Raw genomic sequence first — 42273 nt, 5'->3', positions numbered from 1 at the left:
CAGTTGGTGATTTTGAACTTTTGCTTTGCCACGGAACGGTCTGCGTTGTCGGGAAGATGCGTGATCTGATCCTTCAACTTAGCAAAAGTTCGATTTATTCAACAAAGCCCCCATAACCAGGAAACAGTCGACTATGGGCGGGTGTGCAGAAATAGCACAATGCGATTGATAAAATAATATAGAGGTAAGTTAACTCACTTTAATATCATCGAGGTCTATATCCTCTTCTTCGTGATCGTTATTAACAATGACATCGCGCGGTATATCTTTTTTGATGACAGCGTAGACTGTAGCGGTGACCACGATATTCACCAGCAGCGCCATAATGCCGGCCATGGGATGTGACATGGTGGGGATCATCAATACCCCACCAAAAGGCACCGTGGCGTCCGCACCATATACCATGGTCACTGCCCCACCGCACGCGCCGCCGATGGCCGCGGCGGCGATACCGCGGACGATATCGTTCATGACGATCGGGATAGAGCCTTCAACGATATTAACAATCCCCATCGGAACCGCCGATTTTAAGGTTTCCACTTCTTCACTGTTATAGATGTTCTTACGCAGAAGCTTGGCAATGAAAAAAGCCAGCCCGAAACCAATAGGCGTTGCGGTATTAACTAACTGAAGTGCGGTTATCGGCTCATTTATTCCCTGCGCCTGCAGCGTCAGAACGAAGGCAAAGCATGTTTTATTGAGCGGGCCGCCAAAATCAACGATACACAGCGCGCCTATCACTGCGCCCAACACTAAATTCGATGACGTACCCATACTTCTCAGGAAAGACGTAAGCGCTTCCGTAAAGATACCGATAGGCGTACCGATGATATAGACCATAATCAGGCAGCTGATAATGGAAGCAAAAAAGGGCACGATCAACGTCGGCATCAACCCGCGGGCCCAGTCCGGGACCTTCACCTTTTTAATGATCGCCAGCGCGATATAGCCGGCAATGTAGCCCCCGATCATCCCGCCGATAAAGCCAGCGCTGATGGTGTTTGCCGCCAGCCCGACGACAAATCCCGGTGCGATGCCCGGCTTGCCAGCAATCGAGCCGGAAATCCCCACCGCAATGACCACCGGCAACAGCCCAAGCGCCTTAGCGCCCAGAGTGGCCATCGCCTGCCATAAATCAAATTGCCCCGGAGTTAACGTGTCCTGCACTGTTCCACCAAGCCCCATGCCGATAGCAATAATAAACCCTGCGCCACAGACAATGGGGATCAGAAACGAGATAGCGGTCAGCAGATGTCCTTTAGGATTTGCTGCTTGCCATATTTGTTTTAGAGACATAAGTTACGCCCTTAAGTATAGAGTCAGCAGGCCGAAATAAAATTATGAATTGACTATTTCGCTGAGTTTTTCAATCAGCTTATTAGGAGATTTCACTGCCGTTTCTGTGGCGACTTTGACCACTTTCTTACCCGCAAATCGCTCTTCTCCCGTCACTTTAACATCAGCGGCAAGCAGCACAATATCTGCCATGGCAATCTCATCAGCGGTTAACTGATTCTCAATGCCTATGGTCCCTTGTGTCTCTATTTTAACGTTATGACCGGCTTTTTTGGCGGCTGTTTCAATTTTCTTTTGAGCAATATAGGTGTGTGCAATTCCCACCGTACAGGCGGTAACTCCGACGATATTCATCTCGATTCTCCGTGATTTATTTAATAAGGTACAAAAGGATGTTAACAACTATGTATTAAGCATCGGCGCTTTCAGTTGCAGAATTGAAAAGCGCAATGATTTTATGTGGATCAGATTCAACCAGTAACTTAGCAATAATGTCTTCGTCTGCCAGCGATCCGGATACTTGCGCTAACAGGCGAATATGAGTGGCATTTTGATCCACCAGGCAGACCGCAAATAAAATAATACAGCGGACATCGCTACCATCCATTGTCTCCCAGGGGATTTCATGTTGAGTACGACCGATAGCTAATGCGGTTCGGGCCACACCGGAAGATTTACCATGCGGGATCGCAATATGATTTTCAAAACCGGTTGAGCCTTGCTCTTCACGTAACCAAACATCGCGAATAAAGTCCTCCTTATTGGTCACCGCACCATCCTGTACCAGTAACTCGGTGAGTTCTTCTATCACCTCTTCTTTCGTTCTGGCAGTCATTTTTAGCTTGATGTTCTTTACATTAAGTACTGTTGCAATATCCATAATTCACCCGCATTCATATAGAGTGGTCGTTGAATAACAGAACAGGCATCGCTGGCGTGATGCAGTTTTTTAATATTCTTGAATATACACTGTGGTTAGAAATAAATAATACGCAAAAAATGAATCAGGCAGCGACGGTTTCACGCTGGAAAATATCGATCATTCTGTCCCACGCCAGGCTGACATCTTCATGAAGAGAAAACAGACCAGATGTACCAACGATAAATACATCCACCCCAGATTCAGCAATCAAACCAAAGGTTTTTTCATTGCAAGAACCATCAATTTCCGTCAGATAATGATAGCCATTATTTTTGCGCATACTGATGAGCTTTCTTATTTTGTTCAGCGACTCAGGTATAAACTTTTGCCCGGCATAGCCAGGGTCAACTGACATGACCGTCACTTTATCCAGCAGGTGCGCATATTCAGCAATGCTTTCAGCCGGTGTCGCCGGGTTCAGCACCACCCCGCATTGTTTTCCCGCATCCTTGATCTGATTCAGCAGGCGGAAAATTTTGTTATTCGCAGTCTCGGGATGGAAGCTAATGATATCGGCTCCTGCGGCGAGACACATTGGGATAATATCTTCCGGGTGGTTCACCATCAGATGGACATCGATGGGAACGGTAGTGATTTTTTTCAGATTCTCAATAAAAAAGGGAGACAGAGTGATATTGCGGACGTAATTGCCATCCATTATATCGACGTGATAAAAATCCGCTTTGTTATTCATTGCTGTGATCTGTTCTTTGAACTGTGTCAAATCCATACACATCAGTGAGGGTGAAAATTTAGCGCCCATAAACCAGCTCCGATAATAAATAGTTAGTTAAACATTGCGATGATATGACCTAAAACGATGCCGACAACGCCAAAGTCTGCATCGCCAAAGGTTGTAGAACCGAGGCCCATATCTCCCATCATTGGCAAAAGGATTGCCGGCAGGAACGAAATGAGCAGGCCATGGGCAAATGCCCCCACCACTGCCCCACGACGTCCGCCGGTGATGTTGCCGTAAACGCCAGCCGTTGCCCCGCAAAAGAAATGAGGCACTAGTCCCGGTACGATGACGCTCAAACCGAACAGCGGGCAGAGGAACATGCTGAGCAGGCCTGCAACAAAGCTTGCGAGAAACCCGACGATAACGGCATTGGGAGCAAAGGGAAACACCGTCGGGCAGTCCAGCGCCGGTTTCGCATCTTTCACTAGTTTGTCTGCAATACCTTTAAACGCTGGCACAATCTCGGCAATCACCATCCGCACACCGGCGAGGATGATATAAACCCCCGCAGCAAAAGTGAGGGACTGAATAATGGCGAAGATAATAAAATTCTGACCGGCACTCAGGGTCTCCTCGACAAAGGTTTTGCCTGCGACGACCACCAGCACCAGGAACAGAATCATCATGGTGAGAGAGATGGCCACCGACGAGTCACGAAGGAAATTGAGTGACTTAGGCACTTTAATTTCTTCAATCGAGGGGCTACCTTTCCCTACGACTTTTCCCACCAGCGCGGAGAGCAGATAACCAATAGAGCCAAAATGGCCGAGAGCCAGATCGTCGGTATTGGTAATTTTTCGGGTAAACGGCTGCAAGATCGCCGGAGAGATCACCATCATCGCGCCGAGAATCACCGCCCCGATGGCCACCACCCAACCACCCGACAAGCCACCTACTGACAAGATCACCGCCAGCATCGCGGCCATATAGAGCGTATGGTGGCCCGTTAAAAAGATGTACTTTAATGGCGTCAAACGCGCCAGGGCGATATTGATCAACATGCCCAGCACCATGATCGTGGCGGTTTCCGTGCCATAATTCTTCTGCGCCAGCGCGGCCATCGCGTCGGTGTTAGGCACCACCCCCTGAATATGAAATGAATGTTCAAATAGTTGGCTAAAAATGGTTAATGTATAGGCAATGATACCGGCGCCAGCCGTTAAAATAACAAAACCCATGATGGTTTTCAGGGTGCCTGAGATAACGTCTGAAATTCCTTTTTTTTGCAACAGCAGACCGATTAGAGAAAACAATCCAACCAGAATCGCCGGTGTCCCTAACACATCGTAAATAAGGAAATGAAGCATATTAAACTCCACGGTTCAGAAAGCCGTTGCTTAAATGTGTTCTGCTAAAATCTCTTTGATTTTATTGTTATCGAGTAAATTACTTAATCCAACAACCTTCGCGGAATGACCAGTTAAATGTTCGGCAATATCGTTGGCGCTCAGAATAAGGTCCGCAGTTTCGCTTTTCGCTGACGTCAGGTCGGTATGTGCGACTTCAACCTCTTTATTCATTTCAGCAAGGATTTTTTTGACATTCATTTCAACGATAAAGCTGCTGCCTAAACCATTGCCACAGACGATGAGTACTTTTTTCATTCTCTTTTCCTTCAGTCAATAACGGCCTGAATTGCCTTAATATCATCGGCTTTTAACAATCGTTCTAGCTTTTGCCGATCGCTAAAGAGTTCTGCCAGTTCACCGATCATCGTGATATGTTCATTCCCGGAACAAGCGCATAGCATAATAACCACGTATACCGGGTCGTTCTCAGTCGAGCCAAATGATATGCCCTCTTTAATATGAAGGAGTGATAATCCATTCCTCAATGCACCTTGCTCGGGGCGGGCATGAGGCATCGCTAATCCTGGGGCTAATAGATAATAAGGCCCAAATTCTTCATGGCTTTTAAAAATCGCCTCAATATAGTGCTCTGCCATATACCCCTGCGCCAGCAAAGGTTCTGCTGAGAGTCGAACGGCATTTTTCCAGTTATCTATTGCGTTAATGACATTAATTTTATCCGGGGTTAACCAGTCTCTAATCATATGCACTCCCGAGGGATTCCATGTGCTGAACTATAAACAGCTAAATAAAATGCAACTGTGATACATCTCTCAAAGTTAGCGCTAACAAGCAAAAATGTTAAAAATCGAGTTACCGCTAACATTTGTTATAATGTGCTTTCCCCTTCGCTGTGGTAAGTTATAATGCGTATCAACGATTTACTTTTGTTACTTATTATTTTTCAAACGGTTGGTGATCCTGGTGAAGAGTCTAGACGCAGACAATAGCCCGAAAGAAAAACGTCGTAAGGGAACTGGGAAGATAACCCTGACCGAAGTGGCTGAGTTTGTCGGCGTGAGCGCCATGACTGTCTCCCGTGCGCTGAGAATGCCTGAAAAAGTCAACCCTGACCTTCGCGATCGTATTGATGCGGCAGTCAGTCAACTCGGCTATGTCCCCAATCTCCAGGCGCGTAATCTGGCGTCGGTCCATTCCGATCTCATTTTGGCCGTCGTCCCCACCTTCTCTTCGCCAGGTTTTTTGCCGGTGTCGGAGGCATTACAAAAAATCCTGACTGAACGCGGCTATACCATGATGTTTATGGAATCTGGTCATGACGGTCAAAACGAACAAAGAACGTTTGAAAAAATGCTCGCCTATAACCCGGCAGCGATTATTCAGTTCAATATCGACACCATTGAGAGCTGCACCCAGCTGCTGGCCAATGTTGATGTGCCTATCCTGGAGATTGGCGCGTTAAATACCCAGCCTGTTGGCATGTGCATCGGCGTGGATTACGGTAAGGCAGTGAAACAGATCGTAACCCACCTCGCGGATGCCTCATTAAAAAACATCGCGTTGTTGTGTACCCCAGCCAACAATACGATGTTTCGCCAGCTTCTGAGTGGCTGGAATACGGCGATGTTGGCCCTGAACCGTTCGCCACATCGGGTGGTGACCACGCATTTGCCTTCAACCATCGCCACAGGCGTGAATATTTTCAAGGATATGATGATTACCTGGGGCGATCTGGATGCGCTTATTTGCACTTCGGATGAAATGGCGTGCGGATGCATGATGGCCTGCCACAGCGCCGGGATCAAAGTGCCCAATACCGTAGCCATTGCGAGTTTAGGCGGCGGGGTTTTATCGACAGTCTGTTCCCCTGCCCTGACAACCGTTGAATTTCCCTGGCATGACATTGGGGTGAAGGCGGGAAAAGCGCTTCTCGAGCTGCTAAACGATAAGTCTTGTGAAAAGTTCATAGAAATTCCGTCAGTACTCAAAGTCCGGGCCAGTACCGCGGTATAACCGCCATCCATGGCTTAATCTGGCGGCCCCCCTGCTTATCGCTTCAATTCGTCCTGCCACAGCGGGGATGACGCCAGCTGATGGCATAGCGTGTCGATAAATACCCGGGTCTTGGCGGGAACCAGCGTGCCGGGCGGCATCAGGGCATAAACGCTGACCTTCGCCGCACTGTACCGCCTGGCTAACCATCCACCCCGGCAGCAGTGCGATCCCGGTTGCCCGAATAACCGCCGTCAGCAGCGCTTCACTGATATTGGTGGATTGCCGAACTGTTCTGGCAGCAATACCGCCAGCCATCAGCGCAATGGACAGCGGAAGCGTTTTATCCCGCCCCCCTCCATCAGTAACCTTCCCCGGCCGTCGCTCGGCGTCCGGGAGGCATCGCCGGATGGTGCAGAAGTGCCCTCTGCGGCGCTACTGCAGAGGGTGTTCCGTTTACCTGGCCAGCCACTGACGCCAGCCGCCCCAGGCGGTGATCTCGGTGGCCGCGCCCAGCCCCCCGGCTTCACAGATAAAGCCTGTCACCCAGCGGCCGTCCGCCAGCTCAATCTGTCCCAGCCCCAGCGGCGCGGGGATGGCGGCCAGCAGCGACCCCACCTCAGCGCTGGGGATCGCCCAGACTTCCACCGCTATCGCGGCCCCCTCTGGCTCGTCACGCACCATCGCCGGGCGCTTGCCATCCGGGAGGACATACAACCGATAGCGCGGCGCGCTGTGGGTCGCCTGCAGCAGCCGGCCGCCCCGCGCCAGCAATTGACCGTTCAGCGGCTGGCCGGTCAGGTGGGCGCCGCATACCGCCAGGGCCATCCGATCATGGCCCGCGGGGTGCGCAGGCGGTGGGCTCTCCAGCCGCGCGCCGCCTGCCAGCGGCAGCCGCTCCGCGCGCTGGAAGGCGTCGGCCAGGCTCAGCAAATACTGATCGGTAAAGGCCCGGCCGAACATCGTGACGCCGGAGGGCAGCCCGTCGGGCATAAACCCGCACGGCACGCTCACCGCCGCATAGTCCAGCAGGTTCATAAAGTTGGTGTAGTAGCCCAGGTCGGCGTTGCGGGCGATGGGCTCCGCCGCCAGCTCGTCCAGCGTTACCGGCCGCGGAAAGGTTGGCGTGAGCACGCAGTCCAGCGTCTCGAGGATGGCATCGCACTGCGCTTTATACTCCTGCAGCTGATACATCGCCTTAAAGGTCGCCGTCGCGTCGATATCAGGCGCTTTCGCCAGCACGTCGCGAATGACCGGCAGCACGGCGTCAGGCTGCTGCTCAATCAACGGGCCAGCCACCGCATAGCGTTCAGCGACCCACGGCCCGTCATACAGCAGGCGGGCGGCGGCGAGAAAAGGCGCAAAATCGATCGCCACGGCTTCCCCGCCGAGCGCCGTCAGCCGCTGCACGGCCTGGGCGAACAGCGCTTCGCTGGCGCGGCAGCCGAGGAAGTTAAGCTCCCGCGGGACGCCAAAGCGAAACCCGGCGGACGGCCTGCCGAAGGCCTGACGACTGTTCCACTGGGGATTGCGGCTGCTGTAGCTATCCTGCGGATCGGCCCGGGCAACCAGGGCCAGCAGCTGGCTGGCCTCGTCGGCGGTGGCGCTGAAAAAGGTCACGCAGTCCAGCGTGCGGCAGGCCGGTACCACCCCGGCGGTGGAGATCACCCCTTTCGTCGCTTTCAGGCCCACCAGGTTATTCAGCCCGGCCGGGACGCGACCGCTGCCGGCGGTGTCGGTCCCCAGCGCGAAGCTGGCGACGCCCAGGGCTACCGCCAGCGCCGACCCGGCGCTGGAGCCGCCGGAGGGATAAGCGGGATGGTACGCGTTGCGGCAGCGACCATACGGCGAACGGGTCCCGTTCAGGCCGGTGGCAAACTGATCGAGATTGGTTTTGCCCACCGGCACCGCCCCCAGGGCAATCAGCTGTGCGACAATGGTCGCGCTTTGCGTCGGCCGGTAAGCAAACGCCGGACAGGCGGCAGTGGTGACGATCTCCGCAAGGTCAATATTATCTTTGATGGCGAACGGCACCCCGTACAGCGGGAGCGTGTCTGGCGAATGGCCTTCCAGCGCCGCCAGAAACGGCGCCTGCTCCGCTTCGCTCAGGAGATGGATAAACAGATTAAACTCGGGATCCAGCGCTTGCGCCCGCTGGCGGATCCCCGCCAGCAGCGCGCGCGGGGTGGTGTGGCCGTTACGATAGTTCGTCGCCAGAGTCGCCAGGCGTAAATCAAACGTCTGCTGCATCATGCCTTCTCCTCAATAATCACTGCCACCCGCTGCCCGGCACGCACCGCGCTGCCTGGCTGCACATTGACCTGCTGAACCCTGCCATCGCACGGCGCCAGCAGCGGGATCTCCATTTTCATCGACTCAAGCACCACCAGCACATCGCCGGCGCGTACCTGGCTGCCGGCCGCGGTCTGTACCTGCCACAGATTACCGGATACCGGGCTTTCCACCCCCTGCTCCCCCGGCTGCAGCGGCGCATCGCCCGCCTCTTCTGTCGCGCTCTCCTGGCTGTCGAAATGGGCCTGGCCGCTGGCGATCCAGCGCTCGCGCTCGTCGTTAAACGCCCGCTGCTGATGATCGCGAAATGCGCTAATGCTCTGCGCCTCGCGAGAGAGAAACTGCTGGTACTCCGCCAGCCGCAGCGTGCTGTGCTCGATGCGCAGCGGGTAGCGTCCGAGCGGGAAATCGCGGCGAATAGCCAGCAGTTCTTCCGCCGAGACCGGATAGAAACGCAGCTGGTCGAAAAAGCGCAGCAGCCAGGGCTTGCCGGCAAAATCGGCCACCTCGTGATAGCGATTCCACATCTGCAGGGTGCGGCCGACAAACTGATAGCCGCCCGGGCCTTCCATGCCGTAAACGCAAAGATACGCTCCGCCGATGCCCACCGAGTTTTCCGCCGTCCAGGTTCGCGCCGGGTTGTATTTGGTGGTGACCAGCCGATGGCGCGGATCAAGGGGCGTGGCCACCGGCGCGCCGAGATAGACATCGCCGAGACCCATCACCAGATAGCTGGCGTCAAACACCGTTTGCCACACCGCCTGCTCATCCGGGAGATCGTTTATCCGGCGAATAAACTCGAGGTTGCTTGGGCACCAGGGGGCGTCCGGGCGGACGGTGGTCATATATTTGTCGATCGCCTTGCGGCAGGCCGGATCGTCCCAGGAGAGCGGGAGATGCACCACCCGTGTCGGAACCTGCAGATCGTCGCTAATGCAGACCGTGGCCCACTCCTCGCGGACCCACGCCAGCAGGGTCTCCAGCGCCAGCGTTTCCGGCTGGAAATGGAGCTGCAGAGAACGGATCCCCGGCGTGATATCGATGATCCCGTCCCGGGATTGCCCCTCAAGGGCCTGCATCAGGGCATGGATGCGAAAGCGCAGCACCAGATCCAGCTCCGCCTCACCGGCCTCCAGCAGCAGATGGGTATCGCCGGAGAGGCGCGCCACCAGGCGTTTGTCAGCGTCGCCGCAGGTCATCACCACCGGTGAGGTGAGCGGCACAGGCTGCCAGGCAACGTCCTGCGCCTGCAGGGTCGCCAGCTCTGCGCGACGGCCTGCCGCCAGCCGCCGGGCGGTGGGGACGTCAATCGCCACAAAGCGCACCTTATCCCCCGCCTTAAGCTGGCCCAGCTGCCAGAGATCGGCTTCGATCACCGTGACCGGGCAGACGAAGCCCCCGAGGCTTGGGCCGTCCGGCCCGAGGATCACCGGCATATCGCCGGTAAAATCCACCGCCCCCACCGCGTAGGGGTTGTCGTGAATATTCGACGGATGGAGCCCGGCTTCGCCGCCGCTGTCGCGGGCCCAGACCGGCTTGGGCCCGATCAGGCGCACGCCGGTGCGGCTGGAATTAAAATGCACTTCCCAGTCGGTGGCAAAAAAGGTCGCCATATACGCCGGGGCAAAGAACTCCGGCGCGCCGTGGGGGCCATAAATCACCCGCAGCGTTCGCACTTCCGCAAGCTCAGGGCGCAACCCTGCGGGAAGCGCCGCGCCTTCCATGGTCTCAGCCGGAGGCGCAAGATGCAGCACGTCGCCGGCGCGCAGCGCCCGTCCGCCGTGGCCGCCAAACTGACCGAGGGTAAAGGTGCTTTTACTGCCCAGGTAGTCCGGCACCTGAATGCCGCCGCGCAGGCAGAGATAGCTTCTGACGCCTGGCCCGCTTATCGCCCCCAGCCTGAGGGTCGCCCCCGCCGGAACAGAGAAGACGCCGTCCATCTCCTGGTCGATGCCGTCGAGCGTTACGGGCAGCGGCGCGCCGCAGACCACCGCCTGCACCGCGGTGTTAAATTTCAGCGTGGGTCCGCTAAGGGTGATCTCCAGCGCGGCGTCGCCCTCGGCATTGCCCAGCAGACGATTGCCCAGGCGCAGCGCCCGGTCATCCATCGGGCCTGAGGGCGGTACGCCCACCGCCCAGTACCCCAGACGTCCCGGGTAGTCCTGGACGCTGGTCTGGGTGCCGGCGCTGAGTACCTCCACGGTATCGGCCCGGTAGCGCAGTTGCTCCAGACAGCGGGTCCAGGGTTCCCCGGCGGTGAACGGCGCAAAGCGAAGGATCTGCTGCAGGTACTGGCGGTTGGTTTCGACGCCGTACAGGCGGGTCTCCGCCAGGGCCTGCGCCAGGCCGTCGATCGCCTCATCGCGGCTGGGGCGCCAGACGATAGCTTTCGCCAGCAGCGGGTCAAAAAACGGCGGCACTTCACAGCCGGCCTCGACCCAGCGGTCGATGCGCAGGGTAGCGCCGTCCGCCGGCGGAAACCAGACGTCGGTTAACAGTCCGGGCGAAGGCTGAAACTGACGGCCAGGATCTTCGGCGTAAATTCGCGCCTGAATGGCATGCCCCCGGGGCTGTAGCCCGGCGGACAGCTCGCTCAGCGGCGGTAAATCCCCTGCCGCCAGGGCGATCATCCAGCGCACCAGGTCCACGCCCCACACCTGCTCCGTGACGCCGTGCTCCACCTGCAGCCGGGTATTGACCTCCAGGAAATAGAAGCGCTGCGCCGCGCTGTCGTAGACAAACTCCACCGTCCCGGCGCTGCGGTAGTTCACCGCTTTCCCGAGGGCAATGGCCGCGCTACACAGCGCCTGCGCCATCCCGTCCGGCAGATTTGGCGCCGGCGTCTCTTCAATCACTTTCTGGTTACGCCGCTGCAGCGAGCAGTCGCGCACGCCGAGGGCGATAACCGCCCCCTTCCCGTCGCCGAAGATCTGCACCTCGAGATGGCGGGCGCGTTCGATATATTTTTCGAGAAACACCCCGGCGTCGCTGAAGTTGTTTTGCCCCAGCCGCTGCACCGTGGCAAACGCCTCGCTCAGTTCGCGGGCGTCGCGGCAGACGCGCATGCCAATCCCCCCGCCGCCCGCCGTGCTCTTGAGCATCACCGGGTAGCCCACCGCCTCTGCCGCCCGGCAGGCTTCTTCGCTGTCGGCCAGCAGGTCGCTGCCTTCCAACAGCGGAACGCCCTCCGCTTTGGCCAGCGCGCGGGCGGTATGCTTCAGGCCGAAGGTTCGCAGCTGTTGCGGGGTCGGGCCAACAAACGCCAGTCCCGCCGCCTCACAGGCCTCGGCGAAGGCGGCGTTTTCCGACAGAAAGCCGTAGCCGGGGTGGATGGCGCGGGCGCCGCTCTGCCGCGCGGCGGCAATGATCTTCTCTACGACTAAATAGGTTTGCGCTGCCGGCCCCTCGCCAAGGCTCAGCGCCTCATCCGCTTCGCGGACGTGCAGACTGCTCAGGTCGGCTTCGGCGTAAACGGCGACGCCCTTCACCTGCATGGCGCGCAGGGTGCGCAGAATGCGGCAGGCAATCGCCCCGCGGTTGGCAATCAGTAAGGTATCAAACATAAGCGGAACTCACAGCGAAGCGGGTCGTCCCGCAACAATTCGTCTTCCCCTGAGGTCGTCCCCGGGAGAACCGGCGCTTAAAGGTGGCGCGTCGGCGTGTGGTTCAGGCGGTCGGCGCGAACGGCGAACAGCCGAAAGGCCAGCAAACGCCAGCGCTGCCAGCGGGTCAGTTCCATACCAGCACCTCGGCGGGGGTCGGGTTCCAGCCATTGCAGGGATTGTTGAGCTGCGGGCAGTTGGAGATCAACACCATGGCGTTACACTCCGCGCGCAGTTCCACGTATTTTCCCGCCGCCGAGATGCCATCCGCAAAGGTCAGACCGCCCTCCGGCGTCACCGGCACGTTCATAAAGAAGTTAATGTTGGCGCCAATATCGCGCTTATGCAGACGACCATCATGCAGACAGGCGCAGAGGAAATTATCCCGGCAGCTGTGCATGTAGCGCTTGTCGAGGGCGTAGCGGACGGTGTTACTCTCCTGGGCGCAGGCGCCGCCGAGGGTATCGTGCCGCCCGCAGGTATCGGCCACGATGGTCATCAGCGGACGGCCAAGGTTGGAATAGAGCACGCTGCCGGCGGTGAGGTAGGCGTTACCCTGGCGGCGCAGCGTGCGCTGCGCATCGTAGCGCTCGCGCGGGTTGTCGGCGTTGTAAAACAGGGTATCAATCGCCTGGTTGCCTTCGAGATCGAGCAGACGCAGGGTTTGCCCTTGTTTAACCTCGAACAGCCACGGCTCCCCGGCGGGGATCACATGGCGATAGACGGCCTCTTCCGGACGTCGGTGACTGGTGATAAGGGTCATAAACGCCTCCTTACAGGGCAAAAAGTTGGGTATTGCGGAACGCGCGCAGGTTCTCATCGCGGGTCAGGAGCGCCTGAGTGGCCGCGTCTTCATCGTCGGCCTGATACCAGCTCAGCTGTACCGGACGGGGGGCATACTCTGTGGCCGGATCCTGAGGATGCGGTAGCGCGGTGAGGACCAGCAGGACGTCCATCGGGGCATACAGTTCCACATAGTCCCCGGCGCGGCTGTTGCCGGAGACAAAGTGAAAGCGCCCCTCGTCATCGACGGTCACTTTGCTGAAGAAGTTGACTACCATCAGCAGATCTTCCAGACCGAGATCCCATTTCCCCATCTCCACCAGCAGGTTATCGACGCCGTTGCGGTAGAAGCCATTGCGTAATTCCTGATAGCGTCCGGCGCCATATTTGTCGTGCGTCTCCCCGGCATTGAGGACCCCGCCGAACGGATCGTGCCAGCCGCAGCTGTCGGCGACGATCCCGGCCAGCACCCGGCCCATATCGGAGTAGAAACAGTGCCCGGCGGTCAGGCGCGCGGTATGCTGTCCTTTGAGGGTATCCGGCAGGTTGAGCCGCTCACTTTTCTCATGAGGATTGAGCATCATCATGCTGACGTTTGCCCCGCCGTCGAGATCGGTCAGGCGCAGGATCTGCCCTTTGCGCAAAATCAGCGAGGTGTGCGCCCCGCCGGGAAGCCGCTCTTCGCGCAGGCTGGGGGTGGAGTGAAACAGTTCAGTCATCAATTTATCTCCTTAATGCGTAAACGTTGGTGTCGCTACCGGCGGCCAGTTGCGCCATCCGCGCTTCATTGAGCGGGATGTCGTAGGTAATACGCGCTCCCCAGGCGTTGGGCGCCTGCGGGTCGATGCGCACTTTGTCGAACACCAGCAGCCTCGTGCCCAGGTTGAAGCCTTCGGCCAGGTCGTGGGTGACCATAAACACCGTCATGCGCGTTTCGCTCCACAGCTGGAGCAGCAGCGCATGCATATCCTTGCGAATGCCGGGATCCAGCGCGCCGAAGGGCTCGTCCAGCAGCAGCACCCGCGGCTGCATCACGAACGCCTGGGCAATGGCCAGCCGCTGCTGCATCCCACCCGAGAGCTGCGCCGGGTATTTATCCAGGGCGTGTCCCAGGCCCACTTTCTCCAGCATTCGCTGGGCCTGTTGCCGGGCCTCGCGCTTTCTGCCGCCAAACAGGCGCCCCAGCAGCGGGGACGCCGGCAGCTCCAGGCCGATGGCGACGTTATCCAGCACGTTGAGATGCGGAAACACCGAATAGCGCTGGAAAACCACGCCGCGACTGCGGTCCGGCTCCGCCGCCAGCGGCTGGCCGTCGAGCAGGATGGCGCCGCGGGTCGGTTGCTCCTGACCGAGCAGCAGACGCAGAAAGGTCGATTTACCGCAGCCGGACGCGCCGACCATTGAGCAAAACTCGCCCTCTTTCACCTGCAGATTAATGCGCTCCAGCACCACGTGGTCGCCGTACTCCTGCCAGATGTTTTTGATGTCGATAAAACTCATCCCCGGCCTCCTTCCGCCCACGGGAAACAGGCTTTGTGCAGCTGACGCAGCGCCAGATCCATCAGCCATGCCAGCAGCGTGATCCAGATGACATACGGAATAATCACATCCATCGCCATATAGCGCCGCACCAGGAAGATGCGATACCCCAGCCCGGCGGTGGCGGAGATGGCCTCGGCGGAGATCAGGAACAGCCATGCTGAGCCCAGCAGCAGGCGCAGAGAAGCGATCAGCCGCGACAGCAGCTGAGGAAGCACCACCCGCAGCACCACCGTCCAGCTATTAGCCCCCAGGGTCTGCGCCTTTATAAACAGCTCCGCCGGGATCTCCCGCGCCCGCTGCTCCAGGTCGCGCGCCAGCATCGGCGTAATGCCGATGACGATCAGCATCACTTTCGACAGCTCATCCAGGCCAAAGACGATAAACAGCACCGGCAGGATCGCCAGCGGCGGGATCATTGACACCACCGTCATCAGCGGCGACAGCGCCGCGCGGTACATCGGGAAGACGCCGGCGGCGATACCGATGCCGAGGCCGATCAGCGACGAGACGGCCAGGCCCGTCAGCAGACGGCTCAGGCTGATCAGCGTGTCGGCCCACAGCAGATACTCGCCGCTGCGTTTGTCCGGGGTGAACGCCATCCGGTCAATGGCCGCCGCCATCTGCGACAGGCCTGGCAGCAACTTGTCCTGCGGATTGGCTTCCAGCCGCACCGCCGATCCCATAAACCAGGCGGCGATCAGCAGCACAAACGGCAGCAGCATCAGCGTCAGGCGCATCCCCTTTTGGGGATATCGGTTAATGTGGCGCATGGCGTGGTCTCCCGGCGGCAATCATTACAGCTGGCCCGCGGCGGCCAGCTTCAGGTAGCTGTCGTCAAAGCGCAGTTTGCGGTTGGCGGCATCGCCGAGCGTGACATTGCCCGGGAAGGTCATGCCGATAAAGTCCGCGCTCTGCGCCCCCTCGCCCAGCAGACCTTTATCGAAGGAGAACTGCGCCACACGCTGCATGGTTTTCGCCAGATCCGGCGAGGCGATAAACGCCAGGGTGTCGGCAGGCGTCCAGAAAAGATGAGTGGTTTTGAGCTGCGCCTGGTAGCCGGCGAGATCGGTACCGGAGTCGGCGGCCATAGCGCTCAGCGCCTGGGTATCGCCGGCCTTCATTTTGGCCATCATTTCAAACCACGCGCCGGTCAGCGCTTTGCCCAGCGCCGGGTTATCTTTCAGGGTCTGGGTATTGACCACCATCATGTCGATAAGCTCGCCCGGCACCTGCGAGGAGCTAAACACTTCGCTGGTTTGCGGGGTCTTTTTGATAACCGACAGCTGTGGATTCCAGGCCACCGCCGCCCGCACGCCGCTGGTGCCAAAGGCCGAGACGATATCGGCATCGGAGGTATTCACCACCTTGACGTCTTTTTCCTGCAGCCCGGCTTTTTCCAGGCCGCGCACCAGCAGATAGTGGGAGACCGACAGCTCCGGGAGATACACCGACATCCCTTTCAGGTCGCTGAGCTTTTTATCCGCCCCTTTCAGAACCACCCCGTCGTTACCATCGGAGTAGCTGCCGGTGATCAGCGCCGTGCTGTCGACACCGCCGGCCGCCGGAATGGTCAGGGCGTCCATATTCGTCATCGTGCAGCCGTCAAACTGCCCGGCGGTGTACTGATTGATGGATTCGATGTAATCGTTGAGCTGAACAATATTGATTTTGATGCCGTACTTGCTGGCCCATTTATCGATGATCTTTTCATTGCTGATGGCGCCCCAGGGCATCCAGCCGGCGTAGATGGTCCAGCAGACGTTGAACTCTTTCTTGACGGCGGCAAAGGACGGGACGCTGGTCAATAGCGTCAGTGACAGGACAAGTGAGCGGAGGAGCGGCGATGTTTTCATGGTGGACCTCTGGTTAGCACGAGAAACGGAGCAGCGCGACACCCAACGGTGCTGCTGTCTCCCGGGCTTTTATCCCGCCGTGTAACCTCGCCGAGGTCGCCAGCTCTCGGACCAGACGTTCACCGCGGTGAACCGGAACCCTAGCCAGCTATTGTGTGATCTAAATTGTCTGTTGCGCTGCTTTCTGCTGATGGTATTGCAAGGGCCATGCCAGGAGCCAGACAGCAGTACTTTCAGTGATTTACCGCCAACCGGCGCATCGCCTCCCAAAAATGGGGAGTAAAAGTGGGGCATTGCATGGCTTTGGTGCAAAGGGAAAGCCCACCGCGTCCTGGCCAACAACCGGCCGCGGGTCATGGGGGATGAATCCTGTAGCTGATTATCATGGCGCGGGGTAAATGTTTGCCATTACGCCGCTTCGACATGGGGGATGTCGCAGGCGCTTCTTCCCTGTCCCGTCGCCAGGGGGGCTCATATTTTTACCGCCTGTTTTCCCCGCCTGACGGTAAAGCATTTAAATGTTGAATACATACTAATGCTAAATCGCAGGCTTGTGCGTTTTAACGCACGATGATAATATTGCGCCACGTTATGTAGAGGGGTGGAATAAATTCACCATTCGTTAACTCAGAATGCCTGGCCTGTTAAATACAAGTTAAAATCACGCCAATGTTATTTAACACAGAGAGGTTTCATGAAAATATTGCTGATGTTGCCCCCCCTTTTTCTGTTAAGTGGTTGTGTGGATCTGGGTGATGTGGGCATACACCCGGAAGAAGAAACCTATTACGTTAATCAGGGAAAAAATCAGGTGATCGATTGCCTTAATAATGCCGCGTCTAAAGCGAATTTATCGCTGGAATATGATGACACTCTTCCTGAAAACATCGATAAATACAACCTGAGGAATACTGAAAACACGACTGTCGCGTGGGTGGAAATCAGTAACTTCAACGGCAGGCAGACTTCGGTAGAATTTTATTATGCGCCGCATGCCCCGGATATACATCGGTCGGTCACTACCATTGCTGAACGGTGTACATAATGCCCGGATAACCAGAGACAGAGTTAAGCTGACAAGAAACGAATGATGAAAACCTCCCTCCTTTTGCTAATAGCAGTGCTGGTGATTTCTGGCGAGTTACACGCTGATACTGTTTTTTATCAGGATAGCCATTTTGTCGGGCACTCTCTTTTTACAGGCACCGTAAGCAAAGCGAAGCACCATAATAAATTAGCGATGAGTTTTGGCATTTGCCAACTGAGAAAAATCATCAGGAGCGTCACGGATAGCGACGCAAAAAAAGACGCGTAAAGATTGTCCAATAGCTGGCCAGTGTATCCCCCACCCGGCAGACGCACCTCCCCCGTAAAATGAAATACGAGTGACCTGCTTCAGATGAGCGTGGTGCTTGACACGGTTGATGTCTGCCGCGCACGCCTCCTCATCATCCAGATGTTATGTTCATCTCGTAACACCTGACGGACGCCTGGTGTTACGCTAACGTCATATAAGGCAGATCATCCACGCTCGGGATGGGAGTTATTTTGTTAAGCAGTCTTTACCGAAAGCGAGACGGACAAAAGGTATATTCAGTATTTCAGGATCGGCGCTGCTGAAGAACACGTTACCTGTTCGGCTTTCAATGGGTTTGTATTTTTTCAGCATCTCCATTTCAATACCCGTGCTCATAAATGACTTGCCATTTTTATCATACAAAAAGAAGCACATTTTGTTATCTTTGCCAGGTTCAATGCTTTTATCAGAGAAGTTATCAAGCGTAACTTTATAGGTCACCAGATACTTCGCCTCACCGGTCACGCTATCCCATTCACTTCCGGTGGCCTCCTTTAGGGCAAAAATCTTGACCCCTGAAAAATAAGGATCAGGATTCTTTTTATCAATAGCCTGCACCGTTCCTGAGGCAGCGATGGCTACAGCCAGCGCAATACCTTTGGCAATATAATTATGCATTTCCCACCTCATTCAATTTACTATTAAGTGAACGCTACCATAGATCATGATATTGGTATTATCAATGATATTCTCCGTCATCACTATTTGATGAAAATCCAGTCTGTCATTATATTTAAACTTATAAATCAGTGCATTGAGAAAATAACCATTAAAATAATTCCAATGTGAATTTAATAAATTGTTAACTGTAACTTATTTTTCACTTATTTCTGCGTCATGTTTAAGCAGGGTTTATCTTCAACTTCATCAGAATGCGATTTGAAGCCGTTCGCACCGACCAGGTTAGCGCCTCCTGTATCTATAGCGTGAATATAATCAGCGATCAGGAAGAGGATAAACAGGTGGGTGCCTGTCCCCCGCCTGAATGCCATGCCTCTTTTTCCATTAGACCTACCATTGGCCTTGAGCCAGTCATTAAGTGAAGCGCACAGCGATGACCCAATTGCACCGACTCAGTGCCACCTGTTCACCATACTGAATCCCATCCCCTCCCACACTTCCATGTTAACTGTTTGTATATAAAGAACTATTTTAACTGGCACGTTTAATGCTCTGCGGTTGTATACAGCGATGTTGACAAGATCTCAGGCCAAGAGGCGACAACCCATAGCCACCTGCGGTCGCGACGCCAACGCCTTCTTCTCTCCGTGAAGCCTCCAGGGCGGATGCGTTTCACGGAAACCTGCTAACTGAAAACGGAGAACAACATGACGACACTCAGCGAACCGTTGGTTACCCCGAAATATGGCAAATGGCGCCAGCTGGTGCTGGGCCTGATCTGTATGGCCGCCATCTCCAGTCCGCAATATGTCTGGACGCTGCTGACGAAACCCCTGGCCGCAAAGCTGGGCGTCGGTCTGCCCGAGCTGCAGGTCACCTTCTCGCTGCTGATCATCCTCCAGACCTTCTTTTCGCCCTTTCAGGGGCGGTTAGTGGAGAAATTTGGCCCACGGCGGCTAATTGCTATCGGCACGGTGATGGCGGGGATGAGCTGGGTGCTTTCCGCACAGGTGAATGGCCTGGCGACGCTGTGGCTGGTTTATGGCTGCATGGGCGGCCTTGGAACCGGGATCGTCTACATCGGCGTTGTCGGCCTGATGGTCAAATGGTTTCCGCGGCAGCGGGGGTTCGCCGCCGGCGCGGTGGCGGCGGGCTACGGGATGGGGGCCATCATAACCACCTTCCCCATCTCCCTGTCGCTGACCACCAACGGCCTTGAACACACGATGACGACATTCGGGGTCCTCTTCTCGCTCGTCGGCTTCCTCGCCAGTCAGGGACTGAAGCTGCCGCCGCCTGCTGTCTCTTTGCCCGTCAGCCAGACGGTGGCGCAGAGCAGCAGATCGTTTACCTCCCGGGAAATGCTGCGCCAACCGCTGTTCTGGCTGATGTTTGCCATGATGGCGATGATGTCGACTTCCGGGCTGATGGTCACTTCGCAGATGGCGGTGTTCGCCGAGGACTTCGGCATTAGCCAGGCGGTGGTGTTTGGCATGGCGGCCCTGCCGCTGGCGTTAACGATAGACCGCTTCACCAACGGTTTAACCCGGCCGCTGTTTGGTTTTATTTCCGACCGCTTCGGCCGCGAGCAAACCATGTTTATCGCCTTTGCGCTGGAGGGGGTGGCGATGACGCTCTGGCTGGCGTGCCGGGAAGATCCGCTGCTGTTTGTCCTGCTTTCCGGGGTGGTGTTCTTTGGCTGGGGGGAAATCTTCTCCCTCTTCCCGTCGACGCTCACCGATACCTTCGGCAGCGAACATGCCGCCAGCAACTATGGCTGGCTGTATATTTCTCAGGGCATCGGGTCAATCTTCGGCGGCCCGCTGGCGGCGTTGCTCTATCAGTACACCCACGGCTGGCATGTGGTTTTCAGCTGCGCCATTGGCCTGGATTTTGTCACCGCCGCCCTCGCGCTGTGGGTGCTAAAACCGTGGCGCGCGCGCTTTATCCGCCAGCATACCTAACCGGCAACCCTGGCAGAAGTGACGGCCAGGCCGTCACTTCACTGATATTCGCTGCGCAGCAGCGCGTACAGATACTCATCGCCCCACTGGCCTTTAAAAAAGATATTCTGCCGGTAATGCGCCTCGCGACGAAAGCCCAGTCCTTCCAGGAGTTTGATCGCGGCGGTATTGCGGGTGTCTACCACCGCGATCAGCCGGTGATGGGCCAACGGTTCAAAGAGTAAGGCTATCACCGCCTGTATGGCTTCCCGGGCATACCCCTGATGCTGATACGCCGGGGAAAAGGTCATCCCCAGCTCGGCCTGTCTGCCCTGATCGAAAAAGTGGATCCCCACATCTCCCGCCAGCGCACCGTTGGCCTGGATCTCTACGGCAAGCTGGAACCAACTCTCATCCTCAGCAAAGGCCAGGGAACGCTGTTGTTCATAGAAGGCAGTCGCCTCTGCCATACCGTAATGGCTCCAGCTCTGAAAGCGGGCCACTTCCGGCAGGTTGCGATAGCGGCTGAAAGACGGCAGATCTTCCTTTCTGAACCGGCGCAGCAGCAGCCGGGGCGTGGTCAGGGGTAGCAACATCTCTTCTTCCTGGTGAGGGGGGCAATAGCGCGCCATCTTAACCTGCGCAGCCTGACGCCGCTAGCCGCATGGCGGTGCCTCCTCCCAGCGATAGATTTGAGTGGTGGCCAGCGCCAGCATGGCGAAATCTTCCGGCGTATCGCCGTAAGCGAAGATCGCTTCGTCATCGGTCAGGGCGTAGTTCGCCAGGATACGCGCCTTTTTGGCCAGGCCGCTGCAGTCTCCACCCTGATACTTTCCGGTCGCTGCCCCGTTTTGAAATTCCACTTCGCTGCACAGCAGCTCAAGATTATGCTGCTGGCACCACGGACGAAGGTAGACATCCAGCGAGGCTGAGACCACCACGGTGTCCCCTCGCGCCTGATGCCAGGCTATACGCTGCATCGCGTTCTCCCGCAGCGTGCGGGGAATAAACGCCAGGCTATGATCGTTCCCACGCTGCAGGATCTCAGGTTGCGATTTCCCGGCAAAAGCATAATGAAACACTTTTTGCCGGATGGCAGAGGCTGAAAGCCAGCCCATTTTCCAGGAGAGAATATAGGGCAACAGCCGCAGTTTGCCCCGACGAATGGCTTTCGCATCGAGGGACTGATAAATGAAAGGGGTAAACGTATCTTCGTGGGTTATCGTGCCATCGAAGTCAAAAAAGGCAATGTTCTTCTTCATCCTTGTCACCTTATACACCAATACCGGCGCCGCGCGAGGCGCGGCTGATTTACTTTTTGCCCGCCTGGCGGCAAGATCCGGCATAATGCACCGCTGTCGCAGGACGACCGGGTCACCGGCAGTCATGACAGCGAACCATTCGACAGGAAAACGCATGAAGCCAAAACAAGCGGACATTCTCCGCCACGCCAGCGCGCTGTTTAATCGCGAAGGATATCAGTCGCCCAGCATCGAGCGGATTGCTGAGCATGCCGGCATCTCCAAAATGACCTTCTACCGCTACTATGCTGATAAAGAGGCGCTCATTCTGGCTATCCTCCGGCAGAAAGAGAGCGAGTTTATGCAAGATCTGACGCAGATCACCGCGGATAAAGCCACCGCGCGGGAGAAGTTGTTCGCCGTGTTCGACTACTATCAGTGCTGGTTGACCTGCGAAACGTTCCACGGCTGCATGTTTACCCGCGCGCTGTTTGAATATGGCGCGTCATCGCCGGCGATCCGGGAGCAGTGCTCCCGGTTCAAATCGCGCCTGTGGCAGTTCTTCCGCGATATTCTGACTCGGGTATTAAAACCAGAGCCTGCCGAACGGGTCGCCATGATGATGGTGATGCTCATCGATGGCGCCATCGCCGCCCAGCAGGCCGAGTCCGCCGAATGCCGGGAGATCCCGCCGGGGACGACCGCCTGGAGCGCGGCCAAAGCGCTGATCTACTCAGAAGGCGGTACGCTGTGAGCTCATGCTGCCGTCCAGCGACTGCAGCGCCGCCAGCAGACCATCATAGTAATCGTTGCAGGTTTGCAGGCGCAGCGCGGCGCCAAAGTAGACCTCCTCCATCGCCGCCGGATGTTTTTTGCCAATCGGCACAATCACATTGTTCAGCCAACCGTCCGCATGGCCGATATCGACCGTGATATGTTCGGCATAGTAATGCACGTCGCGATCGCTAAGCCCAATCCGCCGACAGCCCGCCACCAGTTTTTCATACTGTGGCGGGTCGAGCAGTTCGGTCATCGCCATCACCCCCAGCGATTTGTAGTAATGCTGACGATTTACGCCGCCGAGCATAAAGGCGTTATACCCGGCCAGCCCCTGCCACTCGTACAAATGGGCAAAATGATTGTCCGGTAAGGCGATATTCCGCCGCTTCAGTAAATCCTTATACAGATTGACGTGGGTGATCTCAGTGCTGCCCTGGCCTATCTCATCCCACAGATTTTGCGCAATCTCGGCGCGGGTTTCCGGCAACGAGCCCACCAGCCCCATCGCCACCAGATCGAAGAAAAGCAGATTCAGCGCGCTGTCGCTTTTGAAGAAATAGTCGATTTGCGCCGCGGAGGCCTCGCTGGCAAGGAAATCGAACAGCGGATGATGAGACGCCGGGTGCTGCTGGCATAAGGCGCGCAGTTCGTCGACGATATTGCCGGCATTGAGCACCGGCCTCTGGCGGTGGAAACGTTTGCTTTCCGCCCGCAGCCACTCAGACTCAATGTAATTTCGGATCCCGGAGAGCAGCGGATGAAACTGATTGGCAGCCGCCGGCGAGAGCGGGTCGGCAAGCCAGGACTGATAAAGGATGAACAGCGCATGGTGCGCGCGCTTTTTGGCCTGCGGATCGTCAGCGGAGAAGGCGCGGATGCAGGTATTCTCCGTCAGATGCCAGGCTCTGTCGGCGACTAGCGGATTGGCCGTCAGCTTCAGCGACAGCGCGTTGCTGTGCAGAAGCTGGTCAATTAACTCATCCAGCGCCAGCCTGGCCATCACCGCGGTTTGGTCACTACCAATGACCCCATTGTCGGTATTACGCATGAATTTATCCCTGTGAAATGCATGGCGACTATACGGTATAGTACCCCTCACAAAGCGGCAACGTAAATTTCAACCACATTATTAATTCGCTGTTTATTAACGATTTTAAATAAACAGAACAAAAGCCACTAAAATAGTGTTGATATTATAAAAATAATAACGTTACCATTCAGTACAGTGACAAACGACACAAGGAATCACGATGCCCTATCTGTTACTGACGCTGGCCGCCCTGTTCTGGGGTGGGAATTACGTTGTGGGTCACGTGCTGGTTCAGGGCGTGGATCCGATCCTGATGACCGAAGCGCGGTGGGCGTTAACGGCGCTGCTGCTGGGCCTGCTCTACCGCCGGCAGATTGCCGGCAGTCGTCACCTGCTGCGGGAAAACGCCCCGGCAGTGCTGGTGCTCACCCTCTGCGGTCAGGTCAGTTTCCCGCTCACGCTCTATATCGGTCTACAAACCACCTCCGCCCTCAACGCCGCCATCTATATGTCCGCCACGCCGAGCATGGTGCTGCTGATTAACCGCCTGATTTTTCGCGACCCGGTATCGGCCCGCAACTGGCTGGGGGTGGTCTTCAGCACCCTCGGCGTGATGATCCTCTTATTCCAGGGCAACCCGCTGCATGCCGCCTCGCTGCATACCTTTTCCGTCGGCGATCTGTGGGCGATGGGGTCGGCGCTGAGCTGGGCGCTCTATTGTTCGCTGTTACGTCTGAAGGACCGCCGGATCCCGGCGAATGGCTTTGTCGCCGTCAGCTCGCTGCTCGGCGCCCTGCTCCTGCTGCCGATCGTCGCCTTCTGGCTGATGCGCCACCCGGCGCAGGACTGGGATGCCTGGCGCGAGCCGTTTTTCCTCAGCGGGCTGGCTTATCTGGTGATTTTTCCGTCATGGCTGGCCTATCTGTTCTGGAATAAAGGGATCGCCACCATCGGCGCCACGCGGGGGGAGATTTACACCCACATCATCCCCCTCTCGGGTGGCGTGTTAAGCATCCTCTTCCTGCAGACCCAGCCCCATGCCTGGCACCTGTTCAGCGCGCTGTTCATTATGCTGGGGATTGGCATCTGCTCGCTGGAAAAACGCCAGGCGGCGACGGTTCGCCTGCGCGGTTAGCGTGTCTGCCGGGCGCCTGATTACGCCCGGCGTCAGCCCTTAACGGCTGGTGGAGAGCGGCTGGTGACGCGCCGCTCCGGCAGGTTGCGCCACCCGGCCCTCGCGGCCAAAGAAGGTCAGAATGGTAATGACGATCGCCACCGTCCCGGCCACCAGGGCCATCGCCAGGCCGTAGTTATGCCCGTGGTGCTGCGCAATGGAGGCCTGCAGGGTGGCATTCACCGAGGCCAGCAGATTCCCCAACTGATAGACGAAACCGGGCAGCACCGCCCGGGTGTTGGCCGGAACCAGTTCGTTGAGCCAGGTAGGGATCACCCCCCAGGCGCCCTGCACCATAAACTGCATCATAAACGCCCCGGCCCCCAGCGCCAGCGAGCCGCTGGCGAAAGCCCACAGCGGGATCACCGGCAGCGCCAGCAGAGCGGCGATCATAATCGCTTTGCGCCGGCCAATCTTCTCCGACAGCGAGCCGAAGAACACCCCGCCGATGATTGAGGCGATGTTGTAGCACACCGCGATAATGCTGACCGTTTCCGGCGCAAACCCGTGCTGGACTTTCAAAAATACCGGGTAGAGATCCTGCGTCCCATGGGAGAAGAAGTTAAAGGCCGCCATCAGCACCACCAGGTACAGGCACAGCTTCCAGTGGCTACGCAGCACCGGCAGCAGAGCCGTGCTCGCTTTACTCTGCCGGGCCGCCAGCCAGACCGGGGACTCCTCGACGCAGAAATAGATAAACGGCAACAGCAGCACCGGGGCGGCGCCAATGACAAACATCCCGCGCCAGCCGAGCTGTGCAAACAGCAGCCCGTAGGCCACGGCCGCCAGCAGATAGCCGAAGGGATACCCCGCCTGGAACAGACCGGACATCAGGCCGCGCGAGCGGTCGGGGATCGTCTCCATCGCCAGCGACGAAGCCACGCCCCAGATCCCGCCCATCGCCACGCCGTACAGCACCCGCAGCAGAAAAAAGAGCATCAACGACGGCGCCGCGGCGGAGAGCAGCTCAAAGGCGGAGAAGAAAACGATATTGAGCATCAGGATCGGTTTGCGGCCAAACTTTTCCGCCGCCCTGCCGAAGATCAATGCGCCGACGGGCCGCACGGCCAGGGTCAGCAGAATCGCCAGGGTGACCTCTTCGAGGTCGACGTGAAAGGAGTGGGCGATATCGCTCAGTAAAAAAACCAACAGGAAAAAGTCGAAAGCATCGAGCGTCCAGCTTAAAAAACTAGCGATCGCTGCATTGCGCTGTCGTGAAGTCCAGCCGTGCATTTTGTCATCCCTATCCCGACGGCGTTGCCGGGAACTTGCGCGGCGTCCGGCAGAGCAGGCTGGTGTCACCGCTTGTGTAAATTGTTTGTATAGAAAGTTGCTCTTTTGTTAATTACACCCCTTTTCCGGCCGTCGGCAAGTTTATTAGCACGCTAATTTGTTTCAAATTGCGTGCGACGGCCCACCGGTTCGCTAATTTTCGACCAGAATTAAGGGCAGGCTGGCTTCAGTGCACTGCCCCGATGCCGTATCCACCCACAGGAAGGGAGAGAATCATGAAGAGAATCGCCATCGTCGGCGCCGGGCCGACGGGGATTTACACCTTGTATGAACTGGTGAAGCGCGGTGAGCCGCTATCGATCGCGCTGTTTGAAAAAGAGGCGCAGGCCGGAGTCGGTATGCCCTACAGCGACGATAATACCGCGGCGCAGATGCTGGCCAATATCGCCAGCATTGAGATCCCCCCTATCGACCTGACCTATCTGCAATGGCTGCAGCAGCAGAGCGATGGCTGGCTGGCGGCGCGCGGTTTTGAACGGCACGCGCTGCATGAGCGCCAGTTTCTGCCGCGGGTGATCCTCGGCGAGTACTACCGCGACCGCTTTCTGTATCTTGTCCAACGGGCCAGAGACGCGGGCTTCGTGGTGAACGTTTGCGAGTCCTGTGAGGTCACGGATATTGCGGTGCAGCCCGTCGGGATCGCCATCCACACCGACAGCGCGGCGCAGCCGGTTATCGTCGATCTGGTGGTGATAGCCACCGGCCATTTGTGGCCTGAAGAAGAACGCGCCAGCCGGCAATACTTCCCCAGTCCGTGGACCGGCCTGATGGAGGCCCACATCGCCCCCTGTCGGGTCGGGATCCTCGGGACCTCCTTAAGCGCGATTGATGCCGCCGTGGCGGTTGTGGCCCGCCACGGCGTTTTCCATACTGAACACGACAAAACGACCCATTTTTCCCTGCACCCCGGCAGCGAAGCGCTGGAGATCACGCTGATGTCACGCAACGGCGTGCTGCCGGAGGCCGATTTCTACTGCCCAATCCCGTGGGAGCCGCTGGAGATCGCCACCCCTGCCGCCCTTGAGGCGACCGTCGCTCAGGGCAGCGACGGCCTGCTGGAGCGGGTGTTTCAGCTGATCGTCCAGGAGCTGGAATATGCCGCCCCGGCCTGGTGCCAGGCGATGGGGCTGCGCCAGCTGACGCCTGACAGCATCGCCGACGCCTGGTTTGCCGACCGTCTCACCCATGACCCCTTCCAGTGGGCGCAGCACAATCTGCAGGAGGTGGAGCGTAATAAGCGCGAGCGCCACACGGTGCCCTGGCGCTATGCCATTCTCCGCCTGCACGAGGCGATTGAAACCGTGGTGCCGCAGCTCAACGACGAGGACAGCCGTCGCTTCCGCCAGGGGCTCGCCCGCGTGTTTATTGATAACTACGCCGCGATCCCGCCGGAGTCCATTCGCCGCCTGCTGGCCCTGCACCGGGCGGGCATTCTGCGAATTGTGGCGCTGGGTGAGGATTACGATCTGCAGCGCGAGTCTGACCGGACGCTGATTGTCCATCATCAGCAGCGCTGTGAATTCGATGTCTTTATCGATGCCCGCGGACAGAAAGCGCTCAAAACCCGGGATCTGCCCTTTCCTTCACTGCGCCAGCAGCTGCTGGCCTGCGGCGACGCTATTCCGGACGTTGGCGATGACTACACGCTGCAGGCGCCGGAGGCAGTGCGCGGCCGGGTCGCCTTCGGCGCCCTTCCCTGGCTGATGCACGATCGCCCCTTTGTCCAGGGGCTGACGGCCAGCGCCGAGATTGGCAGCGCAATGGCCCGCGCGGTGTCACAGCAGGCAACCGGCCGGCGGCGCCGTCTCTGGTTTATCGACTAGCGGGACGTTTAAACGCAATATCCGAATAAAGGGGGGCTGGCAGGCGTGCTATAAACAGTGGCTGTTCGCCCCCGAGCAAGACCACGTCTAACATTTACGAGGTACTCATGAGTCATCTTTTTAGCGCGACGCGTATTGGTCAGTTGACGCTGGATAACCGTATCGTTATCGCCCCCATGTGTCAGTACTCTGCCGACGAGGGGAAGGCGACGTCCTGGCACCGGATCCATCTCGGGCAGCTGGCGTTCTCCGGCGCCGGCTTGTTAATTCTGGAAGCCACGGCGGTAGAGCCGGCGGGACGTATCTCGCCGGGGGATCTGGGGCTGTGGGATGATGAAACCGAAAACGCCCTGCGCGCCGTGGTGGAGGATATCCGGGCCTGGTCACCGATCCCTCTGGGGATCCAGCTGGGGCATGCCGGGCGCAAGGCCTCCTGCGCGGCCCCCTGGCAGGGTGGCCATCAGCTGGCGCTCAACCAGGGCGGCTGGCAGACCGTCGCCCCCTCCGCGGTGGCGTTTCACGACGGCGATCGCGCCCCGGCCGAGCTGAGCCATGCCGATCTGGCGCGCATCAAAGCGGCCTTTGTCGCCAGCGCATTGCGCGCCCAACGCCTGGGCTTTGAGCTGATTGAGCTGCACGCCGCCCACGGCTATCTGCTGCACCAGTTTCTTTCGCCGCTCAGCAATCAGCGCCGGGACGAGTATGGCGGTTCGCTGGAAAACCGCATGCGCTATCCGCTGGAAGTGTTTAAGGCAATCCGCGAGGCGGTGGGCAACGCCATGGCGGTGGGCGTCAGGTTGTCGGCTACCGACTGGGTCGAAGGCGGCTGGGACGGCGAGCAATCCATTCAGTTCAGTCAGCAGCTGGAAGCGCTGGGCAGCGACTATATCCATGTCTCCAGCGGCGGATTGTCGCCGCAGCAGGCAATCACCGTCGGGCCGGGGTATCAGTTGCCTTTCGCCCGCGACATTCGCGAGCAGGTAGCCATCCCGGTGATTGGCGTGGGACTGATCACCGACCCGCAGCAGGCGGAAGCGGCGCTGGAGAATGGCGATGCCGACCTGATCGCCCTCGCCCGCGCGGTGCTCTACGATCCGCACTGGCCATGGCACGCCGCGGCCAGCCTTGGCGCCCAGGTTCGCGTCCCTTCGCAGTACCTGCGCTCGGAGCCGCACGGCCTGAAAGGCACCCTGCTTCCAAACCGCTGAACCCGGAACGGGCATCAAAAAGGGGTATCGTAAGATACCCCTGAGCAGGATGTTAATGCCGTTCTATGTACCGGGCGGCGGCAACGCCTTGCCCGGCCTACAATACCCGATCATTGCGCAGCCAACTCGCCCCCTTGCAGGCCCGCGCAAGCGCAGCGCCATCGGGCGCGATATCAGGCTCCACGCTCTGTTTTTACGGACGGCGACTGGCCAGGCAAACACCGCGAGTTACTGCTGGGCGGCCGGTGGCGTAGCGTTCTGTTTATCCTTCGCGATACTGTCCTGAATGGCTTTGGTTTTGCTCGCCGCTTCCGCCGAAAGCTGATTGGCATCGCCGATGGCGTTGTCTTTGATCTGACCCGCCTCTTTGACGATGCGGTCACTTTCCTGCTTTGCGTTCTGCTTCACCGCATCGGCCTGGGCTTTCGCCTGCTCGGCGATGGCATCCGCTTTCTTGTCCGCCTCCGCCTTGATGGCGCTGGCCTGATCCTTCAGGCGATCGGCCTCGGCGTCGGCCTGGCTTTTCAGCGTATCAATTTGCTTATCCGCATCCTGCTTAATCGCCTGGGCTTTGTCCGCCGCGGCATCCTTCATCTGCTCCGCATTATCTTTGGCCTTATCCAGTTTGTTATCTACTTTCGACGCATCGTCGCAGCCAAACAGGGTCAGGCACAGTGCAGAAGCGAGCAGTGTTTTATTCCAGAGTTTCATCAGCATTCCCTTACAGGTTGAGTCATTATCCAGCCTTGTGATTTATTGCTTTAATAGCATTCACATTTTATATATAAACGCTCAGCCAGCAGAGTCAAGCCGGCGGCGTCCGCGCCAGGGTCGCCACCAGCCCCTGCAGCCAGTCGGCAAAGACCCGCACCTTGTGTGAAAGATGCCGGTGCGGATAGAGCAGCGACAGCGGCCGACGCGGCGCCGGGAAGTCCGGCAGAATTTCCACCAGCTGGCCGGGAATGGCGGCCCGCCGGGGTCTGGAATCGCCAGGGCATAATCTGAACGGCAACCGGCGCGATCAGGCATCGGCCACCTGCTCTACCGCCCGGGAGAACGCGTCGATGGCCAGCCCGACGTCGGCGGTGGTGACCGATTCCGCCGGGTGATGGCTGACGCCCCCCAGGCAGCGCACAAACAGCATGGCCGATGGCCAGCGCTCGGCGATGGCGATGGCGTCATGCCCTGCGCCGCTCGGCAGCGTCAGCGACCGCCCCTGCACTGCCACCACCGCCTCGCTCAGCACCGCCTGCAGCTGGCTGTCGCAGGCGGTGGCGGCGATGCGATAATACTCCTCGGCGCTGAAGCTCAGCTGGCGGCGCCCGGCAATGGCCTGCGCCTCCGCCAGCAGCTCCTCCAGCAGCGCCGCCAGCGGCGCATCCTGCGGGCCGCGAATATCCAGCGTCAGCTGCACCTCGCCCGGTATCACGTTCACCGCGCCCGGCGCACAGCGCAGGGTGCCGACCGTCGCCACCAGATTGCCGCCGCGCTGCCGGGTCAGGCTTTCCACCTGCACCATCCATTCCGCCGCCGCGGCGAGCGCGTCCTTACGATGGAGCATCGGCACCGTGCCGGCATGGCCGGCTTCGCCGGTAAAGCGGCAGTTCAGGCGGCGGGCGCCGTTAATCGCCTCCACTACGCCGAGCGCCAGACCCGCCTGCTCCAGGCACGGCCCCTGCTCGATATGCAGTTCCAGATAGGCGGCGATATCCTGCGGGCGGCGGGCGGCATGGGCGATCCGCGCCGGATCGAGCCCGGCATTCACCAGCGCCTGGGCGACGCTCACCCCGCCGGCATCGCACTGCGACAGCCAGCTTTCAGGCCAGGTGCCGGTGACGCCGCGGCTGCCAAGCAGGGTGATGCCGAAGCGGGTGCCCTCTTCATCGCCAAAACCGACGATCTCGATAGCCTTTGCCAGCCGTCGCCCTTGCTGGTGCAGACGCTGCACCACCTCAATCGCCGTCAGCACGCCGAGCATGCCATCGTAGCGCCCGGCGTTGCGCACGGTGTCAAGATGAGAGCCCAGCAGCACCGCCGGCGCGCCCTCCTGCACGCCTTCATAGCGACCGCAGATGTTGCCGACGCTGTCCTGCCACACCATCATACCGGCGGCCTGCATCCACTGACCCACCAGCTGGTTGGCCTGCAAATGCTCCGGCGACAGATAGACCCGGGTCAGGGCGTCGGCGGTTTCGCTGAGGGCGGCCAGCTGGTCGGCGCGCGCCATTACCCGGCTGGCGGCCGCCTCTCTCTCCGCCTGCTGGCGGATGGTATCACTCATAGGTTGCCCTCGGTGCGGTAGTGATCCCAGGCCGCCTGCATCGCCGCGCCCTGGGTGGTGGTGAACTTGAGGTAGTTCAGCACCGCCTCCAGCGCACTGAGGGTCTGCATCACACAGTCTTTACGCGCGTTATAGCCCATGGTGCCAATGCGCCAGACTTTACCGTGCAGCGGGCCGAACGAGGTGCCAATCTCAATGCCGAAATCTTCCAGCATCAGCTTACGCACCTGGTCGCCGTTGACCCCGTTGGGGATCACCACCCCCAGCACGTTATTCATCTTGTGCCGCAGGTCGCCAAAGGTCTCAAGACCCATCGCCTGGATCCCTTTCAGCAGCGCATCGCCGTGCAGCTTGTGGCGGGCGATGCCTTTGTTGAGTCCCTCCTGAAGGATCAGGCGCGCGCACTCCCGGGCGGCGAACAGCGCCGAGGTCGCTTCGGTGTGGTGGTTAAGGCGCTCCGGCCCCCAGTAATCCATCACCATCCCGAGATCGAAATAGTTGGAGTAGATCATCTCGTCGACGCCATCATGGTGGGCGTCGGTGCGGATCCCTTGCTCAATGCAGCGGCGGCGGCGGATCGCCTCTTCCATCCGCGGGCTGAGGGTGATGGGCGAGGTGCCGGAGGGGCCGCCCAGGCACTTCTGCATCCCGGCGGACACCGCGTCCAGCTGCCAGGCGTCGGTTTCCAGCGGGTTGCCGCCGAGCGACGCGGTGGCGTCAGTATAGAACAGCACGTCGTGGCGACGACAAATCTCCCCCAGCTCCGCCAGCGGCTGCAGCATGGTGGTCGAGGTATCGCCCTGCACGGTAAGCAGCAGGCGCGGGCGCACGCGCTTGATCGCGTCCTCAACCTGGTCCGGGGTAAAGACTTCCCCCCACGGCACCTCGATGGTGTGTACCTCTGCCCGGCAACGGCGCGCAATCTCGCACAGCAGGTGGCCAAACCGGCCGAACACTGGCACCAGCACCTTGTCACCCGGCCGGATCGCCGACACCAGGATCGCTTCGATACCAGCGCGGGAGGTACCGTCCACCAGCATCGTCCAGCGGTTTTCGGTGCGAAACACGCCGCGGTAGAGCGCCATCACTTCATTCATATAGTGGGTCATCGCCGGATCGTACTGACCCACCAGCTGGCTCGCCATGGCGCGCAGCACGCGCGGGTCGGCGTTGATCGGCCCCGGGCCCATCAGCAGGCGCTGCGGCGGGTTAATTTGCGAAAACTGAGTGATATCCATCTGCCATTCCTTACGTTAGTTAAGACCGCGCACCGAGGAGATAAACTGTTTCAGTTCGGTTGTCTGCGGACTGGCGAACAGCGTTTTGCTGTCACCCTGCTCCCAGACGCGCCCCTGATGCATAAACACCACGCGGTCGCCCACTTCGCGGGCAAAATTCATTTCATGGGTGACGAGGATCAGCGTCATGCCTTCCGCCGCCAGCTGCTCCAGCACCTTAAGCACTTCGCCCACCAGTTCCGGGTCGAGCGCCGAGGTAATTTCGTCACAAAGTAAAACCTTTGGCGACATGGCCAGCGCCCGGGCGATGGCCACGCGCTGCTGCTGGCCGCCGGAGAGATTGGCCGGGTAGTAATCCAGACGGTCGCCGAGCCCGACCTTCTCCAGCATCCGCTGCGCCAGCTCGCGGCATTCGGCCTGGGACTTCTTCAGCACCCGCCGCGGAGCCAGCATGACGTTCTCCAGCGCCGTCATGTGCGGAAAGAGATTGAAGTTCTGGAACACCATGCCGATGGAACGGCTGATCTCCCGGGCCTGGGAATCGCGGTCGGTGATGGTCATGCCCCCCAGCTTGATGCTCCCCTCCTGGTACCCCTCCAGGCCATTGATGCAGCGCAGCAGAGTGCTTTTGCCCGAGCCGCTGCGGCCGATGATCGAGATCACTTCCCCCATGTCGATATCCAGATCGACGCCCTTCAGCACATGGTTGTCGCCGTAGTACTTCTGCATCTGATTAATGGTGATGAGAGGCATTGAATTTGTTCTCCAGATAACGGCTGTAGCGGGACAGCGGATAGCACAGAATGAAATAGCCCAGCGCCACCAGGGCAAACACTTTAAACGGCTGGTAAGTGACGTTGGTCAGCATGGTTCCCGCCTTGGTCAGCTCCACAAAGCCAATAATCGAGGCCAGCGCCGTACCTTTGATCACCTGCACGGCGAACCCCACCGTCGGCGCGATGGCGATCCGCAGCGCCTGCGGCGCCACCACCCGGTACAGGGTCTGGCCGAAGCTCAGCCCGAGACAGCGCGAGGCTTCCCACTGGCCTTTCGGCAGCGCGCGAATGCTGCCGAACCAGATATCCAGCAGAAAGGCGCTGGTGTAGAGCGTCAGGGCCACCGACGCCGCGGTCCATGCCGAGACGTCGATGCCGAACAGCGCCACGCCGAAAAATGCCAGAAACAGCTGCATCAGCAGCGGCGTCCCCTGAAACAGTTCGACGTAGCCGCGGATCAGTCGTTTTACCTGCCGTCCGCCGGTCAGGCGCAACAGCAGCAACGGTAAGGTCACCAGCGCCCCGCCGGTGAACGCGACCAGAGACAGCAGCACCGTCCAGCGACCGGCCAGCAGCAGGTTGCGGATAATGTCCCAGTCGGTAAAGGTGGTCATCATGCCTGCACTCCCAGCCATTTACGCCCCGCCGCCATCAGCAGCTGACGCATCGCTATCGATAACGCTAAGTAGATCCCGGTGGTCACCAGATAGACCTCAAAGCTCAAAAATGTCCGCGACTGGATCAGGTTGGCGGCGAAGGTCAACTCCTCATAGGAGACCTGCGACACCACCGACGAGCCGAGCATCACGATGATGCACTGGCTGACCAGCGCCGGATAAATCCGCTGCAGCGCCGGGGGCAGCACGACGCGAACGAAGGTTTGCGTCCGGCTGAGTCCGAGCACGCGTCCGGCCTCCCACTGGCCTTTCGGCGTCACCTGAATGCCTGCGCGCACGATCTCGGTGCTGTAGGCCCCAAGGTTCACCACCATCGCCAGCAGCGCCGCTTCGCCGGCGGTCATCTTCAGTCCCAGGTTCGGTAAACCAAAGACGATAAAAAAGAGCTGCACCACGAACGGCGTGTTACGAATGATTTCCACATATCCGCCCCACACCCGGCTGAGGACACCCGGGCGGCCGCTGCGGATCGCCGCCCCGAGGATGCCGATCGCCAGTCCGCCGATCGTCGCCAGCACCGTCAGCTGCACCGTCACCCACAGGCCGGCCAGCAGCTCCGGCCAGTGCGGCCAGAGCTCAGAAAAATGAAGTTGCTCCGTCATCCACAGACCTTACGCGCCGAGGCTGGCAGGCAGCGGCGCTTTCAGCCACTTCTCAGACAGACCGTTGAGGGTGCCGTCCTTAATGCCCTGCTCGATGAGGGTATCCACTTTCGCCTTCAGCGCCGGTTCGTTCTTTTTCAGCCCGATAAAGCACGGCGAGTCCTTCAGCATAAAGCTCGGCACCGGCGCTTTGTCGGCGTTCTGCCGGGCGATGGCCGCCACCACCAGGTTCCCGGTGGCGACATACTGCACCTGACCTGACAGGTAGGCCGACAGGGTGGTGTTATTGTCCTCGTAGCGCTTAATCTGCGCCGCCTGCGGCGCCACGCTGGTCAGCACCATGTCTTCCACCGCCCCGCGGGTCACGCCGACGCTTTTACCGCTCAGCGCGGCCGCGTCCTTCAGCTCCGCCCCTTTCGGGCCAAACACCCCGAGGAAGAACGGCGCGTAGGCGCGGCTGAAGTCGATCACTTTCTCACGCTCAGCGTTTTTGCCGAGGCTGGAGATCACCAGGTCCACCTTATCCGTCTGCAGATACGGCACGCGGTTGGCGCTGGTTACCGGGACCAGCTGCAGCTTGAGCTTCATCGACTTCGCCAGATAGCGCGCCATGTCGATGTCATACCCCTGCGGCTGCAGGTCGGTCCCCACCGAGCCGAATGGCGGAAAATCCTGGGGTACGGCAATGCGGATGACGCCGCGTTTTTCAATATCCTGGAGCTGGTCAGCCTGAGCGGCGGAAACAGACGAAAGGAGACAAGCGGCCCCGGCCAGTGCGATCAACAGTTTCTTCATGATGTTTACCCGTTACGTTAGCATGAAACAAAAGATTCTTTGAATCTGTTTTTGCAACTAATGTGCCAGATACGGTCGATGCGCGGGTTGGCGAGGAATAAAGGCAAAAAGTGTGAACGGACAGGGAGTAAGGAGCAGAAGAGTAGAAATCGACGGCGCCAGAACGCGGAACCAAATGCACCATATTGATGCACAGCACCACGCTGGCGCCCCATCAGCGTTGTTCCAGCTCGTCCAGCTGCTGATAAAGCGTAGCGATATCGTGGATCCGCGGACGACCGCTGTCGAGCGTTTCATGCAGAAAGGCATTGGCCAGCAGATTGATCAGACTGTTGACCGAGGCATAGCTGTCGTAAGCCGAGACGCTGTCCAGCGGCGCGCAGAGCTGCCAGCGGGAGAGCGGGAACAGGCTGTGGGCCTGCGGCTCGCACATTAACAGAACCGGCACCCCGTCGCGCTGCAGCTGCAGCAGCAGCGGGCGTACGATCCGCGGCCGCCGGCGAAACGCCATCATCACCACCAGGTCATCGGCGGTCAGGTCGACCAGCTCTTCGCTGAGGCTCTGCCCCGGCTGGGGCAGCACCAGCACCTGACCGCGAGCCTGCAGCAGCTGCTGGCGCAGGTGTAGCGCCGCCGGATAGGCATTGCGCATGCCAATCACCACAATGCGGCGCGCGGCCACCATCGCCGTCAGCGCCTCGGCGAACTGGTGAGCGTCAAGAGCATTGACCCATTGGGTGAGGTTCGCCATCTCCTGCTTATAATGACGCGCCAGCAGCGTGTTACCCTGCACCGCGTCGCGCTGGTCGGTCAGCGGCATTCCGCTCTGGCGCAGGGTGCGCAGTTCATCGCGCATGTCCTTATATTTGTCATAGCCCAGGCGCTTGAACAGCCGGCTGACGGTGGCTTTCGACACGCCGCTCAGCTGCGCCAGCTCGGCGCTGTTGTAGCTTATCAGGTCATCAAAGTGGTCAAAGATGAAATCCGCCACCCGCTGCTCCTGCGGCGACAGCGAGGCATATTGCCCTTTCAGTCGTTCATCGAGTTGTTGCATAGCGCCCCTGTAACTTTCGTTTCATCATCCATCCCTCATCATACTGTATCTGCTATGCCTTACACATAGCGTGCCAGCGGGAAAATTCCGGTCATTGTTTTTATCAATGAAACGAAACGTTCAGAGATGGAACAGCTTTTGCAGTGTTCTGCGGGTGATTCGTTCAGAAAGGATAATTTATGCACAGCAGCAACGTTTCGACCCACGGCATGGCGGTCGCTCCCCACCACCTCGCCAGCCAGAGCGCGCTGGCCATCCTGCGCGAGGGCGGCAGCGCCATTGAAGCGATGGTGGCTGCCGCCGCGGCCATCGCCGTCGTCTATCCGCACATGAACGGCCTGGGCGGGGATGGTTTCTGGCTGATCGTGCCTCCCGGGGGGGATCCCATCGCCATTGACGCCAGCGGTGCGGCCGGCTCGCTGGCCACCCTCGAGGCCTATGCCGGTCAGCGGCATATCCCCCACCGGGGGCCGCAGGCTGCGCTGACCGTCGCCGGCACCGTCAGCGGCTGGGACGAGGCGCTGCGAATTTCACGGGACTTAACCGGCCGCGCGCTGCCGGTGGCGCGCCTGCTGGCCGATGCTATCGGTTATGCCGAAGACGGCATTCCGGTCACCGCCTCGCAGGCCCATGCCACCTCCAGCAAACTGGAAGAGCTGCGCCACCAGCCGGGCTTCAGCGAAACCTGGCTGGCGGCGGGCGAGCCCCCCCGGGCCGGCAGCCGCTTTCGCCAGCCCGCCCTCGCCGGAACCCTGCGCATGCTGGCCAGCGACGGTCTCGACAGTTTCTATCGCGGCCCGCTGGCCGAACGTCTTGCCCAGGGGATGGCCGCGCTGGGGATGCCCGTCACCCTCGGCGACCTGCAGGCCCACCGCGCCCGGCGCCCGGCGCCGCTCAGCCTTCAGCACCGGCAGGGCACGCTGTGGAACCTCGCCCCGCCGACGCAGGGGCTGGTGTCGCTGGCGATCCTCGGCATCACTGACCGTCTGAACATGGCCGACGCCGACGAGGCGCAAACGGTGCATCGCATCGTCGAAGCCACCAAGCGGGCGTTTGCCCTGCGCGATGCGCATATCACCGATCCGCGCCATCTGGATGTCGACGTTCAGCAACTGCTGACTCCGGAGGCGCTGCAGCCGCTGGCCGACAGCATCGACGACGCCAGCGCTTCGCCCTGGGGCGGCGGCAAAGGCCCGGGCGATACCGTCTGGATGGGCGTCGTGGATAACAGCGGCCTGGCGGTGTCATTCATTCAGAGCATCTATCACGAGTTTGGCAGCGGCGTGGTGATCCCGGACACCGGGATCGTCTGGCAAAACCGCGGGGCGGCCTTCAGCCTCGATCCGCAGCATCTTCTGGCGCTGGCGCCAGGCAAACAGCCGTTCCATACCCTCAACCCCGCCGCGGCGCGCCTGAACGATGGCCGGGTGATGGTCTATGGCTCGATGGGCGGCGACGGTCAGCCGCAGACCCAGGCGGCGCTGTTTACCCGCTATATCCTGCAGGGGGCGCCGCTGCAGGAGAGCATCTCCCGGCCGCGCTGGCTGCTGGGCCGCACCTGGGGCCAGTCCTCGGATTCACTGAAGCTGGAGGGACGCTTTGCCCCCGCCTGCATCGCTCGCCTGCGCGAGCTGGGGCACGAGGTGGAAGTGCTGGCCGATTTCAGCGAGGCGATGGGCCACGCCGGGGCCATCGTCCGCCATCCCAACGGCCTGCTTGAAGGGGCTACCGATCCACGCAGCAACGGCGCCGCCGCCGGATACTAAGGAGCAGACCATGACCACACAGCCAGACTGGAGCGAGTATCTGACGCAGATGACCCACCTGTTGCGCCTGGAGCTGGATGCACCGCGCCGTGAGGAGCTGGAGCGCCAGTTTGCCCGCATCGCCGCCATGGCGCAGCCGCTGATGGACTATCCCCTCGGGCCGCGCGACGACATTGCGGGGGTGTATAAAGCATGACACTTCACCATTTCACCATCGCCGAGATCCAGCGTGCGCTGCACGAGGGCGAACTGAGCGCCCGGGAGATCGCCCGCCAGACGCTGGACGATATCGCCCGCGTGAATCCGCAGATCAACGCCTGGACCGAGGTCACCGCCCAGCGCATGCTGGCGGAGGCCGACAGCATCGACGCCCTGCGCCGGGAAAAGCGCCCCCTGCCGCCGCTGGCGGGCATTCCCTACGCGGTGAAAAATCTGTTTGATGTCGCCGGGCACACCACCCTCGCCGGAGCGGAACTGCTGAGCGACCGGCCGCCGGCAGCCAGCGACAGCTGGGCGGTGCGCCAGCTGCACAGCGCCGGCGCCCTGCTCAGCGGGATGCTCAATATGGACGCCTACGCCTATGGCTTCACCACCGAAAACAGCCACTATGGCGCGACGCATAACCCGCACGATCTGTCGCGGATCGCCGGCGGATCTTCCGGCGGTTCGGCCGCGGCGGTGGCGGCCGGGCTGGTCCATTTCAGCCTCGGCAGCGATACCAACGGATCGATCCGCGTCCCCGCGTCGCTGTGCGGGATCTTTGGCCTGAAACCCACTTTCGGCCGCCTCTCCCGCTCCGGCAGCCATCCGTTTGTCGCCAGTCTGGATCATATTGGTCCCTTTGCCCGCCGGGTGGCCGACCTCGCCGCGGTGTATGACGCTCTGCAGGGGCGCGACCCGGCCGATGACTTTCAGGCCGATAAAGCCAGCGAGCGCACCGGCAACCTGCTGGAGCGCGGGCTGGAGGGTCTGCGCTGCGCGCGGCTGGGGGGCTATTTCACCACCTGGTGCGATGACGACGCCCGGGCGGCCGTGGATCGGGTCGCCCACGCGCTGGGCGCCGACAGCGAGCTGCAGTTCGCGGATGCCGCCCTGGCCCGCTCGGCGGCCTTTATCATCAGCGCCAGCGAAGGCGGCAATCAGTATCTGCCGGATCTTCGCCACTCGCCCGAGCGCTTTGAGCCTCACTCCCGCGAGCGGCTGCTGGCCGGGGCGATGATCCCCTCCGCATGGTATCTGCAGGCCCAGCGCTTTCGCCGCCATGCCCGTCAGGCGATGAAATCCCTGTTCAGTCAGGCCGATGTGCTGATCGCCCCGGCCACCCCATGCAGCGCCACGCCGATTGGCGCCGAGGAGATGGTGATTAACGGCCAGCCGCTGCCGGTGCGCGCCAGCATGGGAATGCTGACGCAACCGATCTCCTTCCTCGGGCTGCCGGTGGTGACCGTGCCCCTGCGTACCGCCAGCGGCAAGCCGATTGGCCTGCAGCTGATTGCCGCGCCGTTTAACGAACAAGCCTGTCTTCGCGCCGCGCGGGCGCTGGAAGCGATGGGCATTACCGATGCCCGAGTGGCGGAGAGTGCAGCATGATCAATCTGGACAATATAGACCGCCCGGCGATCCTCGCCGAGGTGACGGCGGCGTTTTATCAGTATGAAGAGGCGCTGGTCAGCAATAACATCGAGGCGCTGGATGCGCTGTTCTGGCACGACCCGCGCACCGTGCGGCTGGGGGCCGGTGAGAATCTGTATGGCATCGAGGCGATCCGCGCCTTTCGCGCCGCCCGCCCCGCCGCCGGTCTGGCCCGCGATCTGCGCCATACCACCATCACCACCTTTGGCGCGGACATGGCGGTGTGCAGCACCGAGTTCACCCGCGAAGGCAGCGTCCGCCCTGGACGCCAGCAGCAGACGTGGGTGCGCTTTCCCTATGGCTGGCGGATTGTCGCCGCCCAGGTCAGTCTGATGGACTGAGTGGCGTATACGGGAGCGGACCGGAGAATAAGGTATCCACCGGCCCGCTTCCGGTCCGGTAACACGCTATTTGGAGTCGAAGACCATGGTGTTCATCAGAGCGGCTGAATCAAAAGATATCCCCTCGCTGAAAACGCTATTTCTGCAGCTGGGCTATCAGACGGAGACGGCGATCTTAGAACAACGCATCACTGCCCCGCAGAGTATGATGAGTGCGCTGGTGGCGGAAACAGAAAACGCCGTGTGTGGCGTAATCGTTATCAATTTTATTTTACCGGTACATGAGAACCGTTTACGGGCATTAATTTCCGCGCTGGTCATCGAGGAATCGTCACGTGGATCAGGGATAGGCCAGCAACTTCTCCATGCCGCAGAGCGCCTCGCCCGCGATAAACAATGCGCTCAGATCGAACTTTCAAGCAGTGAAAAAAGAATCAGAGCGCATCAATTTTATGAAAATAACGGCTACAAGGAGGTCCGCAAACGCTTCGTTAAACATTTGTCTTAACCGCCTGCGCGCGAGGGCTTTCCCCGGATGACCGTAACTATATTTTGCCCAGCAGGATATTTAACATGCGGCGCAGGGGTTCCGCCGCACCCCACAGTAGCTGATCGCCAACCGTCAACACCGAGTAGATCGGGTCATTATTTAGCGACATTTTCTTGTAGCGGCCAATACCCACCTGCAGCGAACCGCTAATAGCAGCCGGGGTCAGTTTACTGACACTCTCTGGCTTATTATTGGGGATATAGTTTACCCACGGATGGGAATGGGTCACTAACTCTGCGAATTCCGTTTCACTGACCTCACGTTTAAGTTTAAGGGTAATGGCAGCGCTGTGGCAGCGGATCACGCCGACCCGAATACATAAACCATTAACCGGGATGGTGCCGGGCGCAAGGCCAAGTATTTTATTGGTTTCCGCCTCCCCCTTCCATTCTTCGCGGCTATTTCCATCGCCTAAATCGCTGTCGATCCATGGAATAATGCTGCCCATCAGCGGGACGCCAAAATGCTCCACCGGCATGCCGGCGCTATTAATCAGCTCACTCACTTTATTGACTAAAGGCAGCCCGGAACCTGATGCCGCCAGTTCATCAGCGGACAAATGCTGGCTGATATACGCGCTTTGCGCGATCAATTCCCGCACCTGCTTAGCGCCCGCCCCGGAGGCAGACTGATAGGTCATGACGCTCATCCATTCGATCAGATCAGCCTTGATCAGCCCGGCCAGCCCCATCAGGCTCAGCGTAATGGAGCAGTTGCCGCCGACAAACAGTTTCACTCCCGCTTTCACCGCACGATCGATATTATCGCGATTGACCGGGTCGAGAATAATGCAGGCGTTCTCATCCATTCGCAGCGCCGAAGCGGCGTCGATCCAGTACCCTTGCCAGCCCGAGTGAATTAACGCCGGATAGATGGCTTTGGTATAATCCCCGCCCTGACAGGTTATAATAATATCCATTTCGGCGAGGGCGCTCAGGGAATTCGCATCTTTCAGTCTGTCGCTTTTACCATTAATAACCGGGCCCGCGGCACCCGCACTGGAGGTACTAAAAAAATGCGCTGAAATATCGTCGAAATCATTCTCTTCGATCATTCTCTGCAACAATACTGAGCCAACCATGCCCCGCCAGCCAACAATACCCACCTGCTTCATTTATTTAACCTTAAAAAGTTAAGAGAATATTAATTTGTGTTCGCCATACCTTATATCGTATCCCCCAATAAAGGTCATTACCCACCACATCGATTTTTATGATTATTAAAATGTTTCATCTGCCATCAGCGGTTTTTATCTCTTATTACGGTAAAGCAGAAATAAGCAGGCGGCGGAGACTGTCCCGCTTTCGCCATTCAAAGGAAGAAATGATGTAGCGGAACGCGAGCGGCTGCTCCCCTGACAGTTATCAAGAGTAACTTGCATTTTGATAGTGACTATGTCAATTTGCTGGCAACAGCCACCTGCTCCCTGGACCGCCCATGAAAAATGAACCGCTTTGCCACGCTCCCTGCCCCATCGCCCGTAGCCTGGGCCGCATCGGCGACAGCTGGAGCATCATGATCCTGCGCGACGCCTTTGCGGGCTTTACCCGCTTCGACGAATTTCAGAAAAGCAGCAACGTCGCGCCCAATATTCTGTCGCGCCGCCTGAAGGCGCTGGTCGACGACGGGCTGCTGGAGAAGGTCTGCTATAGCAGCACGCCGCCGCGCTACGAATACCACCTCACCCCGCGCGGCCGCGATTTCCGCATGGTGCTGCTGGCGCTGGCGGAATGGGGTAATCGCCACTTCGCTCCCGA

At 59.2% G+C, this 42273-nt stretch carries 42 protein-coding genes, 2 pseudogenes and 1 riboswitch (1 of these 45 only partly in view); of the genes and pseudogenes, 14 read left to right on the top strand and 30 right to left on the bottom strand.

Annotated elements, in window-relative coordinates:
- From AC6CWS_RS21345 to AC6CWS_RS21310, 8 genes are all read right to left on the bottom strand, one after another.
- Window positions 1-77 (bottom strand): hypothetical protein (locus AC6CWS_RS21345; RefSeq protein ID WP_224261798.1); only part of this gene is annotated, 77 nt, incomplete at its 3' end.
- A gap of 112 nt (window positions 78-189) precedes the next feature.
- The gene (locus tag AC6CWS_RS21340; RefSeq protein WP_044523279.1) at window positions 190-1296 is read right to left on the bottom strand and encodes a PTS fructose transporter subunit IIC; all 1107 of its coding nucleotides are present in this window, start codon (window positions 1294-1296) and stop codon (window positions 190-192) included.
- Window positions 1297-1338: 42 nt separating this feature from the next.
- Window positions 1339-1650 (bottom strand): PTS fructose transporter subunit IIB, encoded by a 312-nt coding sequence (locus AC6CWS_RS21335; RefSeq protein WP_004179922.1) that lies wholly within the window; start codon window positions 1648-1650, stop codon window positions 1339-1341.
- A 55-nt stretch (window positions 1651-1705) separates the two neighbouring features.
- A complete protein-coding gene (locus AC6CWS_RS21330; RefSeq protein ID WP_101995275.1) occupies window positions 1706-2176 on the bottom strand; it encodes a PTS sugar transporter subunit IIA in 471 nt (156 codons plus the stop codon).
- 124 nt (window positions 2177-2300) lie between these two features.
- On the bottom strand, window positions 2301-2981 hold the full coding sequence (gene alsE, locus AC6CWS_RS21325) for a D-allulose 6-phosphate 3-epimerase (RefSeq protein WP_080901596.1): 681 nt from the start codon (window positions 2979-2981) through the stop codon (window positions 2301-2303).
- A 23-nt stretch (window positions 2982-3004) separates the two neighbouring features.
- On the bottom strand, window positions 3005-4267 hold the full coding sequence (gene ulaA, locus AC6CWS_RS21320; RefSeq protein WP_044523287.1) for a PTS ascorbate transporter subunit IIC: 1263 nt from the start codon (window positions 4265-4267) through the stop codon (window positions 3005-3007).
- Window positions 4268-4297: 30 nt separating this feature from the next.
- Entirely contained in the window at window positions 4298-4564 is a 267-nt protein-coding gene (locus tag AC6CWS_RS21315; protein ID WP_080901595.1) for a PTS sugar transporter subunit IIB, read from the bottom strand.
- 11 nt (window positions 4565-4575) lie between these two features.
- Window positions 4576-5013: a PTS sugar transporter subunit IIA gene (locus AC6CWS_RS21310; protein ID WP_060590605.1), complete on the bottom strand. Its 438-nt coding sequence runs from the start codon at window positions 5011-5013 to the stop codon at window positions 4576-4578.
- 217 nt (window positions 5014-5230) lie between these two features.
- On the opposite strand from AC6CWS_RS21310, the gene AC6CWS_RS21305 reads away from it, so the two are divergent.
- Complete coding sequence (locus AC6CWS_RS21305; protein WP_065883722.1) at window positions 5231-6283, top strand: LacI family DNA-binding transcriptional regulator; 1053 nt, start codon at window positions 5231-5233, stop codon at window positions 6281-6283.
- Between the two features lie 435 nt (window positions 6284-6718).
- Here the strand turns inward: AC6CWS_RS21305 and atzF are convergent, their stop codons facing one another.
- The 7 genes from atzF to AC6CWS_RS21270 all read right to left on the bottom strand — a co-directional run bounded on the left by atzF (window position 6719) and on the right by AC6CWS_RS21270 (window position 16334).
- A complete protein-coding gene (gene atzF / locus AC6CWS_RS21300) occupies window positions 6719-8515 on the bottom strand; it encodes an allophanate hydrolase (protein WP_498256438.1) in 1797 nt (598 codons plus the stop codon).
- Complete coding sequence (uca, locus tag AC6CWS_RS21295) at window positions 8512-12117, bottom strand: urea carboxylase (RefSeq protein WP_065883718.1); 3606 nt, start codon at window positions 12115-12117, stop codon at window positions 8512-8514. Before uca ends, atzF begins: the two co-directional genes overlap by 4 nt.
- Before the next feature lie 166 nt (window positions 12118-12283).
- A complete protein-coding gene (locus AC6CWS_RS21290; RefSeq protein ID WP_023289733.1) occupies window positions 12284-12919 on the bottom strand; it encodes an urea amidolyase associated protein UAAP2 in 636 nt (211 codons plus the stop codon).
- Between the two features lie 10 nt (window positions 12920-12929).
- Window positions 12930-13658 carry an urea amidolyase associated protein UAAP1 gene (locus AC6CWS_RS21285; protein WP_032454968.1) on the bottom strand — a complete coding sequence of 243 codons (729 nt, stop codon included), beginning with the start codon at window positions 13656-13658 and terminating at the stop codon, window positions 12930-12932.
- 4 nt (window positions 13659-13662) lie between these two features.
- Window positions 13663-14439: an ABC transporter ATP-binding protein gene (locus tag AC6CWS_RS21280; protein WP_044523302.1), complete on the bottom strand. Its 777-nt coding sequence runs from the start codon at window positions 14437-14439 to the stop codon at window positions 13663-13665.
- Complete coding sequence (locus tag AC6CWS_RS21275) at window positions 14436-15251, bottom strand: ABC transporter permease (protein ID WP_023289736.1); 816 nt, start codon at window positions 15249-15251, stop codon at window positions 14436-14438. The genes AC6CWS_RS21280 and AC6CWS_RS21275 overlap by 4 nt, the downstream gene beginning before the upstream one ends.
- Before the next feature lie 24 nt (window positions 15252-15275).
- Window positions 15276-16334 (bottom strand): putative urea ABC transporter substrate-binding protein, encoded by a 1059-nt coding sequence (locus AC6CWS_RS21270; RefSeq protein ID WP_032452903.1) that lies wholly within the window; start codon window positions 16332-16334, stop codon window positions 15276-15278.
- A gap of 56 nt (window positions 16335-16390) precedes the next feature.
- Window positions 16391-16489: riboswitch (guanidine-I (ykkC/yxkD leader) on the bottom strand.
- A 539-nt stretch (window positions 16490-17028) separates the two neighbouring features.
- On the opposite strand from AC6CWS_RS21270, the gene AC6CWS_RS21265 reads away from it, so the two are divergent.
- Together AC6CWS_RS21265 and AC6CWS_RS21260 are read left to right on the top strand one after the other, a co-directional pair.
- A complete protein-coding gene (locus AC6CWS_RS21265; RefSeq protein WP_065883716.1) occupies window positions 17029-17379 on the top strand; it encodes a hypothetical protein in 351 nt (116 codons plus the stop codon).
- A gap of 42 nt (window positions 17380-17421) precedes the next feature.
- A complete protein-coding gene (locus AC6CWS_RS21260; protein ID WP_101994829.1) occupies window positions 17422-17649 on the top strand; it encodes a hypothetical protein in 228 nt (75 codons plus the stop codon).
- A gap of 228 nt (window positions 17650-17877) precedes the next feature.
- Here the strand turns inward: AC6CWS_RS21260 and AC6CWS_RS21255 are convergent, their stop codons facing one another.
- Window positions 17878-18309 (bottom strand): DUF4354 family protein, encoded by a 432-nt coding sequence (locus tag AC6CWS_RS21255; protein WP_065883713.1) that lies wholly within the window; start codon window positions 18307-18309, stop codon window positions 17878-17880.
- A 710-nt stretch (window positions 18310-19019) separates the two neighbouring features.
- Here AC6CWS_RS21255 and oxlT point away from each other — a divergent pair.
- Window positions 19020-20276 carry an oxalate/formate MFS antiporter gene (oxlT, locus tag AC6CWS_RS21250; RefSeq protein WP_065883711.1) on the top strand — a complete coding sequence of 419 codons (1257 nt, stop codon included), beginning with the start codon at window positions 19020-19022 and terminating at the stop codon, window positions 20274-20276.
- A gap of 38 nt (window positions 20277-20314) precedes the next feature.
- On the opposite strand, the gene AC6CWS_RS21245 is transcribed toward oxlT, so the two are convergent.
- Window positions 20315-20887: a GNAT family N-acetyltransferase gene (locus AC6CWS_RS21245; protein WP_165454435.1), complete on the bottom strand. Its 573-nt coding sequence runs from the start codon at window positions 20885-20887 to the stop codon at window positions 20315-20317.
- A 24-nt stretch (window positions 20888-20911) separates the two neighbouring features.
- Entirely contained in the window at window positions 20912-21517 is a 606-nt protein-coding gene (locus AC6CWS_RS21240; protein ID WP_065883707.1) for an HAD-IB family phosphatase, read from the bottom strand.
- 154 nt (window positions 21518-21671) lie between these two features.
- On the opposite strand from AC6CWS_RS21240, the gene AC6CWS_RS21235 reads away from it, so the two are divergent.
- Window positions 21672-22250 carry a TetR/AcrR family transcriptional regulator gene (locus tag AC6CWS_RS21235; protein WP_023289743.1) on the top strand — a complete coding sequence of 193 codons (579 nt, stop codon included), beginning with the start codon at window positions 21672-21674 and terminating at the stop codon, window positions 22248-22250.
- Here the strand turns inward: AC6CWS_RS21235 and AC6CWS_RS21230 are convergent.
- Window positions 22226-23324: pseudogene (locus AC6CWS_RS21230) on the bottom strand (iron-containing redox enzyme family protein). The gene AC6CWS_RS21235 and the pseudogene AC6CWS_RS21230 overlap by 25 nt on opposite strands.
- 202 nt (window positions 23325-23526) lie before the next feature.
- Here AC6CWS_RS21230 and AC6CWS_RS21225 point away from each other — a divergent pair.
- A complete protein-coding gene (locus AC6CWS_RS21225; protein ID WP_087777078.1) occupies window positions 23527-24441 on the top strand; it encodes a DMT family transporter in 915 nt (304 codons plus the stop codon).
- Between the two features lie 39 nt (window positions 24442-24480).
- Here the strand turns inward: AC6CWS_RS21225 and AC6CWS_RS21220 are convergent, their stop codons facing one another.
- Complete coding sequence (locus tag AC6CWS_RS21220) at window positions 24481-25713, bottom strand: MFS transporter (RefSeq protein WP_065883701.1); 1233 nt, start codon at window positions 25711-25713, stop codon at window positions 24481-24483.
- 275 nt (window positions 25714-25988) lie between these two features.
- Here AC6CWS_RS21220 and AC6CWS_RS21215 point away from each other — a divergent pair, with 275 nt between their 5' ends.
- Together AC6CWS_RS21215 and AC6CWS_RS21210 are read left to right on the top strand one after the other, a co-directional pair.
- Window positions 25989-27596 carry an FAD-NAD(P)-binding protein gene (locus AC6CWS_RS21215; RefSeq protein ID WP_065883699.1) on the top strand — a complete coding sequence of 536 codons (1608 nt, stop codon included), beginning with the start codon at window positions 25989-25991 and terminating at the stop codon, window positions 27594-27596.
- A 107-nt stretch (window positions 27597-27703) separates the two neighbouring features.
- On the top strand, window positions 27704-28804 hold the full coding sequence (locus AC6CWS_RS21210; RefSeq protein WP_023289748.1) for an NADH:flavin oxidoreductase/NADH oxidase: 1101 nt from the start codon (window positions 27704-27706) through the stop codon (window positions 28802-28804).
- Window positions 28805-29032: 228 nt separating this feature from the next.
- Here the strand turns inward: AC6CWS_RS21210 and AC6CWS_RS21205 are convergent, their stop codons facing one another.
- The 9 genes and pseudogenes from AC6CWS_RS21205 to hpxU form a co-directional block, all read right to left on the bottom strand.
- Window positions 29033-29521 carry a hypothetical protein gene (locus AC6CWS_RS21205; RefSeq protein WP_032452914.1) on the bottom strand — a complete coding sequence of 163 codons (489 nt, stop codon included), beginning with the start codon at window positions 29519-29521 and terminating at the stop codon, window positions 29033-29035.
- An 88-nt stretch (window positions 29522-29609) separates the two neighbouring features.
- Window positions 29610-29762 (bottom strand): annotated as a pseudogene (locus tag AC6CWS_RS21200) (LysR family transcriptional regulator); the annotation flags it as partial.
- Between the two features lie 63 nt (window positions 29763-29825).
- The gene (gene hpxK, locus AC6CWS_RS21195) at window positions 29826-31085 is read right to left on the bottom strand and encodes an allantoate amidohydrolase (protein ID WP_060590578.1); all 1260 of its coding nucleotides are present in this window, start codon (window positions 31083-31085) and stop codon (window positions 29826-29828) included.
- Complete coding sequence (locus tag AC6CWS_RS21190; RefSeq protein WP_065883695.1) at window positions 31082-32323, bottom strand: pyridoxal-phosphate-dependent aminotransferase family protein; 1242 nt, start codon at window positions 32321-32323, stop codon at window positions 31082-31084. The genes hpxK and AC6CWS_RS21190 overlap by 4 nt, the downstream gene beginning before the upstream one ends.
- A 15-nt stretch (window positions 32324-32338) precedes the next feature.
- The gene (locus AC6CWS_RS21185; protein WP_002905293.1) at window positions 32339-33076 is read right to left on the bottom strand and encodes an amino acid ABC transporter ATP-binding protein; all 738 of its coding nucleotides are present in this window, start codon (window positions 33074-33076) and stop codon (window positions 32339-32341) included.
- Complete coding sequence (locus tag AC6CWS_RS21180) at window positions 33057-33713, bottom strand: amino acid ABC transporter permease (RefSeq protein ID WP_002905295.1); 657 nt, start codon at window positions 33711-33713, stop codon at window positions 33057-33059. Before AC6CWS_RS21180 ends, AC6CWS_RS21185 begins: the two co-directional genes overlap by 20 nt.
- Window positions 33713-34378 carry an amino acid ABC transporter permease gene (locus AC6CWS_RS21175; protein WP_025712445.1) on the bottom strand — a complete coding sequence of 222 codons (666 nt, stop codon included), beginning with the start codon at window positions 34376-34378 and terminating at the stop codon, window positions 33713-33715. Before AC6CWS_RS21175 ends, AC6CWS_RS21180 begins: the two co-directional genes overlap by 1 nt.
- A gap of 9 nt (window positions 34379-34387) precedes the next feature.
- On the bottom strand, window positions 34388-35173 hold the full coding sequence (locus AC6CWS_RS21170) for a transporter substrate-binding domain-containing protein (protein WP_023289755.1): 786 nt from the start codon (window positions 35171-35173) through the stop codon (window positions 34388-34390).
- 214 nt (window positions 35174-35387) lie between these two features.
- Window positions 35388-36227 (bottom strand): MurR/RpiR family transcriptional regulator HpxU, encoded by an 840-nt coding sequence (gene hpxU / locus AC6CWS_RS21165; RefSeq protein WP_065883693.1) that lies wholly within the window; start codon window positions 36225-36227, stop codon window positions 35388-35390.
- A gap of 179 nt (window positions 36228-36406) precedes the next feature.
- Here hpxU and hpxW point away from each other — a divergent pair, with 179 nt between their 5' ends.
- From hpxW to AC6CWS_RS21140, 5 genes are all read left to right on the top strand, one after another.
- A complete protein-coding gene (gene hpxW / locus AC6CWS_RS21160; protein ID WP_065883691.1) occupies window positions 36407-37993 on the top strand; it encodes an oxamate amidohydrolase in 1587 nt (528 codons plus the stop codon).
- Window positions 37994-38003: 10 nt separating this feature from the next.
- On the top strand, window positions 38004-38189 hold the full coding sequence (hpxX, locus tag AC6CWS_RS21155; RefSeq protein WP_023289758.1) for an oxalurate catabolism protein HpxX: 186 nt from the start codon (window positions 38004-38006) through the stop codon (window positions 38187-38189).
- Window positions 38186-39583: an AtzE family amidohydrolase gene (locus tag AC6CWS_RS21150; RefSeq protein WP_065883690.1), complete on the top strand. Its 1398-nt coding sequence runs from the start codon at window positions 38186-38188 to the stop codon at window positions 39581-39583. Before hpxX ends, AC6CWS_RS21150 begins: the two co-directional genes overlap by 4 nt.
- Complete coding sequence (hpxZ, locus tag AC6CWS_RS21145; RefSeq protein ID WP_065883687.1) at window positions 39580-39966, top strand: oxalurate catabolism protein HpxZ; 387 nt, start codon at window positions 39580-39582, stop codon at window positions 39964-39966. The genes AC6CWS_RS21150 and hpxZ overlap by 4 nt, the downstream gene beginning before the upstream one ends.
- A gap of 85 nt (window positions 39967-40051) precedes the next feature.
- Window positions 40052-40474 carry a GNAT family N-acetyltransferase gene (locus AC6CWS_RS21140; RefSeq protein ID WP_065883686.1) on the top strand — a complete coding sequence of 141 codons (423 nt, stop codon included), beginning with the start codon at window positions 40052-40054 and terminating at the stop codon, window positions 40472-40474.
- A 37-nt stretch (window positions 40475-40511) separates the two neighbouring features.
- Here the strand turns inward: AC6CWS_RS21140 and asd are convergent, their stop codons facing one another.
- Window positions 40512-41630: an aspartate-semialdehyde dehydrogenase gene (gene asd / locus AC6CWS_RS21135; protein WP_065883684.1), complete on the bottom strand. Its 1119-nt coding sequence runs from the start codon at window positions 41628-41630 to the stop codon at window positions 40512-40514.
- Between the two features lie 323 nt (window positions 41631-41953).
- Between asd and AC6CWS_RS21130 the strand changes: the two genes are divergently transcribed.
- Window positions 41954-42273, top strand: partial view of a winged helix-turn-helix transcriptional regulator gene (locus AC6CWS_RS21130; RefSeq protein WP_080901592.1) — the 5' portion only. Its footprint extends 238 nt past the window's final position; the window shows 320 of its 558 coding nt (coding positions 1-320); the start codon lies at window positions 41954-41956; its stop codon lies beyond the right edge, outside the window.

It is taken from the genome of Klebsiella sp. M041, assembly GCF_059759695.1.
This window is presented reverse-complemented; position numbering and strand designations above follow the sequence as displayed.

Bases quoted from the DNA above. Each gene is read 5' to 3' on its own strand.
- AC6CWS_RS21240 (WP_065883707.1), bottom strand. From the start codon at position 21,517: ATGAAGAAGAACATTGCCTTTTTTGACTTCGATGGCACGATAACCCAC.
- AC6CWS_RS21280 (WP_044523302.1), bottom strand. From the start codon at position 14,439: ATGAGTTTTATCGACATCAAAAACATCTGGCAGGAGTACGGCGACCAC.
- AC6CWS_RS21285 (WP_032454968.1), bottom strand. From the start codon at position 13,658: ATGACTGAACTGTTTCACTCCACCCCCAGCCTGCGCGAAGAGCGGCTT.
- AC6CWS_RS21220 (WP_065883701.1), bottom strand. From the start codon at position 25,713: ATGCACGGCTGGACTTCACGACAGCGCAATGCAGCGATCGCTAGTTTT.
- hpxW (WP_065883691.1), top strand. From the start codon at position 36,407: ATGCACAGCAGCAACGTTTCGACCCACGGCATGGCGGTCGCTCCCCAC.
- AC6CWS_RS21205 (WP_032452914.1), bottom strand. From the start codon at position 29,521: ATGCTGATGAAACTCTGGAATAAAACACTGCTCGCTTCTGCACTGTGC.
- AC6CWS_RS21315 (WP_080901595.1), bottom strand. From the start codon at position 4,564: ATGAAAAAAGTACTCATCGTCTGTGGCAATGGTTTAGGCAGCAGCTTT.
- AC6CWS_RS21150 (WP_065883690.1), top strand. From the start codon at position 38,186: ATGACACTTCACCATTTCACCATCGCCGAGATCCAGCGTGCGCTGCAC.
- AC6CWS_RS21215 (WP_065883699.1), top strand. From the start codon at position 25,989: ATGAAGAGAATCGCCATCGTCGGCGCCGGGCCGACGGGGATTTACACC.
- AC6CWS_RS21170 (WP_023289755.1), bottom strand. From the start codon at position 35,173: ATGAAGAAACTGTTGATCGCACTGGCCGGGGCCGCTTGTCTCCTTTCG.
- AC6CWS_RS21270 (WP_032452903.1), bottom strand. From the start codon at position 16,334: ATGAAAACATCGCCGCTCCTCCGCTCACTTGTCCTGTCACTGACGCTA.
- atzF (WP_498256438.1), bottom strand. From the start codon at position 8,515: ATGATGCAGCAGACGTTTGATTTACGCCTGGCGACTCTGGCGACGAAC.
- AC6CWS_RS21260 (WP_101994829.1), top strand. From the start codon at position 17,422: ATGATGAAAACCTCCCTCCTTTTGCTAATAGCAGTGCTGGTGATTTCT.
- AC6CWS_RS21310 (WP_060590605.1), bottom strand. From the start codon at position 5,013: ATGATTAGAGACTGGTTAACCCCGGATAAAATTAATGTCATTAACGCA.
- oxlT (WP_065883711.1), top strand. From the start codon at position 19,020: ATGACGACACTCAGCGAACCGTTGGTTACCCCGAAATATGGCAAATGG.
- AC6CWS_RS21225 (WP_087777078.1), top strand. From the start codon at position 23,527: ATGCCCTATCTGTTACTGACGCTGGCCGCCCTGTTCTGGGGTGGGAAT.
- AC6CWS_RS21255 (WP_065883713.1), bottom strand. From the start codon at position 18,309: ATGCATAATTATATTGCCAAAGGTATTGCGCTGGCTGTAGCCATCGCT.
- AC6CWS_RS21290 (WP_023289733.1), bottom strand. From the start codon at position 12,919: ATGACCCTTATCACCAGTCACCGACGTCCGGAAGAGGCCGTCTATCGC.
- AC6CWS_RS21190 (WP_065883695.1), bottom strand. From the start codon at position 32,323: ATGGATATCACTCAGTTTTCGCAAATTAACCCGCCGCAGCGCCTGCTG.
- alsE (WP_080901596.1), bottom strand. From the start codon at position 2,981: ATGGGCGCTAAATTTTCACCCTCACTGATGTGTATGGATTTGACACAG.
- AC6CWS_RS21235 (WP_023289743.1), top strand. From the start codon at position 21,672: ATGAAGCCAAAACAAGCGGACATTCTCCGCCACGCCAGCGCGCTGTTT.
- AC6CWS_RS21140 (WP_065883686.1), top strand. From the start codon at position 40,052: ATGGTGTTCATCAGAGCGGCTGAATCAAAAGATATCCCCTCGCTGAAA.
- ulaA (WP_044523287.1), bottom strand. From the start codon at position 4,267: ATGCTTCATTTCCTTATTTACGATGTGTTAGGGACACCGGCGATTCTG.
- hpxK (WP_060590578.1), bottom strand. From the start codon at position 31,085: ATGAGTGATACCATCCGCCAGCAGGCGGAGAGAGAGGCGGCCGCCAGC.
- AC6CWS_RS21185 (WP_002905293.1), bottom strand. From the start codon at position 33,076: ATGCCTCTCATCACCATTAATCAGATGCAGAAGTACTACGGCGACAAC.
- AC6CWS_RS21210 (WP_023289748.1), top strand. From the start codon at position 27,704: ATGAGTCATCTTTTTAGCGCGACGCGTATTGGTCAGTTGACGCTGGAT.
- AC6CWS_RS21330 (WP_101995275.1), bottom strand. From the start codon at position 2,176: ATGGATATTGCAACAGTACTTAATGTAAAGAACATCAAGCTAAAAATG.
- uca (WP_065883718.1), bottom strand. From the start codon at position 12,117: ATGTTTGATACCTTACTGATTGCCAACCGCGGGGCGATTGCCTGCCGC.
- hpxZ (WP_065883687.1), top strand. From the start codon at position 39,580: ATGATCAATCTGGACAATATAGACCGCCCGGCGATCCTCGCCGAGGTG.
- AC6CWS_RS21245 (WP_165454435.1), bottom strand. From the start codon at position 20,887: ATGGCGCGCTATTGCCCCCCTCACCAGGAAGAAGAGATGTTGCTACCC.
- hpxU (WP_065883693.1), bottom strand. From the start codon at position 36,227: ATGCAACAACTCGATGAACGACTGAAAGGGCAATATGCCTCGCTGTCG.
- AC6CWS_RS21335 (WP_004179922.1), bottom strand. From the start codon at position 1,650: ATGAATATCGTCGGAGTTACCGCCTGTACGGTGGGAATTGCACACACC.
- AC6CWS_RS21175 (WP_025712445.1), bottom strand. From the start codon at position 34,378: ATGACGGAGCAACTTCATTTTTCTGAGCTCTGGCCGCACTGGCCGGAG.
- AC6CWS_RS21180 (WP_002905295.1), bottom strand. From the start codon at position 33,713: ATGACCACCTTTACCGACTGGGACATTATCCGCAACCTGCTGCTGGCC.
- asd (WP_065883684.1), bottom strand. From the start codon at position 41,630: ATGAAGCAGGTGGGTATTGTTGGCTGGCGGGGCATGGTTGGCTCAGTA.
- AC6CWS_RS21340 (WP_044523279.1), bottom strand. From the start codon at position 1,296: ATGTCTCTAAAACAAATATGGCAAGCAGCAAATCCTAAAGGACATCTG.
- hpxX (WP_023289758.1), top strand. From the start codon at position 38,004: ATGACCACACAGCCAGACTGGAGCGAGTATCTGACGCAGATGACCCAC.
- AC6CWS_RS21275 (WP_023289736.1), bottom strand. From the start codon at position 15,251: ATGCGCCACATTAACCGATATCCCCAAAAGGGGATGCGCCTGACGCTG.
- AC6CWS_RS21265 (WP_065883716.1), top strand. From the start codon at position 17,029: ATGAAAATATTGCTGATGTTGCCCCCCCTTTTTCTGTTAAGTGGTTGT.